Raw genomic sequence first — 57,256 nt, 5'->3', positions numbered from 1 at the left:
CTGCCATGCGCGATGCCCCGGCTTCACCCTTTGGCTCTCGTGAAGCCGACATGGCCGACACACGGCCGTTCCGCACGCTGAACCAACTTGCCCTGCCTGGCGACGATGGGGTGCCCACCTGGCACAACCTGCTGGCCGATCTGCGCGCGGTGCTGCAAGAGGCACGCCCGCAGGTGATCGTGATGCCCCACCCGGTCCTGGACCCGCACCCCGACCATGTGGCTGCCCAACAGGCGCTGCACGAGGCGTTGCAAGGGCTGGACTGGCAGCCTGAAACCCTGCTGGGCTACGCCAACCACCTGCACGACAACGACCGCTGGCCCATGGGCGACAGTGGCGCGGGCGTGGCCCTGCCACCCATGACCGGCGACCAGCCTGTAGGGCGGCCTTGCACACTGATGCTGGACGCACGCCTGCAGCGCGACAAGGCCATGGCGCTGGGTATGATGCATGATTTGCAGCCTCGGCCACCGTTCAAGCGGCGGCTGCGCCGTTTCATTCAGCGCTGGCTGGCTGGGCGGCGCCTGTCGCCGTATGGCGAAAATGAATTTTTCCGCAAGGCCGTGCGCCGTCACGAGCTGTTCTGGGTCTTGAAGGGCCGCCACCAGGGTGTTGATCGGGAAACCGTATGAAGCGCTACAAAGTCCTGCAACTGCAACCGGACTACAACATCAAGCAACACGACTTTGCCGACCTGGCCGAACAGATCTTCAAGGCACTGCCGGCTGACCGGTTCGAAACCACCATGGCGTTCCTCAAGGGCCGGCCGCAAGCGGGCCAGCCGGTGAGCCGCGCTGACCATTCTGTGTATTTCGATTTCGCCGACAGCGCCCTCAAAGGCATGCGCCTCAAGGCCCTGTGGCAGTTGTACCGGTTTTGCCGGCGCGAGCGCTTCGACGTGGTGATCTGCAACCGCTTCAAACCGGTAAACATGCTGTTGCAGCTCAACCGTTGGCTGAAGATTCCCCTGTGCATCGGTATTTCCCACGGCTTTGGCGAATACGACCGGTTTTATCGTCGGCGCCAGACACAACGGCTGATCGACCAGCACTGGCAGTTCGTGGGGGTATCGCCTGCCGTGAAGCAGTACCTGCTCGACTGCCGCTGCGGCTTCACCGACAGCAACACCCACGCCATCACCAACGCCATCGACACCGAGCAGGCCACGGCCTTGCAACTCACGCGCGTCGAGGCCCGTACGCAACTGGGCCTGGCCCAGGATGCGCGGCTGGTGGGGGCACTGGGCCGGCTGGTGCCTGTGAAGGGGCACACCTACCTGCTCCAGGCGTTCGCTGCCTTGAAGGACAAATACCCCAACGCGCAGTTGGCCATCATTGGTGCCGGTCGAGAACAGGCGCGTCTACAGGCGGAAATCGAACGCCTTGGGCTGGCAGGCCGTGCGCACCTGCTGGGTTTCAGGGACAACGCCTTGCGTTATGTGCGGGCGTTTGACATCTGGGCCATGCCGTCGCTGGCAGAAGGCCTGGGCCTGGCGTTGCTCGAGGGCATGAGCGGGCGCTTGCCGGTCATCGCCAGCGATGTACCTGCCATGCTGCCGCTGATTACCGGCGCAGGCGGCGAAGTGGTCAAACCGGCAGACGTGGCCAGCCTTGCCGCCGCGCTGGACCGCTACCTGGCGCTGGATGACAACGCGCTGCAGGCCAAGGGCGAGCAGGCGTTCGACTACCTCAACCACAACCATGACATCACGGTGTTCCGCCAGCAGTACCTGGCGCTGATCGAGTCTGGCCTGGCCGCCCAGGAGGCAAAATGAGCGCCGAGCAAACCCTGGTGACGGTGATCATCGCATCGTACAACCACGGCCCCTACATCGAGCAAAGCATCCTCAGCGTGCTCAACCAGACCTACCCGCACATTGAATTACTGGTGATCGATGACGGCTCGTCGGATGACAGTGTCGAGCGCATACAGCGCCTCCAGGCCCAGCATGGTTTCGACTTCCGCGTGCAGCGCAACAAAGGCCTCACGCAAACCCTGAATGACGCCATTGCCCGTGCCAGGGGTGAGCTTATTGCCCCGTTCGGCTCGGACGACATCATGATGCCGGACCGTATCGCGATCCAGGTGCAGTACATGGCCGACAAGCCCGAAGTGGGTATCTGCGCTGGCAACATCGAGCTGATCGACGCCCAGGGCGAACTGTTCCCTGAGGCCCGCCAGCGCCGTGACGTACCGTTCCGGCGCCTGGATTTCGAGGATATGTTCCTCGAGCGCAAACCGTACCCGCCCGCACCCACGCTGCTGATCCGCCGTGAGGCGCTGCAGAAGGTTGGTGGGTTTGACCCGGATGTGCGCCTGGAAGACCTGATGATCGAGCTGAAGGTGACCCACGCCGGTTACTTCATCGATGGCTTGAGCGTGGTCATGGCGCGCTACCGCAAGCACGCCAGCAACACCTACAAGAATCACCGTTTCATGATCGACAACATCCTGCGCACCTACGCCAAGTTCAAGGACCACCCGGCCTATGAAGAGGTGAAGTTCAAGGCCTTGAACTCGATGTTCCTCAAGGTGGCCAACCGTGATCGCAAGCTGGCCCGTGAGCTGTTGGCGCAGATCCCCCTGCGGGCCTACACACGCAAGACCTGGCGTGGCCTGGGGCGGTTGTTGTTCTCGCCGCTGGAAAAGGCCTGATCGGCCATGGGGTGGATTTCGCGTTACCTGGCCAAGCGGGCCAAGCGGGCCATTCGCAAGCTGCCGGCGATTGAGCGTGGCCAGGCGCGGTTTGCTGCGCGCTACCCGCAGTACGCCTTTGGGGTGGGGAGCTACGGCGTGCCTGAGGTGCATGACTGGAATGAAGGTGCAACCCTGCGCATTGGCGCGTATTGCTCCATCGCCGAGGGCGTGCAGATTTTCCTCGGTGGCCATCACCGCGCGGACTGGGTAACCACCTATCCGTTCCCGGCCATGCTCAAGGAAGCAGCCGGGATCGAGAACTACGCTTTCAGCCGTGGTGATGTCTGCATCGGCAACGATGTGTGGCTGTGCTCCAACTGCACCCTCCTCTCGGGGGTGAGCATTGGCAGTGGCGCGGTGGTAGCCGCGGGTGCGCTGGTGACCCGGGATGTGCCACCTTACGCGGTGGTGGGCGGCAACCCGGCGCAAATAGTGCGTTGGCGCTTCCCGGAAGAAGTGCGCGCCCAGCTGCTGGCCAGCGCCTGGTGGGACTGGCCGCCGGCCGAAATTGCCCAGGTGGTGGGCAAGCTGTGCAGCGAGGATATCCAGGAGTTTCTGGACTACGCCCGGCAGCGCGGGTCAGGCGCGGTTCGCTGAGCCTGGCTCCAGCTGTGCACCGGTTGCCTGCTGTCGGCGGGCAAGGCGCTTGCCCAGGGCTATGCCGGGTTTCTCCAGCAGCAGGAAGGTCGCGCTGCTCAGGGCTACCAGCGCAATGCAGGCCACCACCACCAGTGCCATGAATGCCCCGGTGTCGTCATAGCTGAACCCGTACCGAGGGTACAGGTAGTAAGCCAGCCACCACAGCACCAGCCCATGCAGCAGGTACAGGCTGTAGCTGATTTCCCCCAGCCAGCGTGCGCTGCGCAGGCGCAGGGCGCCGAGCAGGTCGTTGCCGGACACCACGATGCAGAACACGATGCTGAGCAGCAGCAGCGGGAACACTGCAAAGGTCTTGTTCAACCCCAGCATGACCACGGCCAGCAAGCCCACGGCCACCCAGGTGCCCTGGCGGCGCTGCGCCCACTGCACCAACGCCGGCCTGCGTACCCAGTACACGGCGGCAATACCGCCTGCGAAGCTGAGCAGGTACTTTTTCTTCAGGGCATGCTCCCAGCCGACCAGCTGCGCCAGCCCGTACAGGGCAACCAGGCAGATCAAGGTTCTGAGCAGCGTGCCTCGGTAGACGAAGGCCATGCCCAGCAGCGGCAACGCCAGGTAGAAGTAGATTTCGTAGTTCAGGGTCCAGGTCACGTTCGAGATCAGGTTGCCGGTGCCCGCCAGCTGGTTGATGTCAGGGCGATGAAACGCCAGCCACCCGGCCAACTGGCCGATCAGGGCCAGCGGCGTGTCCAGCAACGCCCAGCCCTGCAGGTAGAACACGCTCAGCAGTACCACCGCCAGCAGGCCCAGGTACAGCGGGTACAGGCGCATCACCCGGGAGATGGCAAAGGCCCGCCAGTCAAATTGCCGGCCTTGCTGCAGCAGCCGGTTCCAGAACAGGAAACCGGTAATCATGAAGAACAGCGCCACCCCCACCTGGCCGACCTGGGCGAAGAACCGCTCGGGTGGCATGCCGATCTGGCCGGTGTATTGGTAATGCCAGGCAATCGCGGCGTGGTGAATGAACACGCCCAGGGCCAGGTAGCCGCGCAGGCCATCAAGGGTGGCCCAGCGGCCGGCGGCTGGTGCCAGGTGGCGAGCGACCAGGTTGCTGCGCAACAGCAGGCGGGCACTCAGCAGCGCCAGGGCAAAGACCAGGGCGCCCAGCAGGGGGGCCAGCAGCGCCATGTCAGCGCTGCACCCCGTGGGACAACTGCACTTTTTGGCGCACGGCGCGGCTCATGCTGCGGTTGGCCGACAGGTCATAGCCTTCCAGCAGGGCCTGAACGTTCTCTTCGAACAACCAATGGCGGTCTTCGTCGTAGCGCTGCATGTGCCGCAGGTTGCGCTGGCGCAGTTCGGCGGACAGGGGCGAGGGCAGTAGGCGCATGTCGGCCAGGTCGATCAGGCCGAACTCACCGTTGTCCAGCAGCAGTACGTTGCCTAGGTGCAGGGAGCGGAAGTACACCCCTTGCTGGTGCAGGCGGCCGATGAACTGGCCCAGGCGCCCGACCAGGGCCTGGCGCTCAGCCAGCGCCGGGCAGGCCTGCAGGGCCTGGCGCACGGTGCGGCCTGCCAGTGGCAGGTAACGCACGCCCTGTGAGCCGTCGGCGTAGTTCAGCAGCTCGACTACCTGTGGGGTGGCAATGCCTTCCAGGGCCAGTTGCTGGCTGTTTCTGACGAAGCGCCGGGCATAGGGGTAGAAGCTGCCGGCCGTGTACCAGGGGCGGGCACGGAACAGCTTGAGGAAGCTGCCATCCTGCAGCAGCAGCACCTTTGGCCCAAGGCCATCTTCTTCGATGACCTTGGCGCCCTGGCGCAGCGCCTGCACCTGTGCAGGGGTCAAGGTGTGGCGAGTTGCTGCAACCAGGCGGCCGCCTCGGCGGGCGACGTTCAGCCCGGCGATCAGGGCCAGCGGGATCCACAGCAGGAACCAGTGCTCCTTTGGCCTCGAGAGGATGCCACCGCCTTCGGTCAGGCCTGCGCCGATGCCGAATACCAGCAGCGCCGTGGCCATCTGCAGGGCCGGGTGCCTGCGGTATTTCCAGCCGCTATACAGGGCGTAGCCAAGCATGCCAAGCCAGGGCAACATGCCCAGGATGCCAACGTAATACAGGACGCCCATGGCGAAGCTGTGGGGTTCACTGAAGGGGTAACCCACCCCCACATCGATGCTCAGCGGCGCGTCATAGCCATGGCCGATCAGCGGATGCTGCAGGAACAGCTCCCAGGTGGTGTGCCAGATCTCGAAGCGGTAAGAGTCGCCCCGCGCCGTAATCAGTTGCGGGTCAACCAGCAGCACCAGCACGATGAACACCGGCGCCGCCAGGAACAACGGAATGGAGCGGCGGTCCAGGCACAGCAGGGCGATCCAGTTGACGGCCAGGGTCATGGCCACCAGCGGTGTGCGGGAGCCGGTCGCGACCACGGCGGCGAACATCACCGCGAACGCCGCCGTGCACAGCGCCACGGTGAGTGCACGCTTGCTGTTGACCGCCATCCACAGCCAGTAGACACCGAAGAAACCGAACAGGTGAGAGCTGAGCAACGGGTTGTCCAGAGCCCCCGCGCCGATCAGCCGGCTACCTGGCTGGTAGGTCAGCACGAAGGTGGACAGGTCGCGCAGGGTGGCCACCAAGGCCAGCAGGGCAGCCCCCAGAAACAGCGCCTTGAGGGCTTCGGGGCGGTAGCGCAGCATCAGGCCAGTACCCAGGAACAGCATCAGGGTGTGCAATGGGCGCTTGATCAGGTTGTCGGCCTCGGTGGGCGAAGGCGACCAGGCCAGGCTCAGCACGGCATAGCCGGCAAACAGCAGGAACAGCCACAGCAGCGGCTCGCGCAGCAATGGCTTGAGTGCACTTGGCCGCACGCACAACGCCAACAGCGTCGGGATGCTGAACAGGCCGTAGTACAGCTTGTGATGCAGGCTGCGATCGGGCAGGAAGAACAGCGCACCCAGCAGCGAGAGCATGCCGGCGGGCAGCAGCCACAGGCACACGAAATCGTAGAAGCGGTTGCCGACGTTCTGGAGGCTGCTTGGGGACATGAGCGAAACGGGCCTGGGTGTGAAGAACGGGCAATGTTAACCCAGCTTTGCACGCATTGCTGCTGGTACGCGCCTGGTCGTCGTTAACCGACGTGCAAGGCAACCTGTGCTAAAGTCAGCACCCCATTTTCAGCATGTTCCGTGATATGACAGACGCCAAAGGCTCCAGCAGTTCATCGAGCATGAAGATCTACCTCCGTCTACTTGGCTATGTCCGCCCCTACATCGGCGTGTTTCTGCTTAGTATCCTGGGCTTTCTGATCTTCGCTTCGACTCAGCCCATGCTGGGCTATATCCTCAAGTATTTCGTCGACGGCCTGTCCAACCCGGACGCCTCGCTGTTCCCCAACGTCCCTTACCTGCGCGACCTCAACCTGTTGCACACGGTACCTGGGCTGATCATTCTGATCGCCGCCTGGCAGGGGCTGGGTTCGTTTCTGGGCAACTACTTCCTGGCCAAGGTCTCCCTGGGCCTGGTACACGACCTGCGGGTGCAGCTGTTCAATAACCTGCTGACCCTGCCCAACCGCTACTTCGACCAGAACAACTCCGGGCACCTCATTTCCCGCATCACGTTCAACGTGACCATGGTCACCGGCGCTGCCACCGACGCCATCAAGGTGGTGATCCGCGAAGGCATGACGGTGATCTTCCTGTTTGCCTCGCTGCTGCTGATGAACTGGCGCCTGACCCTGGTGATGCTGGCCATCCTGCCGCTGATCGCCTTCATGGTGGGCCGCGCCAGCAAGAAATTCCGCAAGCAGAGCAAGAAGATCCAGGTGGCCATGGGTGACGTCACCCACGTGGCATCGGAAACCATCCAGGGTTACCGGGTAGTGCGCAGCTTCGGCGGCGAAACCTACGAGCAACGGCGCTTCCTCAAGGCCAGCCAGAGCAACACCGACAAGCAGCTGCGCATGACCCGCACCAGCGCCATCTATACGCCGCTGCTGCAGTTGGTGATCTATGTGGCCATGGCGGTGCTGATGTTTCTGGTGCTGTACCTTCGCGGCGACGCCTCGGCGGGTGACATGGTTGCCTACATCACCTTGGCCGGTCTGCTGCCCAAGCCGATTCGCCAGCTGTCGGAAGTCAGTTCGACCATCCAGAAGGGCGTCGCCGGTGCTGAAAGCATCTTCGAGCAACTGGACGAGCCGCGTGAGCTGGACAAAGGCACTGTGGAGCGCGATTCGGTCAAGGGTCGCCTGGAAGTGCGCAACCTCAGCTTCACGTACCCAGGTACCGAGCGCCAGGTGCTGCGCGACATCAACTTCACCGTCGAGCCCGGGCAGATGGTGGCGCTGGTGGGCCGGTCCGGCAGTGGTAAATCCACCCTGGCCGGCCTGATTCCGCGCTTCTACCACCACGACACCGGCGAGATTCTGCTCGATGGCGTGGAAATCGAAGACTTCAAGCTGCTGAACCTGCGCCGCCACATCGCCCAGGTCAACCAGCACGTCACGCTGTTCAGCGACACCATCGCCAACAACATTGCCTATGGTGACCTGGCCGGTGCCCCGCGTGCCGATATCGAGGCGGCCGCCGAGGCGGCGTTCGCCAAAGACTTCGTCGACCAATTGCCCAAGGGCTTCGATACCCAGATCGGTGAAAACGGCGTGCTGTTGTCTGGCGGCCAGCGCCAGCGCCTCGCAATCGCTCGTGCGTTGCTGAAGAACGCACCCTTGCTGATCCTGGATGAAGCGACCTCGGCGCTGGACACAGAGTCGGAACGGCACATCCAGGCCGCCCTGGACCGCGTGATGGAAGGCCGCACCACCCTGGTGATCGCGCACCGTCTGTCGACCATCGAGAAGGCCGACCAGATTCTGGTCATGGACCAGGGTTGCCTGGTGGAGCGTGGCACCCACGCCGAGCTGCTGGCAGCCAATGGCTATTATGCCCGCCTGCATGCCATGGGCCTGGATGAACCGGCCAAGGCCGATATCACCTGAAACCTGCCACACCGGGGCCCTGGCGGCCCCGGTTGTATCCGGATATTCCCAGGGTGATCTGGCCGTAAAGCCACCGTTCACCCTGTGCTAATATCCCGTCCCTGTTCACTATTTTCATATGGGTTGCCCATGAAGTTGTCCATGCCGCGTTTCGATCAAGCCCCGGTACTGGTGGTCGGCGATGTCATGCTCGACCGCTACTGGCATGGCGGTACCTCGCGTATCTCGCCTGAAGCGCCAGTGCCGGTGGTCAAGGTCGATCAGATCGAGGATCGCCCGGGTGGCGCGGCCAACGTTGCGTTGAACATTGCGGCGCTGGGTGCGCCTGCGTCGCTGATCGGTGTCACCGGGCAGGACGAGGCCGCCGACAGCCTGGCCAACAGCCTGCACGCGGCGGGTGTGCGCTCGGTGTTCCAGCGCATCGCCCATCAGCCGACCATCGTCAAGCTGCGGGTCATGAGCCGCCACCAGCAGTTGCTGCGTATCGATTTCGAGGAACCCTTCGCCACCGACCCCCTGTCACTGGGTGCGGAAGTGGACAAGCTGCTCGAAGGCGTCAAGGTGCTGGTACTGTCGGATTACGGCAAAGGCGCCTTGAAGAACCACCAGAGCCTGATCCAGGCAGCGCGTGCCAAGGGTATCCCGGTGCTGGCCGACCCCAAGGGCAAGGATTTTTCCGTGTACCGCGGTGCCAGCCTCATTACCCCCAACCTCAGCGAATTCGAAACCATCGTCGGCCGCTGCGCCGACGAGGCCGAGCTGGTAGCCAAGGGCCTGCAGCTACTGCATGACCTGGACATGGGCGCCTTGCTGGTGACCCGTGGCGAGCACGGCATGACCCTGCTGCGCATCGGCCAGCCGCCGCTGCACCTGCCAGCGCGGGCGCGAGAAGTGTTCGACGTCACCGGTGCCGGTGATACGGTGATCTCTACCCTGGCTGCCGCCATTGCGGCCGGCGAGGAGCTGCCTCATGCAGTGGCCCTGGCCAACCTGGCGGCAGGCATCGTGGTCGGCAAGCTGGGTACCGCCGCCATCAGTGCACCAGAGCTGCGCCGGGCCATTCAGCGCGAAGAGGGTTCCGAGCGCGGGGTGCTGGGGCTTGAGCAACTGCTGGTAGCCATCGATGATGCCCGGGCCCACAACGAGCGCATCGTCTTTACCAATGGCTGCTTCGACATTCTGCATGCCGGGCACGTGACCTATCTCGAACAGGCCCGTGCCCAAGGGGACAGGCTGATCGTTGCCGTCAATGACGATGCGTCGGTCAGCCGCCTGAAAGGGCCAGGCCGGCCGATCAACAGTGTCGACCGGCGCATGGCGGTACTGGCGGGCCTGGGGGCGGTGGACTGGGTGATCAGTTTCTCGGAAGGCACGCCGGAAAACCTGCTGAGCCAGGTGAAGCCCGATGTGCTGGTAAAGGGTGGCGACTATGGCATCGACCAGGTGGTGGGTGCCGATATCGTCAACGGCTACGGCGGCACCGTGAAAGTGCTGGGGCTGGTCGAGAACAGCTCGACCACTGCCATCGTCGAGAAAATCCGCAAGCACTGACGCTGCGTCGGGGCCATCATGGCCCCGGTCATGGGCTCTGGTTGCGCAGAGACGTCCTGGCCCGCCGCAGCAGGGCCCGCGCCTTGGCACCAAAGCGCTGCAGGTGGCTGGCCCGCGCGGGCTTGGTTTCTACCAGGCCTTGCTGCTTCACCCAGTCCCGCCAGCGCACCCGCTCATCCTTCACCACCCAGCCTTCCTGCTGGGCAAAGCTCTCGGCCAGGTACAGGCCGCGAGTGCTCGCCGGCACCAGCTCGTCCTTCTTCAGGGTGTACAGCTCGGCCAGGGGTTGGCCGTCCTTCAAAGGCATCAGGTACAGGTCTGGCCGCTTGCGGTTCAGCCGTGCCACCAGTTGGTCGCCTTCCAGCCGCTCATCGACGTGGAACAGGCTGAGCTTCTTGGCGTCCCGCGGCACGTCCAGGCGCATGTCGTAGATCAGTTGCAGCGATGCCGTGGGCAGGTGCACATAGGCCCTGGGCCGCTCCAGCAACACCTGCTGGCCGCAGTGCACCGGGCGCGCCGCGCCGGACTGCGGGGCCAGCTGGAAGTGCGGGGTTTCGCGGTAATGCAGGGCGGCTGCGTAGGGCACGGGCAGCCAGGTTTCGTTGAAGCGCCCACCCAGCCACCCTTCGGTGGTTTCCAGCAGGCATTCTTCGGCCACTTCCTGCACCGCCGTGTGCAAGGGCAGGTTCAGCTCCTGCGCCGGTACATAACCTGAGATCAGTTTCAGTACCACGTCGCCGCGGTCTTGTCGGCGCTGGCGCACCAGCACCCAGTAATCGCGGTTTTGCCAGTGCAGGGTGAGCCGAACCGAGACGCCCAGGTTGGCCAGCTCGGCGACGAAACGCTGCGGGTCATCCACCTGGATGGGCTTGCGCCGTTGTTGGGTCTGGGCAAAGTTGAGGGGCACGCCGATGCTCTGGTACACCAGGCCCTCGGCGGTGGCTTCTACATGCAGTGGCAGCGTCTTGAAGTTGCTCGGGTTCTTGCGGATCAGCGTTCGCGCCACGGGGCTTCTCCTTGCGTCGGCTCAGTTGCCCGGCCATGGCCACGGGCAACTCACTGCTGGCCCAGGATGCGGGCGACGGTGGCCACGTTGTGGGCCAGGTGCAACGGGTTGATGGTGCCCACGATAGCACTGCTGACGCCCGGGTGGGCAAACAGCAATTCGAAGCTTGCCCGCACCGGGTCCACACCGGGTGCCAGGCATACGTGGCCGCTGGCCAGGGCCTTTTTTACCAGGATGGCCTTGCCGTGTTGCGCAGCGTAGTCCAGCACGGGGCGCTCTGCCTGCTCGTTCAGGTTGTAGGTGACCATGGCGCAGTCGCCGTGCTCCAGGGCCTTCAAGCCGCCAGCAACCGTCTTGCCGGAGAGGCCGAAGCCCAGAATCTTGCCCTCGCGCTTGAGCTCGGCCAGGGTCTGGTACACCGCTTGCTGCTCCAGGATGGCCAGGTCGTTGCCGTCGGAGTGCACCAGCACCAGGTCGATGCGGTCGGTTTCCAGCCGCTGCAGGCTACGTTCCACCGACCGGCGGGTGTGGGCGGCACTGAAGTCGAAGTGCGACAGGCCGCCCTCGAACTCTTCACCCACCTTGCTCACAATCACCCATTCATCGCGTTGCCCACGCAGCAACGGGCCGAGGCGTTCCTCGCTGCGGCCATAGGCGGGGGCGGTATCGATCAGGTTGATGCCCAACTGGCGGGCCTGGGCCAGCAGCAGGCGGGCATCTTCATCGCCGGGGATGGTGAAACCGGCAGGGTATTTCACGCCCTGGTCGCGGCCGAGCTTCACGGTGCCAAGGCCCAGGGGCGACACCTGCAGCCCGGTGCTGCCCAAGGGGCGATGGAAATTGTGCAGGGTGGGCAGGCTCATGGCAGCAGTTGCTCCCAGGCTGGCGTGCCCAGAGGCGGGCGTGGCAGGCCGGACAGGTCAGGGTGGGCCTGGGGTTGAATGCCGTCGCGCTGCAGCTGGTTGATGACCCGGTCACTGAAGTCCGGCGCCAGGGCCAGCTTGGTCGGCCAGCCCACCAGCAGGCGCTGCTGTTCGGCCAGGAAGGCGTTGTCGGGGCGCACCAGGCCCGATTGCGCGGGTTCTGCGCGGTCGACGCGCAAGGTGGCCCAGCGTACCTGGCCCTGGTCGACCCAAGGCAGCAGGTTGGCCACTTCCTGCTGTGCGGCGGCGATCTGCGCAGCGCTGTCGCGGGCCACGCCATCGGCTTCGGCCAGGTCGCCACCCAGGTACCACACCCACTGGCCGTCGGCAGCCGGGTGGGTGGTGACGGTCATGCGCGGCTTGGGCCCGCCACCCAGGCAGTGCGCATACAGGGGTTTGAGGTTGGCGCCCTTGGCCATCACCATGTGCAGGGGGCGCGTTTGCATGGCTGGCTGCTGCAGGCCCAGGGCGTGCAGCAGGTCTTCGGTGCCGGCCCCTGCGCTGAGGACGATGCGCTGGGCGATGATGCTGCGCCCATCCACCTGCAGGCCAACCAGTTCGTCGCTTTCACGTAGTGGGGTGATGCGTTCGCCTGCCAGCAGGCTGTCACCGGCCAGTTCTGCCAGGTTGGCCAGCAGGCTGGGCACGTCGATGACCAGTTCTGCCAGCCGATAGACCTTGCCCTTGAAGGCCCGGTCCTGCAGGGCCGGGGGCAATTGATTGCCCTTGACCTGGTCGACGCGGCCGCGCACCGCCTTGCTGGCGAAGAAGCTGGTGAGGTTGCCGGCCAGCGTACCGGGGGACCACAGGTAGTGGGCCTCGGACAGCAGCCGGGTGTTGGCCAGGTTGAGCTCACCGTTGCCGGCCAGCGCCTCGCGCCAGCGCCTGGGCATGTCGGCGATGGCTTCGGAAGCGCCGGTCAAGGCGCCATGCAGGGCGTACTTGGTGCCGCCATGGATGATGCCCTGGGACTTGATGGTCTGCTCGCCGCCAAGGCTGGCGCGCTCCACCAGCACTGTCGAGTAGCCCAGCCGACGCAGTCGGGCATTGAGCCACAGGCCTGCGACCCCGGCGCCGACGATCAGCACGTCAGTGGTAATAGCAGATGGCATGGTGGTACCTCGAAGACTGGGACAGCGGGCAAGTATACAGGGTCGGGCCTGGGTGGGCAGTTAGCCGGGAGTGTTCGCCTTGGCAGTTGCGGCGCCTGGGCGATCGAGCGCCAGGCTCAACCCAGGCCCGGCATCAATGCCCCGCCGTCTTGGAAAACACCTGAATCACCACCACGCCCCCAACAATCATGGCCATGCCCAGCATGGCGGGCACGTCCAGCTTCTGCCCGTAGATCACCAGTGCCGCCACGCTGATCAGCACGATGCCCAAACCCGACCACACAGCATAGGCAATCCCCACCGGAATGCTGCGCACCACCAGCGTCAGCATCCAGAACGCGATCCCGTAGCCCACCACCATCAACAGCAGCGGCAACGGCGTGCTCAGCCCTTTGACCGCTTTCATCGAAGCAGTGGCGATGACTTCGGCGCAGATGGCGATGGCGAGGTAGGTGTAGGCATTCATGATGGTTTCTCCTGATGATGCGCGCATTCTAGAGGGTGCCAGTATGCGGTAAAGTCATTACCTATCTGGTATGGAGATAGGTTGATGGCCGAGCTATGGAACCTGGAGCAGCTGCGCACCTTCCTGCGCGTGGCGGAGCTGCGCTCATTCTCAGCAGTAGCGCGGGAGCAGGGCAGGGCGCAGTCCGCAATCAGCAATGCCATCGCCTTGCTGGAAGCCGACCTTGGCGTCACGCTGTTCGAGCGCAGCAGCGGTCGGCAGCCGAAACTCACTGAAAACGGCAGTGCCCTGTTGGCCGATGCCCGCGAGTTGTTACGCCAGTGCGAACGCCTGGACGGCCGTGCCCTGGCACTGATGCGCGGCCAGGAAGCCCTGTTGCGGGTGGCGCAAGACGAAGCCATGCCCTACCAGCCCGTCATCGACAGCCTGGATGAACTGGCCAGCCGTTACCCGTTTCTGGAAGTGCAACTGGCCAGCGGCGCCCAGGGTGACGTAGCGCGCAAACTGGTCGAGCGGCGCGCCGACCTCGGCCTGTTCTTCCACCACGAAAGCATGCCGGCATCGCTGGAGCGGCGAGCCCTGGGGAGTGTGGAAATGGTAACCGTGTGCGCCGTTGACCACCCACTGGCGCAGGCCGGGCCGGTGACCCGTCAGCAACTGGCACGCCACCGCCAGTTGCTGGTTACCCCCCAGCAGAGCGGCTACCCGGGTGGCGAGGCGATCAGCCCGCAGGTGTGGCGGGCCGACAGCTTTTACGCCATGGCCGAATTGCTGATGCGCGGCCTGGGTTGGGCCTGGCTGCCGCGGCATGTGGTGCAATACCCGACGTATCAGGCGCACATGGTCGAGCTGGCCAGTGAATGGCGCCCACCGGCATTGGTGGTGGAACTGGCCTGGCGCCGGGACGAGCCCCTTGGGCCCGCCGCACAGTGGCTGGCCGAGCGCTTTGCGGTACACCTGCGTGCTATCGGGTAAACTCCGCCGCCATGAACAGAACTCTCTATAGCTTGTTGTTTCACCTCGGTCTGCCACTGGTTGCGCTGCGCCTGTACCTGCGTGCGCGCAAGGCGCCTGCCTACGGCCAGCGCGTGGGTGAGCGCTTTGCATTCAAACTGCCAGCCATGCGCAAGGGCGGTATATGGGTACACGCGGTGTCGGTGGGTGAAAGCATCGCCGCCGCGCCGATGGTGCGCGCATTGCTCAAGGCCTACCCGCAGTTGCCGATTACGCTCACCTGCATGACCCCAACCGGGTCGGAGCGTATTCGCGCACTGTTCGCCGACGAACCCCGGGTGCAGCATTGTTACTTGCCCTATGACCTGCCATGGGCGGCCGGGCGTTTTCTGGACCATGTGCAGCCGAAACTGGGCGTGATCATGGAGACCGAGTTATGGCCCAACCATATCCATCAGTGCGCCAAGCGCTCGATCCCGGTCGCGCTGGCCAATGCGCGGTTGTCCGAGCGTTCCGCCCGTGGCTATGGCCGCTTTGCCAGGCTGACCCGGCCCATGCTGGCCGAGATGAGCCTGATTGCGGTGCAGACCGAAGCGGAGGCCGAGCGTTTCCGCACCTTGGGTGCGCGCCCGCAGTGCGTCCAGGTGACGGGGTCGATCAAGTTCGACCTGCAAGTCGACCCGCAACTGCTGCCCCGCGCCAAGGCGCTGCGCGAGCAGTGGGGGGCCGCCCAGCGGCCGGTGTGGATCGCGGCCAGCACCCATGAAGGCGAAGACGCACTGATTCTCCAGGCTCATCAGCAGTTGCTGAAGAGCCATGCCGATGCGTTGCTGATTCTGGTGCCGCGCCACCCCGAGCGCTTCGCTGCCGTGCATGCCCTGTGTAGCGAGCAGTTCGCAACGGTACGCCGCTCCGCTGGGGACGCTGTGCAGGGCCAGAGCCAGGTGCTGTTGGGCGATACCATGGGCGAATTGCTGTTCCTCTATGCCCTGGCCGACATCGCCTTCGTGGGTGGCAGCCTGGTGGCGACAGGGGGGCACAACCCGCTGGAGCCCGCCGCGCTGGCGCTACCGGTGCTGATGGGGCCGCACGTGTTCAACTTCCTCGAAATCAGCGCAATGCTGCGCGAGGCCGGGGCGCTGCAGCAGGTGGACGATGCCGACGGGCTGGCCCAAGCGGTGCAGCGCCTGGTCGAGTTGCCGCAGGACGCCCGGCGCATGGGCGAGGCGGGCCGGGCAGTGATGCGGGCCAACCAAGGGGCGTTGCAGCGGTTGATCGATGGGTTGAGTGGGTTGTTGGGGTAAGGCCGCCGCCACGCGGCCCCCGTTTCAGCGCCTGCGCTCGAAGTTCTTGGCCGCCGCCGCCGCCAGGTCCGGCGGCAGGAAATCCTTGTCCGGGTTGTAGTCCGGTTTCAGGTACCGTTTCAGATCCTGCAGGTCTTGCGGGCTGAGCGTGCCGGCTGCCTGCTTGAGGCTCAGGTTATCGAGGATGTACGCATAGCGGCTGTTGTTGTAATCCCTCACCGAGGTATACAACTGGCGCTGCGCATCAAGCACGTCAACGATATTGCGCGTGCCCACCTGGTAGCCAATTTCAGTGGCTTCCAGCGCACTCTGGTTGGAAATGATCGACTGCTTGCGCGCCTGCACCTGCTCCACGTCGGTGTTCACCGCCCGGTGCAGGTTGCGGGTGTTTTCCACCACCTGGCGGCGCAGGCTCTCACGCTGTTGTTCGCTCTGGCTGAGGCGCTGGTAAGCCTCGCGCACCTGGGAGCTGGTCAGGCCACCGCTGTAGATCGGGATGTTCAGTTGCAGGCCCACCGTGGTCTGTTCCACGTCACCGCCATAGCGCACGCCCAGCGGCGACGGGTTGCTGAACCCCAGGTTGTCGTTGTCGCCCTTCTGGTACTTGGCCACTGCATCCACCGTAGGGGCGTGGCCGGCCTTGCGCTGGCGCAGGGTTTCTTCAGCGGCAGACACCGCGTAGTTGGTGGCCAGCAGGTTCAGGTTCTGCCGGCCTGCGGTTTCTACCCAGGCCTTGGCGTCGTTAGGGGTCGGCACCTGCACTGGCAGGCTGTGCACCACACCCTGAATCGACGTGTATTCACGGTTGGTGAGGGTGACCAGGGCCTGGAAGGCATCCTGCACCTGGCGGTCGGCAATGATGCGGTTGGCCCGTGCGGTGTCGTAGCTGGCCTGGGATTGCAGCACGTCGGTCTTGTCCGAAAGGCCCACGTCGAAGCGTTCGTTGGACTGGTCCAGCTGGCGCTTGAGTGCGGCCTCTTCGGCTTTGGTCGCAGCCAGGTTGTCCTGGGCGCGCAAGACTGCAAAGTAGCTTTGCGCGGTCTGCAGGATCAGGTTCTGTTCGGTGGCCGACAATTCCAGTGCGGCCTGCTCGTTGACTGCTTCGGCAGCCTGCAACTGGAACCAGCGATCGGCGCGGAAGATCGGCTGGGCCAGTGTCGCGCTCCAGGCGTTGCCGCTGCGGGTAGAGGTGATCGAGGGTTCGTCGAGCTTGGTGCGCGTGTTCATCATCTCGGCACCCGCTGACAGGTTTGGCAGCAGCCCGGCACGGGCCTGGGGTACCACTTCGCGCCGCGCGCCATAGTCGGCGCGGGCTGCCGCCAGGTCGGCGTTGTTGTCCACGGCTTCCTGGTAGACGCTGACCAGGTCGGTCTTCACCGTTGGGGGCACGTCTGCTGCCCAGGCCATCGCGTTGGATGCACAAGACACGGCGAGGGCCAGTGAAAGTTTGCGCAGCATAGGTGCAATCCTTGTACGAAATGTAATTACTGAACTGTTGAGTATCGTGCGATGACGCAGTGTAGTGCGGTGTGCCCCGGGCAACAATCGCCTATTCACCGCCGATCGTCCGGGCCGATAGCCGCTTGGCTTTGCGGGCCACTCCAGTCTAGACTGCGCATGTTCTTGTCGGGGTGCCTTGAAGCAAAGGCTGAGATCGCATAGGTGCGGATCCCGTTGAACCTGATCAGGTTAGCGCCTGCGTAGGGAACAAGATTGCTCGCCTTCCCGGGGAGCCTCTTGTGCCAGGTCCGGGAATGTCTCAGCTGCTTGCGGCTGTTGGCACCTCGTCTTTGGCACCGCACCCGTCTAGGAGTGCATCCGCGTCCTTCAGGTTCACCCCGACATTCCACCGCTTGGAAGCCGTCTGGAGAGCCTGTGATGACCAAACAAGAAAAAGCGATCAACCTCAGTGAATCGGCCCAGGTCGATCAGCAGTCCGTGCAACCCTTCCCGCGCTCGCGCAAGGTGTATGTCGAGGGTTCGCGCCCGGACATCCGTGTGCCCATGCGCGAGATCAGCCTGGACGACACCCCCACCGATTTTGGTGGCGAAACCAACGCCCCGGTGCTGGTCTACGACACCTCCGGCCCCTACACCGACCCCAGCGTGCTCATCGACGTGCGCAAGGGTCTGGCCGATGTGCGTTCGGCCTGGATCGAGGCACGCGGTGATACAGAGCGCCTGGCCGGGCTCAGCTCCCACTTCGGGCAGGAGCGCCTGAACGATGCCGAACTCGCCAAGCTGCGCTTCGCCCACGTGCGCAACCCGCGCCGCGCCAAGCCCGGTGCCAACGTCTCGCAGATGCACTATGCCCGCCAGGGCATCATCACCGCCGAAATGGAATACGTGGCCATCCGCGAGAACATGAAGCTGCAGGAAGCCCGGGCCGCGGGCCTGCTGGCCGAGCAGCACGCCGGGCACAGCTTTGGCGCCAGTATCCCGCAGCAGATTACCCCGGAGTTCGTGCGCGAAGAGGTTGCCCGTGGCCGTGCGATCATCCCGGCCAACATCAACCACCCAGAGCTGGAGCCGATGATCATCGGCCGCAACTTCCTGGTGAAGATCAACGGCAATATCGGCAACAGCGCACTCGGTTCCTCCATCGAGGAAGAGGTGGCCAAGCTGACGTGGGGCATCCGCTGGGGGTCGGACACGGTCATGGACCTGTCCACCGGCAAGCACATCCATGAAACACGCGAGTGGATCATCCGTAATTCGCCAGTGCCGATTGGCACCGTGCCTATCTACCAGGCCCTGGAAAAGGTGAACGGCGTGGCCGAAGACCTCACCTGGGAGCTGTTCCGCGATACCCTGATCGAGCAGGCCGAGCAGGGCGTGGACTACTTCACCATCCACGCCGGGGTATTGCTGCGCTATGTACCGCTGACCGCCAAGCGCGTTACCGGCATCGTCAGCCGCGGGGGTTCGATCATGGCCAAGTGGTGCCTGGCGCACCATCAGGAGAACTTCCTCTACACCCACTTCGAAGAAATCTGCGAAATCATGAAGGCCTACGACGTCAGCTTCTCGCTGGGCGATGGCCTGCGCCCGGGGTCGATTGCCGATGCCAACGACGCGGCCCAGTTCGGCGAGCTGGAAACCCTGGGCGAGCTGACCAAGATTGCCTGGAAGCACGACGTGCAATGCATGATCGAAGGCCCCGGCCATGTGCCCATGCAGTTGATCAAGGAGAACATGGACAAGCAGCTTGAATGCTGTGACGAAGCGCCGTTCTACACCCTTGGCCCGCTGACCACCGATATCGCACCGGGCTACGACCACATCACCTCGGGCATCGGTGCGGCGATGATCGGCTGGTTCGGCTGCGCCATGCTCTGCTACGTCACACCCAAGGAGCACTTGGGCCTGCCGAACAAGGACGACGTGAAGACCGGCATCATCACCTACAAGATCGCCGCCCACGCTGCGGACCTGGCCAAGGGCCACCCCGGCGCGCAGATCCGTGACAACGCGCTTTCCAAGGCACGCTTCGAGTTCCGCTGGCAGGACCAATTCAACCTGGGCCTGGACCCGGACACCGCCCGCGCGTTCCACGACGAAACCCTGCCGAAGGAGTCGGCCAAGGTCGCGCACTTCTGCTCCATGTGCGGGCCGAAATTCTGCTCCATGAAGATCACCCAGGAAGTACGCGAGTACGCCGCCAAGATCGAAACCGTTGACGTTACGGTGGAGCAGGGCATGCGTGAGCAGGCCGAGCGGTTCCGCCAGGAAGGCAGTCAGCTGTACCACAAGGTGTAACCGGCTTTACACCTGCACCGAAGCGGCTAGCCCCTTCGCGGGTAAACCCGCTCCCACAGGAATGTGAACTGCTCTGTGGGAGTGGATTTACCCGCGAAGAGGCCAGCCGCTTCAGCACCCATCTCAACCTTCTCGGCGATCACAACAATGACCACCCCCAGCCCGTTCTCCCCCGACCACCCGGTCCCCGCTGCCAGGCGCATCTTTGGCGCTCGCGACTTGTTCTCCCTGTGGTTCTCCCTCGGCATCGGCCTGATGGTGCTGCAAGTCGGCGCCATGTTGGCACCGGGCCTGGGCCTTGCCGGCGCGGTGCTTGCCATCGCCCTGGGCACAGGTGTCGGGGTGCTGCTATTGGGCGCCGCCGGGGTGATTGGCAGCGACACCGGGCTGTCCGCCATGGGTACCCTGAAGCTCAGCCTGGGCAGCCATGGCGCACGGTTACCGGCGCTGCTCAACCTGCTGCAACTGGTGGGTTGGGGCGCCTTTGAAATCATCGTCATGCGCGACGCCGCGAGCCTTTTGGGCGCACGCGCGTTCGGCGAAGACAGTGCCTGGAACAGCCCCATGCTGTGGACGCTGTGCTTCGGCGCCCTGGCCACCGCGCTGGCAGTCAGCGGGCCGTTGGCCTTCGTACGCAAGATCTTGCGCGCCTGGGGTATCTGGCTGCTGCTGGGCGCCTGCCTGTGGCTGACCTGGAACCTGTTCGCCAAGGCGGACCTGGCCGCCCTGTGGAACCGCAGCGGCGATGGCTCGATGTCGCTGGCGGTGGGCTTTGACATCGTCATCGCCATGCCCCTGTCATGGCTGCCGCTGATCGCCGACTATTCGCGCTTCGCCCGTGATGGCCGGCAGGTGTTCGGCGGCACGGTGCTGGGCTACTTCATCGGCAATACCTGGCTGATGAGCCTTGGCGTGGCCTACACCCTCGCCTTCGCTGCCAGCGGCGAGGTCAATGCATTGCTGCTGGCCTTGGCGGGGGCGGGCATGGGCATCCCGCTGCTGCTCATCTTGCTGGACGAATCGGAAAAGGCCTTCGCCGATATCCATTCGGCAGCGGTGTCCAGCGGCGTGCTGGTGCCGGTCAAGGTCGAGCACCTGGCCCTGGTGATCGGTGTGCTGTGCACCCTGATTGCCTTGTTGGCCCCGCTGGCCCAGTACGAGAACTTCCTGCTGCTGATCGGTTCGGTGTTCGCGCCGCTGTTCGGCGTGGTACTGGTGGACCATTACGGGGTGCGCCGTCGCCGCCTGCCGACCCAGGCCACGGGGCTGCACTGGCCGGCGTTGCTGGCTTGGGGGATGGGCGCGGTGGCCTACCACGTGATCGCAGCGCAGGCGCCGGACCTGGGGGCTACCCTGCCGGCGGTGCTGCTGGCAGGGCTGACCTACGGTGTACTGAGCCTCAGCCGCGGCCGGGGAACAGTTCAGGCTTGATCACGCCGTTGAGGCGCGGGTAGGGGATTTTCAGCTCTACATGGCCCATGGAGTACGGCGCGATGGCGTACACCTCGTACTTCACCACCACCGCGCCGTAGGTCAGGGCAATGTGCGGCGAACGTTTGAACGGCCAGGTCTTGAGGAACTCGGCGTCCTTGTCCATGCCGACGCTGATCAGCCAGGCACGGTGGGACTCCTCGACGGTCTTCCAGAACGTGTCTTCCTGGCCGGGTACCAGCATGTCCTGCAAGGTCAGCACCTTGTCCAGCTTGCGTGAGTAGTTGATGAACGCGCGGCCCGGCATGCCATGGGCACCGCCGGTGTCCAGGTAGCTGGACAGTTCGACGATCACCAAGCCGTCATGCTGCTCGCGTACCTTGGCCTGCAGGTAGCTGCTGTTGCGCTTGTCGGCGCTGGCCAGGTACTGCTGCTCGTAGGCTTGCAGGGTGGCCGGTACGGTGCCGCGTGCGTTGTCTTCGGTCAGCTGCAGCAGGCGTTTTTCAACGATTGCATCAAGCTTGGGCAGCGCCGGGAAGTGCACGGTATCAATGTTCACCAGCGGGCAGTCACGTTCGCTGCAGCCGGGTTTCACGTGCTCCCAGGCCTCGCGCTTGACCTCGAGGGGGGCTCGGTAGTTGGGCGCGAACAGGCTCTGGCAAGCACCCAGGGCCATGGCCAGCACAGCCACGGAAGTCAGTTTGACAAGTGTCATGATGATCCTTGCAAGAACAGGGAAAAGTCGGCCTTTGACTGTCGGCACGGCCTTCAGTTCGCCACTAAGCTAACAGAGACACCGCCTGCTGTCCCGTGTGCCCCAACGGTTGCTGCTGGGGGGTGAAACGTGCCAGCGTGCAGAGTAGGATGGCGCGAAGCGGTATCGAGGTAATGAGGATTTCCATGTCAGACACGTTGAATTCAGTGCCCCGGGCGGTCGAGATCGTCAAGCGGGCCAACTGCTTCCAGGGCTTCTACAAGCTCGACAAGCTGCAACTGCGCCATGAGCTGTTTGCCGGCGGCATGGGGCGCGAGATCAGCCGTGAGCTGTTCGTGCGCCACGACGCGGTGTGCGTGCTGCCCTACGACCCGCAACGCGATGAAGTGGTGCTGATCGAGCAGTTTCGCGTCGGCGCCCTGGGCAAGGCCGACAACCCCTGGCTGATCGAGATGGTTGCAGGGTTGATCGACAAGGACGAGCAGCCCGAAGAGGTTGCCCACCGCGAAGCCGAAGAAGAGGCCGGCCTCACCTTCAGCGCGCTGTGGCCGATGACCCGCTACTTCCCCTCACCGGGCGGCAGTGATGAATACGTCCACCTGTTCCTGGGCCGGTGCAGTGCCGAGGGCGCGGGTGGCCTGCATGGCCTGGAGGCCGAAGGCGAGGACATCCGCGTGCGCGTCTGGTCGTTCGAGGATGCCCTGCAGGCGGTGCGTGACGGCCGTATCTGCAACGCCGCTACCATCATTGGGCTGCAATGGCTGGCGCTGAACCGTGACGAAGTCCGGGGTATGTGGAAGTGAACCTGTTGCGCGAGCGCTACCGGGTCGACCTGGCCGGGCTGCAGGCCGCCTGCGAAGCCAATTACGCCCGGCTGATGCGGCTGCTGCCCGACATGCGCAGCACCCAGAGTTCGCGCCGCATCGGCATGACCCAGGGCGACCAGATGCTCGGTGTGCTGGTGCTCGAAGTGGTGCTGGCCTGCCCCTATACCACCACCTTGCGCGTGCGCCAGGAGCACAGCCTGCCCTGGCTGCCGGTACCGGTCATGGAGGTGCAGGTGTACCACGATGCGCGCATGGCCGAAGTGGTCAGCGCCGAGCATGCCCGCCGGCTGCGCAGCATCTATCCCTACCCCAATGACGCCATGCACCAGCCGGACGAAAAGGCCCAGCTCAACCTGTTTCTGGGTGAGTGGCTGAGCCACTGCCTGGCCTGTGGCCACGAACTGGCAAGCGCCCGCTGAAAGGAGACGGCCGTTGCCGCACCTGAACCCTGCCGGCACCGTGAATGTGGTGCAACTGACCGATGCTCACCTGTTTGCCGACCCTGGCGGCAGCATGCTGGGCCTGAATACCCGTGACAGCCTGCGCCATGTGGTGGCCCAGGCATTGCGCGAGCAGCCGGACACCCACCTGCTGTTGTGCACCGGTGACCTGTCCCAGGATGCCAGCGTTGCGTCTTACGCGGCGTTTCGCCAACTGACCGAAGGCTTTGCCGCACCTGCCCGCTGGTTGCCAGGCAACCATGACGAAGCCCAAGTGATGGCCCAGGTTGCGCCCGAGCTGGTACAACCCGTTACCGACCGGGGCGTCTGGCGCATCATCATGCTCGACACGGCCGTGCCGGGCGCCGCTCACGGCTGGCTCGACGATGCCCAGTTGGCGCTGCTGGATGCCGCGCTGGCCAGTGCGGGCGGGCGGCACTGCCTGGTGTGCATGCACCATCAACCCGTGGACATCGGCTGCGCCTGGATCGCCCCCATCGCCCTGCGCAACGCCCCGGCGCTGTTTGCAGTGGTGGCGCGTTACCCACAGGTGCGCGCCTTGCTGTGGGGTCACGTGCACCAAGAATGGGATGAATGGCGCGAGGGCCGACGGCTACTGGCTACACCTTCTACCTGCATCCAGTTCGCGGCGCGCAGCGAGGACTTCCAGGTAAGCCACGAGCAGCCAGGCTACCGCTGGCTGCGCCTGCATGCCGACGGGGTGATCGAGACGGGGGTTGAGCGGGCGCGGGACTTCGTCGTGGCGCTGGACTTCGACAGCCCAGGGTACTGACGGGTACACCAGCGCTGAGCGGTAAAAGTGTTGCCAAACCCGCCACGCAGCGTCAAAACCCGTCGAACGCGCTACACTGCGCGTCCCTGCGCCGGCGTCACCAGGCGCGAAGTCACAGATTCCGGGGGCAGCATGTCGGGTTCCATCCTCTATATCCATGGCTTCAACAGCTCGCCGCTGTCCACCAAGGCGCGCCAGCTGGAGGCTGTCATGCAGCAGATCGGCCTGGCCGAGCAGTTGCGCCTGCCTGCCTTGCACCATCACCCACGCAATGCCATCACCCAACTGGAAGCTGCCATCGCCGAGCTGGGCGCGCCGTTGCTGGTCGGCAGTTCGCTGGGCGGCTACTATGCCACCCACCTGGCCGAGCGCCATGGCCTTAAGGCGTTGCTGATCAACCCGGCCGTGAACCCGCACACGCTGTTTGACGGCTACCTGGGCACCCAGCACAACCACCATACCGGCGAGGCCTGGGAACTCACCCACGACCACGTCCAGGCCCTGGCGGCGCTGGAGGTACCACCGCCGGCTGACGCCAGCCGTTACCAGGTCTGGCTGCAAACCGGCGACGAAACCCTGGACTACCGGCATGCCGAGCGCTACTACCGCGCCTGTGCCCTGCGCATTCAGGCAGGTGGCGACCACAGCTTCCAGGGCTTTGCCGAGCGGCTGCCGGCGTTGTTGGCGTTTGCCGGCATTGAGCGTGCGCAGTATGCGGCCCTCGATTTTTCTGTATTTTGATTTTTTCGCATTCACCAGACTGACGACGAGACCCCATGGCCAATCCCAGCGCTAGCGCCTATAACGCAGACGCCATCGAAGTCCTCTCGGGCCTTGACCCGGTCCGCAAGCGGCCGGGCATGTATACCGATACCAGCCGCCCCAACCACCTGGCCCAGGAAGTCATCGACAACAGCGTCGACGAAGCCCTGGCCGGCCACGCCCGTTCGGTGCAGGTGACCCTGCATGCCGACCACTCGCTGGAGGTCAGCGACGATGGCCGTGGCATGCCGGTGGACATCCACCCCGAGGAAGGGGTTTCCGGCGTTGAGCTGATCCTGACCAAGCTGCACGCCGGCGGCAAGTTCAGCAACAAGAACTACCAGTTCTCCGGCGGCCTGCACGGCGTGGGCATCTCGGTGGTGAACGCCTTGTCCACCCAGGTTCGTGTGCGCGTGAAACGTGATGGCAACGAATACCAGATGACTTTCGCCGATGGCTTCAAGGCCAGCGAGCTGGAGGTGGTCGGTTCGGTGGGCAAGCGCAACACCGGCACCAGCGTGTATTTCAGCCCGGACCCCAAGTACTTCGATTCGCCCAAGTTCTCTGTCAGCCGCCTCAAGCATGTGCTCAAGGCCAAGGCCGTGCTGTGCCCGGGCCTGCTGGTCACGTTCGAAGACAAGACCAGCGGCGAGAAGGTGGAGTGGCACTACGAAGATGGCCTGCGCTCCTACCTGGTGGACGCGGTCAGCGAGTTCCAGCGCCTGCCCGACGAGCCGTTCTGCGGCAGCCTGGCCGGTAACAAGGAAGCGGTGGACTGGGCCCTGCTGTGGCTGCCGGAAGGCGGAGACAGCATTCAGGAAAGCTACGTCAACCTGATCCCCACTGCCCAGGGCGGTACCCATGTCAATGGCCTGCGCCAGGGCCTGCTCGACGCCATGCGCGAGTTCTGCGAGTTCCGTAACCTGCTGCCCCGTGGCGTGAAGCTGGCGCCGGAGGACGTGTGGGAGCGCATCACCTTCGTGCTGTCGATGAAGATGCAGGACCCGCAGTTCTCCGGGCAGACCAAGGAGCGGCTGTCGTCCCGCGAGGCGGCGGCGTTCGTTTCCGGCGTGGTCAAGGATGCCTTCAGCCTGTGGCTCAACGCCCACCCCGAGCTGGGCATGCAGTTGGCCGAGCTGGCCATCAGCAATGCTGGGCGGCGCCTGAAGGCGAGCAAGAAGGTCGAGCGCAAGCGCATCACCCAGGGGCCGGCACTGCCTGGCAAGCTGGCGGACTGCGCAGGCCAGGACCCGATGCGCGCCGAACTGTTCCTGGTCGAGGGTGACTCGGCCGGCGGCTCGGCCAAGCAGGCGCGGGACAAGGAGTTCCAGGCCATCCTGCCCCTGCGCGGCAAGATCCTCAACACCTGGGAAGTGGATGGCGGTGAGGTGCTGGCCAGCCAGGAAGTGCACAACATTGCCGTGGCCATTGGCGTAGACCCGGGGGCCACCGACCTGGCACAGCTGCGTTATGGCAAGGTATGCATCCTGGCCGACGCCGACTCCGACGGCCTGCACATCGCCACCCTGTTGTGTGCCTTGTTCGTCCAGCACTTCCGCGCCCTGGTCGAAGCCGGGCACGTCTATGTGGCCATGCCACCGCTGTACCGCATCGACCTGGGCAAGGAAATCTACTACGCCCTGGATGAAGCCGAGCGCGACGGCATCCTCGACCGCCTGGTGGCCGAGAAGAAACGCGGCAAGCCCCAGGTTACGCGCTTCAAGGGCCTGGGCGAAATGAACCCGCCCCAGCTGCGCGAAACCACCATGGACCCGAACACCCGGCGCCTGGTGCAACTGACCCTGGACGACGTACAGACCACGTGCGAGCTGATGGACAAACTGCTGGCCAAGAAGCGTGCGGGTGACCGCAAGGCCTGGCTGGAAACCAAAGGCAACCTGGCCGAGGTCATGGTTTGATCCGTCTGCTTCTGGCGGCCTTGCTGGCGCTGGCGGCCCTGCCGAGCGTGGCAGGCGAATGGCCCGAGTTGCAGTTGGTCGCCGAGCACCCCATCGACGGCATGCGTGCCGGCAACCTGTCTGGCCTGGCCCAGTGCCGGGGCAGCCTGTGGGGGGTGTCGGACCGTGATGACGACCGCATCTACCGCCTCGACCAGCAAGCCCGCGTGTGGCGTGCCGAACCTCTGCTGTTCGATCCGCCAGCGGTACCGGAAAGCGGCTTGCCATGGGGGCTCAAGACCCGCACCTGGCTTGCGGGCCTGGTGCGCGGTGGCGAGCTGGATTTCGAGGGCCTCACCTGTGACAAGGCGGGCAACCTCTACCTGGTCAGTGAGGCCCATGCAGCGGTGCTGCAGCTGCCCGAGGCGGGTGAGCCGGGCTGGCTGAAGATTGACTCGGCCATGGTGCGCCAGGCCCGTGCCAGCGGCATGTTGCTGAACTTCAATGCGTTGTTCGAAGGCCTGGCGATCAACCCGGCAGGGGACCGCCTGTGGCTGGCGGCAGAGCGTGAGCGCCGTGGCCTGGTGGCCATCGAACGGCAGCAGTCGGTGTGGTCCTGTGGCCGTGGCTGTGTGCTGCTGAGCGAAGCCGGTACCGAAATGCAGCCCGCGCAGATGCCCAACGCCCGGCCGCGTTCGCGGGACTTTGCCGACCTGGCCTGGTTCGAGGGCAAGCTGTTCACCCTGGAGCGCAATGCCTACCGTATTTGCCGGCGCGACGTAGACACCGGCCAGGTGGAGCGTTGCTGGTCGTTCGCTGCCGATGCACTGGTTGAGCACCGCCGTTACGACCAGCCGTTCGGCGTGGCCGAAGCGCTGGTGATCGATGCCAAAGGCGCCTGGGTCGGCCTGGACAACAACGAGGCTGCCCGGGCCGACGGTGAGGCACGCCCCATCGTCTGGCGCTTCGCCGCGCCGCAAGGCGGCTGGAGCGCCAAGCCATGAGCCAGGCCCCCGGCAGGCGTGCGGGCAGGGTACTGATGATCCTGGCCTGGGCGGCCGCGTTGTTTTTGGCCACCCGCTACTTTGGTGACTGGGAAGACCGCCAGCGCAACCCCAACGCCCAGGTCCAGTCGTCCCACGGGCAAGGCTTTATCGAGGTGCGCCTGCTGGGCAATGGCCAGGGCCACTTCGTGGCCGATGGCGCCATCAATGGCCAGGTGGTGCACTTCATGCTCGACACCGGCGCCACGGACGTGGCCGTGCCCGAAACCCTGGCTGGCAAGCTGGGGCTCACCCGCGGCAGCCCCGTGGTGCTGAGCACCGCCAATGGCCGGGCTGCCGGTTACAGCACACGCCTTGCAGACCTGCAACTGGGTGATATCCACCTGCAGAACGTGCGCGCGGTGGTGATACCCGGCCTGGACGACGACACTGTGCTGCTGGGCATGAGCGCCCTGAAACAACTTGAATTTACCCAGCGCGGCGGCACCATGCTGTTGCGCCAGAACCTGAAATGACGAGGCTCGCATGAGCGACTTACAAGACAGCCTGGATGGCGTAGAACGCCGCTCACTGGCTGACTTCACCGAACAGGCCTACCTCAACTACTCCATGTACGTGATCATGGACCGCGCCCTGCCGCACATCGGTGACGGCCTCAAGCCCGTGCAGCGGCGCATCGTGTACGCCATGAGCGAGTTGGGGCTGGACGCCGACGCCAAGCACAAGAAGTCGGCGCGTACGGTGGGTGACGTACTCGGCAAGTTCCACCCCCACGGTGATTCGGCCTGCTACGAAGCCATGGTGCTGATGGCGCAGCCGTTCAGCTACCGCTACACCTTGGTCGACGGCCAGGGTAACTGGGGTGCGCCGGACGATCCCAAGTCGTTCGCGGCCATGCGCTACACCGAGGCGCGCCTGTCGCGCTACGCTGAAGTGCTGCTCAGCGAAGTGGGCCAGGGCACCGTGGACTGGGTACCCAACTTCGATGGCACCCTGCAGGAACCGGCCGTGCTGCCGGCGCGCCTGCCCAACATTCTGCTCAACGGCACCACCGGTATCGCCGTGGGCATGGCCACCGACGTGCCGCCGCACAACCTGCGCGAAGTGGCCAGTGCTTGCGTCCGTTTGCTGGACGAGCCCAAGGCCACCATCGAGCAACTGTGCGAGCATATCCAGGGGCCGGACTACCCGACCGAGGCGGAAATCATCACGCCGCGGGCCGAGATCCTGAAGATGTACGAAAGCGGGCGCGGCTCCATTCGCATGCGCGCCGTGTACCGCGTCGAAGATGGCGATATCGTGGTTACCGCGCTGCCGCACCAGGTCTCCGGTGCCAAGGTGCTGGAGCAGATTGCCGCGCAGATGCAGGCCAAGAAGCTGCCAATGGTGGCCGACCTGCGGGACGAGTCCGACCACGAGAACCCCTGCCGCATCGTCATCATCCCGCGTTCCAACCGGGTGGATGCGGCTGAGCTGATGCAGCACCTGTTCGCCACCACCGACCTGGAGAGCAGCTACCGGGTCAACGTCAACATCATCGGCCTAGACGGCAGGCCACAGCTGAAAAACCTGCGTGCCCTGCTGCTGGAGTGGCTGGAGTTCCGTACCAACACGGTGCGCCGCCGCCTGCAGCACCGCCTGGACAAGGTGGAAAAGCGCCTGCACCTGCTGGATGGCTTGCTCACCGCCTTCCTCAACCTGGATGAAGTGATCCACATCATCCGCACCGAAGACCAACCCAAGCAGGCCCTGATTGCCCGCTTCGACCTGACTGAAATCCAGGCCGACTACATTCTCGAGACCCGCCTGCGCCAGTTGGCCCGTCTGGAAGAAATGAAGATCCGCGGCGAGCAGGACGAATTGCTCAAGGAGCAGGCCAAGCTCCAGGCCCTGCTGGGTTCCGAGGCGAAGCTGCGCAAGCTGGTGCGCAGTGAGCTGATCAAGGATGCCGAAACCTATGGGGACGACCGCCGTTCGCCGATCGTCGAGCGTGCCGAAGCCAAGGCCCTGTCGGAAAACGAGCTGATGCCGACCGAGCCCGTTACCGTGGTGCTGTCCGAAAAAGGCTGGGTGCGCTGTGCCAAGGGGCACGACATCGATGCCACGGGCCTGTCGTACAAAGCCGGCGATGGCTTCAAGGCTGCCGCTGCCGGGCGTTCCAACCAGTTTGCCGTGCTGATCGACTCCACAGGACGCAGTTATTCGCTGGCGGCCCACAGCCTGCCGTCTGCCCGGGGGCAGGGCGAGCCGCTGACCGGGCGCCTGACCCCGCCACCGGGTGCCACCTTCGACTGCGTATTGATGCCCGAAGACGATGCGCTGTACGTGGTGGCATCCGACGCGGGCTATGGCTTCGTGGTCAAGGGTGAAGACCTGCAGGCCAAGAACAAGGCCGGCAAGGGCCTGTTGAACCTGCCTAACGGTGCCAAGGTGATGACCCCGCGCCCGGTGGCCAGCCGTGAGCAGGACTGGCTGGCGGCGGTGACCACCGAAGGGCGGTTGCTGGTGTTCAAGGTCAGCGACCTGCCGCAGTTGGGCAAGGGCAAGGGCAACAAGATCATCGGTGTGCCGGGTGATCGGGTGGCCAGCCGTGAAGAGTTCGTGACCGATATTGCCGTGATCGCCGAGGGCGCCACGCTGGTGCTGCGAGCCGGCAAACGCACGCTGTCCCTCAAGGCAGATGACTTGGAGCACTACAAGGGCGAGCGGGGCCGACGCGGCAGCAAGTTGCCACGTGGCTTCCAGCGGGTCGACGGGTTGCAGGTCGAGCTCCCGGCCTGACGCCCGCAAGGCCCGCATTGGCGATTTCACCGCCTGTGCGGGCAGAAATGCTGGAGTCGGGCCGCCATTTCGCGGATGATATGCCCCTTGCGGCGCCGGCCTGGCCGTGCGCCCGTTTGAATAATTGTGTATCACTGCGGTATGCCTGAAGGCATCCGCCTGGATGGGATGATGAAATTTCTGCGCATTCCTTTTGCGCTGTTGATGACTGGCTTGCTGGGCCTGGGTGGGTGCACCATGCATCAGCCTGTGGCCCTGTACCAGCTCGACAGCGGTGAGCCTGGCCAGCCGTCGCAGAGTGCTGGCATGGCTGTGGTGCTGGGCCCTGTCTCGGTGGCCGACTACCTGCAACGCGAAACCTTTCTGCAACGCCAGGCTGACGGCAGCCTGAGCGCCGCCACCGATGGCCGTTGGGCCGGTAGCCTTTCTTCGGACATCGACCAACTGCTTGTCCGCCAGCTGGCCTGGCGCCTGGACAGCCAGCGTGTGGTGCTGGCGCCGGCCACAGCGGGTTTCAGCCCGGATGTGCAGGTGCTGCTGTCGATCACGCGGCTGGACTCAGGCAAGAACCAACCGGCCATTCTGGATGCCCAGTGGCGCGTACTCGACCGCCGTGGCCAAGTACGTGACAACCGCATCGTTCACCTTGAGCAACAGCACGAGGGCAGCGAAGCATCCCAGGTGCAGGCCCAGGGCCAGCTGTTGCAAAAGCTGGCTGAGCAGCTGAGCACGGCCGTAAAGCCTCTGGCCAACCAGCCGGCGATTGCCGAGGTTGCGCCGAAAAAACCTGCTGCACCTGCGCAGGTGAAGAAGCAGCCTGAGAAATCGAAGATCCCCATGGCGTCCCCGATTCGTACCGATATGGAAGTCTATCGGTTCTGATCTTGGCGTTAAGTAAGAAAAAGCCCGCTGATGCGGGCTTTTTTGCGTGCGGCTGCTGGGGTGGGTGTCAGACCCGGCCCTCGTGCATGCGCGCCAGTTGCCGCTCGAGCATGGAGGGGTAGGGCTCCATCAGGCGCTCTACGCAGCATGCGCCTTCTGGGCTGGCGATGGGGCGGATGCGGGCACGTTGGCGGATCAGCGCGTCGTCGCTGATCTTGCGTTCCACCAGCAGCAGGTTGCGGCTGTGCTGCGACAGCGCCAGTGCGTCCTGTACCTTTTCTGCCATCAGCACGTCCACCAGCTCCAGCCCGTGCAGGTCGTTACCCAGAGTCAGGCCGAGCTGCAATTGCAGGGTAATGCCGCTGTCGGCCACCTCGATTTGCAGCGCATGGCCCAGGGCGCGCAGCAGCTCGCCGCAGCAGATGGCATTGGTCAGGTAGTCCTCACCGCACTCGCGGCTGTGGAACAGCACCAGCGTGCTGCCGTCATTGAGGGTGTGGGTTTCACCGTCATACAGCGAGGCGGCTTGCTCCAGGCAGTCCTGGTAGCGTTCGGTCAGCTCGGCCAGGCGGGTACGTGGCAGGCGCCGCAGCTGCTCCTGCGAGCCCAGCTGCACGGCCAGTATGGCGCTGAACTGCGGTTCATCCGACTCGATGGGCAGCGGTTTGGGCGCTTCGTCATCCAGCAGGCCGGCAAAGGCTTCGTCATCGTCTTCGTCCACTGCAGCCGGCCTTGCCCGTGGTGCAGGCTTGGCGGCAGGTGCGCTGTGCAGGTCATGCTCCAGCTCGTCCTCGTCTTCCAGCTCCGGTTCCGGCTCTGGAGGCGGTGGCGGGGCCAGGCGTGCGTGCAGCTGGCGGGCGATATCGCCGATCTCGTCCTGGCGGTCGGTGGCCGGGGTGTAGTGCTGTGGGTCACGCAGCCACACCCGCAGTTGCAACAGTGGCAGGGTGATGTAGCGGCCCTGGCGCAGGCTGAGGGTAAGTGCCAGTACCAGCAGGATGGCGGCCAGGATGCCCATGCTCTGCAGGCTGATCAGCATGGGTTGCTGGAACTGGCTCATGTCCAGGCTGATGCGCAGTTGCCCGGCGGTGACGTCCTGGAAGGTGATCTTGGTCTGGTAGACCCCCTCGGTTTCCCCGATCAGGCTGTTGCGCGGGCGCTGCCCGGCTTCGGCGAGGATGCGGTTGTCGACGCTATAGATAGCCGCATGGGCCACCAGCGGGTTCTTCACCAGGTTGCCCAGCAGCACATTGAGGCTGAGGATGTCGTTGGCCACCAGCAGTTCGGTCGCCGAAGTGGCTGTCTGCGTGGTCAGGCTCTGCCCCAGTGCGTCGGCCTGCTCGTGCATGGCCTGCTTGAACTGCAAACCCATCACGCAGGCATAGATCACCAGCGCCAGGGCCACCAGGAAGATGTTGGTGCAGGCGATGCGCAGTGCCAGTGGCACGCGACGTTGACTCAGGGCGCGATAGATCATCAGGAAGAAGTTGTCTGCTTTGACGGGCGTGGGCCGGTTCACTGAGCTCGGCTCTTAATGGCATGAAGTGGGGGGCAGTATAGCGACCCGGGTTTTGTCGGCAAAGTATCGTTGGCGCCCGATGGTCACGGAAAGTCGGTAGAATGCGCATTTTTCATCGAAGTCGGAGCCAGGTTGTGCGCGAAATCGTCCTGATCAACATCACCGGTGAAGATCGCCCCGGTCTCACTGCTGCCATCACCGGCGTCCTGCTGCAGGGCGGGGTGAGCATTCTCGACATCGGCCTGGCGGTGATGCACGGCACCTTGTCGTTCGGCATCCTGGTGGACATCCCCGACAACGAAGTGGCCACCAAGCTGTTGCAGAGCGTGCAGGCCAAGGCCCATGAGCTTAACCTGCAGGCCCGCTACACGCCGATTTCCGAGGCGGATTACCAGCAGTGGGCCGACGGCCACGGTGACGCGCGCCACGTGGTGACCCTGTTGAGCCGCAAGATCACCCCGGACCAACTGCAGCAGGTCAGTGCGGTGATCAGCCAGCACAACTTGACCATCGAGCGCATCGAGCGGTTGTCTGCCCGTGTGGCGCTGGACGCCGATACCAGCAAGGGCAAGGCGGCCATCGAGATTTCGGTGCGCGGTGAGCCTGATGATGCCCAGGCGTTGCGGGCCGAGTTCTTTGCCTTGTCCGAAGCGCTCAGCATCGACATTGCCTTCCAGAAAGACGACCTGTTCCGCCGCAATCGCCGCCTGGCGGTGTTCGACATGGACTCGACGTTGATCGAGGCCGAGGTGATCGACGAACTGGCCAAGGCGGCGGGCGTGGGCGAGCAGGTGGCGGCGATCACCGAGCGGGCGATGCGCGGCGAGCTGGATTTTCGCGCCAGTTTCAAGGAGCGCATGGCGCTGCTCAAGGGCCTGGACGTGGGTGTGCTGGACCAGATCGGTGCGTCGCTGCGCCTCACCGAAGGGGCGGAGACCCTGTTTGCCGAGCTCAAGCGGCTGGGTTACAAAACGGCCATTCTGTCGGGCGGCTTCACCTATTTTGCCCGCCAGGTGCAGGCGCGGCTGGGCATCGACTATGTGTTTGCCAACGAGCTGGAAGTGGTCGACGGCAAGGTGACCGGTGTGGCCGTGGAACCGATCGTCGACGCTCAGCGCAAGGCCGAGCTGCTGCAGAAGCTGGCGAGCGAAGAGGGCTTGCAGCTTGAGCAGACCATCGCCGTGGGCGATGGCGCCAACGATTTGCCGATGTTGTCACTGGCAGGCCTGGGCGTGGCGTTCCGCGCCAAGCCGCTGGTGCGCCAGTCGGCCAAACAGGCCATTTCGACCCTGGGGCTGGATGGGGTGTTGTACCTGCTGGGCCTGCGCGACCGCGACGCGCAGTCTGCGTAAGCGCAGCGTTAGCCGCCTGCTGCGGGGGTGAACGCACTCCACAGGCAGGCGGCGTTATCCCCAACAGGGCATCAGGCTGGCAGGCCGAGCTGCTGCCCCATGCGCACGGCCGAGGCTGCGCCCAGCGATTGCGCCCACTTCACCTGCTGTGGCCCGAACAGGACGATGGCAGTCGAACCCAGCTTGAAGCGGCCCAATTCGGCACCTTTCTCCAGGTGGATGGGCGCCCGGCTGGCTTCGTCGTAGCGGAAGGTTTTCAGCTCACGTTTGGGTGGCGTCACCAGCCCTGCCCATACGGTCTCGATAGAGGCCACGATCATCGCCCCCACCAGCACCACCGCCATCGGGCCGCGCTCGGTGTCGAACAGGCACACCACGCGCTCGTTGCGCGCGAACAGCTCTGGCACGTTCTCTGCCGTGGTCTGGTTTACCGAGAACAGCCGGCCGGGCACGTACACCATCTCGCGCAGGGTACCTGCCAGCGGCATGTGCACGCGGTGGTAGTCCTTGGGGGACAGGTAGATGGTGGCAAACTCGCCGCCCATGAATGGCGCAGCCATGGCCGGGTCGCCGCCCAGCAGTTCCTGGGCGCTGTAGCCGTGGCCCTTGGCCTGGAAGATGCGGCCGTGTTCGATGGGGCCGAGCTGGCTGACTGCACCGTCTGCAGGGCACAGGATGCTGCCGGGCGTGTCGTCCAGCGGCCGTGCACCTGGCTTCAGGGCGCGGGTGAAGAAGGCGTTGAAGTGCTCATAGGCGCTCAGGTCTTCGACCAGCGCTTCGCTCATGTCGACCTGGTAGCGTTTGGCGAACCAGGCGGTAAAGGCATTCTTGAACCAGCGCACACGGCACTCGGCGACGCAGCCGGCCAGCCGTGACAGCAGGTGGTGCGGCAGCAGGTACTGGCTGATGATGAACAGACGGGATTTCATGCAGGTTCCTTAGACTTCTACAGGCGTGTCCGGGTGGTTGCCCCATTCGCTCCACGAGCCGGCATAGGCTTTGACACGTGGGTAGCCGAGGGCCTTGGCCACCAGGTAGGTGAAACCGGAGCGGCGGTGGGTCTGGCAGTGGGTGATCACTTCCTTGTCCGGGGTGATGCCCAGTTGCTGCAACACCTGGGCGATGTCAGGGCGGATGCGCAGGTGGTCGTTGAGGTCCATGCCGGCGGTCCACTCGAAGTTGATCGCACCGGGTATGTGCCCGCCCTTGGCCGCCAGCACTTTCTCGCCACTGAATTCCTGCGGACCGCGGGCATCCCAGATGACCAGGTCGTCGGCGCCCAGGCGGCTTTGCAGGTACTCGCGGGTGGCAGTGGGCGTAGTGTCGATGTGCAGTGCCACTGGCGTAGTGCCCTTGGCCGGGGCCTCGGTGGACAGTTTGTCCGCAGGCCATGCCTGGATGCCGCCATTGAGGTAGTGGTAGCGCGTGTGGCCGATCACGTCGAGCAACCAGATGAAGCGCCCGGCCCAGCCGCCGCCGTCATCGTCGTACACCACGTACACCGCATCATCACGGTGGCCCAGCTCACCGAACAGTTTTTCCAGGTCGCCCAGCGCTGGCAGCAGGCCAGGGGCCGGTGGCTGACCGAGCTGGGTGCGTTTGCCGTCGACAAAGTGCGCGCCCGGGACATGCCCACTGACATAGCGGTTCGCGCTGCTCAGGTCGACCAGGATCAGCTGGGGCGAAGCCAGGCGTGGCAGCAGGTCTGCGGGCTCGATCACCAGCGGCAGGCCGGAAAAGTCGCTCATCCACGGTCTCCAGTGTGCAAAGAGGGGCGATTGTAGCGCAAGGCTCAGGCCTTGCGGTTGGCAAACACGGTCAGGGCCCGTTCGATGCATTGTGCGGTCTTGCCGAAGGCCTGCACGCTGATATCGGCCATGGGCCTGCAGCCCTGGTCGGCGACCATCAGCATGAGTACCTGGTCATTCACCGCCAGGGAGCGCAGCAGCACGTGCTCGCCGCGGAACAGGGCACGCAGTGGGGCGGGCAGCAGGGCGTTGAACTGGGTGTGGTTCTCGGGGGTAATGCGCAACTGCCCCGCCTGGGCCATCATTTTTTGTAACAGCTTGTTCGGCGCAACGGGCAGCACCAGGCTCGCGGCCTCTTTGGGCAGGCCGGCCACCTGCTGCACGCGCAGGCAGTCGTTGGCCCGGTCGAGCCCGAGCAGCAGTACGCGCTGCAGGCCGCACGCCAGCAAGGCCTCACGGGCCTGGGTGGCGAGGTGGACGGTGTTGGTGAACGGGGTCGGCTGGGCCAGCAGGTCCTGGCAGAGCGTGCGCCAACGTGCCAGGTCGTCACTGGTAGGGGGCGGCGGTGCCAGCATGTCTGGGTGCGGTCGGCGCTGGTGCCAGGGCCAGATCAGCGCCTCGGCGGGGTGGAACAGCGCCAGCCTGGCATGGCGGCGGGCACTGGCAGCGGCCTGCTGGTGCATTTGCTGCTGCACGTCTTCCAGCGACGTCTGCAGGTAAAGCGCGGTCAGCAGTTGCCAGCGCAGCAGGTGCGGGTTGTCCCAGCCCACCTGGGCGGCCAGGGCCAGGTTGTTGGCCAGCAGTACGGTGTTGGCCGGCTGGTTGAACCAGCGGCGCAGGCCGGGCTCGGCGTCCAGCCTGTGTTGCTGGCTGAGCAGGTCTTCGTCGCGGGCGATGTTCAGCACCTGTGCCAGTTGCTCGCGCTCCTCGAGCAGCAGGCGATAGCCCAGCGTGACCCACTGTGGCAGGCGCCAGTGCTCGGCCATGGCTCGGCACAGCTCCAGGATACGTACGCCAAACAGTTCATGCTCGACCTCTGCGGCTACCTCGCCTTTGTGGATGACCCGCAGCTCCCAGGTGTCCAGCAGCTTGGGGTGGGCCAGCGCCAGTGGCCACAGCGGCGACAGAAACAGCAGGCTGCCCCAGTGGATTTCCTGCCAGAGCCGCGCCAGGCGGCTGGCGAACAGCCCACTGGCCTGCTGCGAGGCATGCTGGCTGATCAGCTGGAACTGGCAGAGCACCGGTGGGATGTTCTCGGCTGGCACTGATGGCAGGCGCTTGAGCAACTGCGCACTGCGCTCCAGCCCCAGGCGGTTCAGGGCCACCTCCAGGCTTTCGGCAGGCTCGGCCTGGCTGGCGTTGGTGGGGTGGTTGGCTTCACGCATCACCGACAGCACCAGGGCGGGGCTGTCCTGCATCAGTTCGGCGATATCGCGCAGTGAGCGGCGATTGTCGTTGATGGCCGCCATTACCCGGTCGTAGCTGTGCTTGGGCACAGGTATGCGAATGCTTTCCAGCAGCTTTACCCAGGCCTCTAACGTACGTGGAGCCTGGCCGGGTACCTTGGTTTCGATTGGCATTTTGACATCAGTCCGAACTGGCTTTTCGCTTTGAGTGGCTATAGTCTGGCGCAGTTCTGCCGATAAGTAGAAGAAGAGTTTTGACGCTTCCGCCACATCCCCTGACCACGACAGCAAGTGCTTTGAATCTATGGCTAAAATTATCGGCATCATCGTCGTATTCGCGAGCGTGCTCGGCGGCTACGTGCTCTCCCACGGCAAGATCGCGGCACTGATCCAGCCGTTCGAAGTACTGATCATCGGCGGTGCGGCCTTTGGTGCATTCTTGCAGGCCAACCCCGGCTACATGACCATGCACGTCATCAAGAAGTCGATGAAGATGTTCGGCTCGCGCTTCACCCATGCCTACTACCTTGAAGTGCTGGGGCTGGTGTACGAGATTCTGAACAAGAGCCGCCGTGAGGGCATGATGGCCATCGAGGCCGACATCGAGGATGCCTCTGCCAGCCCGATCTTCGCCAAGTACCCGACCGTGCTGGCCGATGAACGCATGACCGCGTTCGTCTGCGATTACCTGCGCATCATGTCCACCGGCAACATGGCCCCACATGAGCTCGAGGGCTTGTTCGACATGGAGCTGCTGAGCATGAAGGAAGAGCTGGAGCACCCGTCGCATGCGGTGACCGGCGTGGCCGACGGCATGCCCGGCTTTGGTATCGTGGCTGCGGTGCTGGGTATCGTGGTGACCATGGCCTCGCTGGGCGACGGCGACCAGGCGGCCATCGGCATGCACGTAGGCGCGGCGCTGGTGGGTACGTTCTTCGGGATTCTGGCGGCCTACGGCTTCTTCGGCCCATTGGCCAAGTGCCTGGAGCACGATGCCAAGGAGGAGCTGAACCTCTACGAATCGATCAAGGCTTCGCTGGTGGCGTCGGCCTCGGGGATGCCGCCATCGCTGGCCGTGGAGTTCGGGCGCAAGGTGCTGTACCCCAAGCATCGCCCGAGCTTCTCCGAGCTGGAACAAGCGGTACGCGGTCGCTGATCCATGGAAAACAACCAGCCCATCATCGTCAAGCGCGTCAAGCGCTTTGGCGGCGGCCATCACGGCGGCGCCTGGAAAATCGCCTTTGCCGACTTCGCGACGGCCATGATGGCGTTCTTCCTGGTGCTGTGGCTGCTTTCCACGGCCACGCCGGAGCAGAAGATTGCCATCGCCGGCTACTTCAAGGACCCGATCGGTTTTTCGGAAAGTGGCACGCCCTACGTCATCGACCTGGGCGGCTCGCCTGAACTGGCCCCGGAAAAAACCATCAACCCGACGGAGAAGTCCGAGCCTACCCCCGACAACACCATCGAGGTGAACAAGGACCAGGTTGAAACCATGGCCGAGCAGGTTGAGCGGGAGCGCCTGGAACTGCTGCTGCAAGAGCTTCAGAACAAGGTGGAAGAGAACCCGCAACTGCAGAAGTTCAAGGACCAGATCCTGTTCGAGATCACCCAGGACGGCCTGCGTATCCAGATCATGGATGCCGAGAACCGGCCAATGTTCGACATCGGCAGCGCACGCCTGCAGCCGTATTTCGAAGACATCCTGCTGGCGATGGCAGACACCATCAAGACCGTACCGAACAAGATCAGTGTCAGCGGCCACACCGACGCCAAACCCTATGCGGGCACTGGCGAGTTCGGCAACTGGGAGCTGTCGGCCAACCGCGCCAATGCGGCGCGGCGGGCGCTGGTGGCCGGCGGATACCCGGACGATCAGGTGGCGCGGGTGGTGGGCTATGCGTCGTCATCGCTGTTCGACCGCAAGAACCCGTTCAACCCGGTGAACCGCCGCATCGACATCATCGTGCTGACCAAGAAGGCCCAGCGTGATATCGAGGGCGAGCAAGGTTCGAAACAAGCGCCCGCCGCCCCCGCGTCGGCGCCCGGCGCTGCGGCACCCGCTGCGCCCAAGGCCGACAACGACAACGACCAGGCGCCCATGCAGCCCCGCGAGTTGCGCCAGAAGCTGAATATCTTTGAAGATGGCGCGCTGAAGATGGATGAAGCCAAGGAGCAATAGGCCTTTGGCGGTATCAGCGCTGACGGCTGTTTGGCGTAACGGGTGCAGCGCCTACGGGATCGAGCGCCGCCCGTGCGGCGCTCGATCTCACGGCCAGCGCAACTACCACGGCGAGCGCATCTACCTTAAGTCAGGCTGGCGATGATCGAGCGGTAGCTATTCATGCGTTGCGGCTTTATACGCCCGTCATCCAGGGCCTTGAGCAGTGCGCAGCCCGGTTCGCGGTCATGCTTGCAGTCGCGGAAGCGGCAAGTGCCGAACAGGTCGCGGAACTCGATGAAACCTTCTTCCACGTCGGTACGGCTGACGTGACCCAGGCCGAACTCACGGATGCCCGGCGAGTCGATCAGGTCGCCGCCATTGGGGAAGTGGTACAGGCGGGCGGTGGTGGTGGTGTGGGTGCCCTGGCCTGACCACTCCGACAGGTCGCCCACGCGCGTGCCGGCATCGGGCAGCAGGCTGTTGACCAGGGAAGACTTGCCCACGCCCGACTGGCCAACGAACACACTGATGTGGCCGTCGAGCGTCTGCTGCAGGCGCTGCATACCGTCGCCCTGGTGCGCGGATACCTCCAGCAGCGGGTAGCCCAGTTCGCGGTACACCTCAAGCAACTGGTGCAGGCCGGGGCCATTCTGTTCGTCGATCAGGTCCGCCTTGTTCAGCAGCAACAACGGGCGCAGGCCCGCGTGTTCTGCGGCCACCAGGTAGCGGTCGATAAGGTTGGGGTGTGGCTCGGGGGCGGGTGCGAAGACGATGACGATAAGGTCGACGTTGGCCGCCACCGGCTTCAGCTGGCCGTGGTTGTTGGGCCGGCAGAGCTCGGTGCTGCGAGGCATCTGCGCCACGATCACGCCGATACCCTGGTTGCCCGCCCGCCAGACTACCCGGTCGCCGGTCACCAGTGCTGGCAGGTTGGCCCGCAGGTGGCAGCGGAACACCTGGCCGGCGGTGTCGCCGTCCTGGGCTTCCACTTCGACCTGGACGCCAAAGTGCGCAATTACCAGGCCCAGTTGTTCCGGCCCCAGGTCACCACCTTCCAGTTCGTGCAGCACGTGCTGCTCACGCTTGGCTGCACGGGCAGCGCGTTCGTTCTGGATTTTTTCGATACGCCAGTTCTGACGGCGGTTGAGCTGGCGTTTGGCCATGAACGCTCCGTAGGAGAGCCCCACGCGGGGCGTTGAAATCGGCAGGCAGTCTAGCACGTCGGCCCCACGGCCTGTGCGCTTGGCTTTTTGACCGGTACCGGGGCGTCTGGGCTAAAATGAGCGCCTATTCGAGGAGCGCCCCATGCAAAACCCACAGAACCTGATCTGGATCGACCTGGAAATGACCGGCCTGGATCCGGACAGCGATGTCATCATCGAGATGGCCACCATCGTCACCGACAGTGACCTGAATACCCTGGCCGAAGGCCCGGTGATCGCCATCCACCACAGCGATGAGGTGCTGGCGCGCATGGACGACTGGAACACCCGTACCCATGGCGCTTCGGGCCTGACCCAGCGGGTGCGCGAAAGCACGGTCAGCATGGCCGAGGCCGAGGCGCAGACCATCGCCTTCCTCGAACAGTGGGTGCCCAAGGGCAAGTCGCCGATCTGCGGCAACAGCATCTGCCAGGACCGCCGCTTCCTCTACCGTCACATGCGCAACCTGGAAAACTACTTCCACTACCGCAACCTGGACGTGTCCACGCTGAAGGAGCTCGCCGCACGCTGGGCACCAGAGGTGCGCGACAGCTTCGTCAAGGGCGGCACCCACCTGGCACTGGACGACATTCGCGAGTCCATCGCCGAGCTGCGCCACTATCGCGAGCACTTCATCAAGTTCTGAGCATCAGCCAGCAGACCGAAGGCGGCGTTTGCCGCCTAACGCTTGCCACTTGCCGCTTGTCGCTTCAAGGAATGTGCTTCATGTTGTTGATGCTTTACCTGATCGCCATCACCGCTGAAGCGATGACGGGCGCGCTGTCTGCCGGGCGTCGTGGCATGGACTGGTTCGGTGTGGTGCTGATTGCCTGCGTGACGGCACTGGGCGGCGGCTCGGTACGCGATGTGCTGCTTGGCCATTACCCGCTGACCTGGGTCAAGCACCCTGAATACCTGGTGCTTACCAGTTGCGCGGCACTGTTCACCATCTTCATCGCGCCGATGATGCGCCGCCTGCGCTCGTTGTTTCTGGTGCTCGATGCCCTGGGGTTGGTGGCGTTCACGCTGATCGGCTGCATGACTGCCCTGGAAATGGGGCAGGGCATGTTGGTGGCGTCGATCAGCGGGGTCATCACCGGGGTGTTCGGCGGGATTTTGCGGGATATCTTCTGCAACGATATCCCCCTGGTCTTCCGCCGCGAGCTGTATGCCAGTGTGTCGTTCGCAGCCGCGTGGTTCTACCTGGGGTGCGTGTATTTCAACGTGCCAGCCGAGCAGGCGATGCTGCTGACCTTGTTCGGCGGGTTCCTGGTGCGGTTGCTGGCCATCCGTTTTCACTGGGAAATGCCCAAGTTCCACTACAACGACCAGCAATAGGCCATTTTCAGGCCTGATGCCGCAGGCTTGGGCACGGGGCTATTGAATGTGGTGCTGGGCCAATGCCCACGCCACATGCTCACGCACCAGCTCCGAGCCATCGTCACGGCGTGCCTTCAGCGCCTCGATCACCGGGATCGTAGACGGCGCATTGCCCAGCCCCACTGCCAGGTTGCGCAGCCAGCGCTCGTAGCCCGCCCTGCGCAAGGGGCCGCCCTCGGTCTTGCGCAGGAAGGTTTTCTCGTCCCACAGAAACATCTCGGCCAGTTCGGCATTCTCCAGCCCATGGCGTGGCTGGAAGTCCTGCTCGCGGGTGGCTTTGGCAAAGCGGTTCCAGGGGCACACGATCTGGCAGTCGTCGCAGCCGAATACCCGGTTGCCCATCATGGGGCGCAGCTCCACCGGTATCGGGCCCTTCAGCTCGATGGTGAGGTAGGAGATGCAACGGCGCGCGTCCAGCACGTACGGCCCGACGAAAGCCTGGGTCGGGCAGATGTCCAGGCAGGCCTGGCAGCGCCCGCAGTGCTCGCTGGTGGTGGCCGGGTCCACCGGCAGCGGCAGGTCGACGAACAGCTCGGCAAGAAAAAAGTAACTACCGGCCTTGCGGTTGAGCAGCAGGGTGTTCTTGCCAATCCAGCCCAGCCCGGCCTGTTCGGCCAGGGCTTTTTCCAGCACCGGGGCGCTGTCGACAAAGGCCCGGTAACCGAACGGGCCGATGGCTGCCTGGATGCGGTCGGCCAGAAACTGCACGCGCTTGCGCACCAGCTTGTGGTAATCGCGGCCCAGGGCATAGCGGGAGACGTAGGCTTTTTCGGGCTGGGCCAGGCGCTGCGCCATCTGCGTGTCGCCAGGCAGGTAATCCATGCGCAGCGACACCACCCGTACCGTGCCGGGGATCAACTGCTCGGGGTGGGCGCGCTTGCTGCCATGGGCACCCAGGTATTCCATCTCGCCCTGGTAGCCAGCATCAAGCCAGCGCTGCAGGTGGTGTTCGTGTTCACCAAGGTCGACCCCGGCGATGCCTACGTGGGCAAAGCCGAGTTCCTGGCCCCACATCTTGATCGATTGGGCCAACTGTTCGAGGTCGGGTGTGGAGGCGGGCATGGATGGGCAAGCAATACGGGCTCAGGTGCGTATAATTCTGCCAGACATTGGAGCTTTTGACCCCATGCCACAGACCAAACACCCAAACCCTGCGCCGCAGCTGCTCAGCAGCCTCACCGTCGCGCACCTGCCGCCGCGGCCTGCGCAGGCCCATAAAGGCGACTTCGGCCATGTGCTGGTGGTAGGCGGCGACCTGGGCACCGGGGGCGCTGTGCTGCTTGCCGGCGAGGCGGCGCTGCGCTGCGGGGCAGGGCTGGTCAGCCTTGCAACGCGCCCGGAGCACGTTGCCGCAGGCCTCGCCCGCCTGCCTGAAACCATGTGCCTTGGGGTGCAGTCGGCCAACCAACTGATGGGCGTGCTGGAGCGCGCCTCGGTGCTGGTGGTGGGCCCTGGCCTGGGGCAGGCGGGGTGGGGGCGCAGCCTGTTGTCGGCGGTGGCCAATGCCGACCGCCCGCAGGTATGGGATGCCGACGCCCTGAACCTGCTGGCCAGTGCGCCCCTGGCGCTGCCCAGCGGCAGCGTGCTCACGCCGCACCCGGGGGAGGCTGCGCGGCTGCTGGGCATTTCTACCGAAGCGGTGCAGGCCGACCGGCCGGGGGCTGCGCGCAAGCTGGCGCGGCGCTACAACAGCGTATGCGTGCTCAAGGGCGCCGGCACCTTGGTGGCCGACCCGGATGGGCAACTGATGCTCTGCGACCGTGGCCACCCGGCCATGGCCGGCGCTGGCCTGGGCGATGTACTCAGTGGCGTGCTGGCCGCGCTGCTGGCGCAGGGCCTGAGCGCCTGGGAAGCCGCAGGGCTAGGGGTGTGGCTGCACGCCCGTGCCGGTGAACGCCTGGGCAGTGAAGGCCGGGGGCTGGCGGCCAGTGACCTGATACCTGTCATTCGTTATTTGTTGGAGGAGCACAGCGCGTGCCTGGCTTAAACCTGTTTCTGGCCGACGAAGCGGCCACTGTCGCCTTCGGCGCACACCTAGCCACTGTCACCGATGGTCGCGGTGTGATTTTTCTTGAAGGGGACCTGGGCGCGGGCAAGACCACGCTGTCACGTGGCCTGATCCGTGGCCTGGGCCATACTGGTGCAGTGAAAAGCCCGACGTTCACCGTTGTCGAACCCTACGAGATCGGTGATGTCCGAGCTTTTCACTTCGACCTTTATCGGCTGGTCGATCCAGAGGAGCTTGAGTTCATGGGTATTCGTGACTATTTCGAGGGGGACCCACTGTGCCTGTTCGAGTGGCCACAAAAGGGTGCGGGCGTTTTGCCAAAGCCTGACCTGACCATTACCATAAGCCCCCAAGCTGGCGGACGCTCGCTTGACCTGTCGCCGCAGGGGGCTCGTGGCGAGGCCTGGTGCGTGGCACTGGCCGAACACTATAAACAGTAAGTGGGGTAGGTATGCGCATACGCGCACTGGTCGCCATCGTTGGGCTGCTGCTGACAACGGTGACCGTTGACGCTCTGGCCGTCACTCAAGTCAAGAGCGTGCGCCTGTGGCGCGCGCCGGACAACACACGGCTGGTTTTCGACCTGTCTGGCCCCGTGCAGCACAGCGTCTTTACCCTGAGCGCACCGGACCGGCTGGTTATCGATATCAATGGTGCGACGTTGGCCGCCCCGTTGAAGGTTGCCACCTCCAACACGCCAATCAGCAGCGTGCGCTCTGCCCAGCGTACCCCTACCGATTTGCGGGTGGTGGTCGACCTTAAAAAGTCGGTCACCCCCAAGAGCTTCACCCTTGCGCCCAACGCGCAGTATGGCAACCGCCTGGTGGTCGACCTGTATGACCAGGAAGCCGACGCCATCGCCGCCACTGCGCCGCCGCCGGCTCCACCACCGGTGCAGGCGCCGGCAACCACCCCGGCTGTGCCGGTGACGCCCACGCAGCCTGCCATCAAGTTACCGCCGGTACCCAGTGGCAAGCGCGATATCGTGGTCGCCATCGACGCCGGTCACGGCGGCGAAGACCCTGGCGCGTCCGGGTCCAGTGGGCAGCATGAAAAAGATATCGTGCTGCAGATCGCCCGCGAGCTGCAACGCCAGATCAGTGCCGAAAAGGGCTTCCGGGCCGAGCTGACGCGTACGGGTGATTATTTCATCCCGTTGCGCAAACGCACCGAAATCGCGCGCAAGAAAGGCGCCGACCTGTTCATTTCGATCCATGCCGATGCCGCGCCTTCCCGTGCTGCCTTCGGTGCATCGGTGTTCGCCTTGTCTGACCGTGGCGCCACGTCCGAAACCGCACGTTGGCTGGCCGACACGGAAAACCGCTCCGACCTGATCGGTGGTGCAGGCAACGTCAGCCTGGATGACAAGGACCGCATGCTGGCAGGTGTACTGCTGGACCTGTCGATGACCGCCACGCTCAGCTCCAGCCTCAACGTGGGGCAGAAGGTGCTGGGCAACATGGGGCGCATCACATCGCTGCACAAGCAGCGGGTCGAGCAAGCGGGCTTCATGGTATTGAAGTCGCCCGATATTCCTTCGATTCTGGTGGAAACCGGGTTCATCTCCAACAATGCGGAGGCCGCCAAGCTGTCGACCCGCAGCCATCAGCAGGCACTTGCCCGCTCGATCCATACCGGCGTGCGACAGTACTTCCAGCAAAACCCGCCGCCAGGCACCTATATCGCCTGGCTGCGTGACAGCGGCAAGATCGCCCAGGGCCCACGTGAGCACACGGTGCGCCCCGGCGAGACCCTGGCCATGCTGGCTGTGCGCTACCAGGTCAGTGTGAGCAGCCTGCGCAACACCAACAGCCTGAAGACCGATGAACTGAAGGTGGGCCAGCGCCTGGATATCCCTGCTACCACGTTGGCCTCGCAATGAGCGGCGGTTCCCGCATCCAGCTGCTCAGCCCGCGGCTGGCCAACCAGATTGCGGCGGGTGAGGTAGTCGAGCGGCCTGCCTCGGTCGCCAAGGAACTGCTGGAAAACAGCCTGGACTCCGGGGCCCGTCGTATCGACGTGGAGGTGGAGCAGGGCGGCGTGAAGTTGTTGAAGGTGCGCGATGACGGCGGCGGGATTTCTGCCGACGACCTGCCGCTGGCGCTGGCGCGGCACGCCACCAGCAAGATCCGCGAGCTGGAAGACCTCGAAGGGGTACTGAGCCTGGGCTTTCGGGGCGAGGCGCTGGCCTCGATCAGCTCCGTTGCCCGCCTGACCCTCACCTCGCGTACCGCCAGTGCCAGCGAAGCCTGGCAGGTGGAAACCGAAGGCCGTGAGATGACCCCGCGGGTGCAGCCGGCGGCTCACCCAGTGGGCACGTCGGTAGAAGTGCGCGACCTGTTTTTCAACACGCCGGCCCGGCGCAAGTTTCTCAAGGCCGAAAAAACCGAGTTCGATCACCTGCAGGAAGTGGTGCGCCGCCTGGCGCTGGCGCGTTTTGATGTTGCCTTCCACCTGCGCCACAACGGCAAGAGCATTCTCAGCCTGCACGAGGCTCATGACGAAACGGCCCGTGCGCGGCGGGTGGGCGCCATCTGCGGCCCGGGCTTCATGGAGCAGGCGCTGCCCATCGAGGTAGAGCGCAACGGCCTGCGCTTGTGGGGCTGGGTTGGGCTGCCGACGTTCTCGCGCAGCCAGGCCGACCTGCAGTATTTCTTCGTCAATGGCCGTGCGGTCCGCGACAAGCTGGTGGCCCACGCCGTGCGGCAGGCTTACCGTGATGTGCTGTTCAATGGCCGGCACCCCACGTTCGTGCTGTTCCTTGAGCTTGAGCCCAACGGCGTCGACGTCAACGTGCACCCCACCAAGCACGAAGTGCGCTTCCGTGAAGGGCGTTCGGTGCACGACTTTCTCTACGGCACCTTGCACCGCGCCCTGGCCGATGTGCGGCCAGAGGACCAGTTGGCTGCCCCGGCTGCCGTGCCCGAGGCTGTGCGCCCCACCGGCCAGCAGGCTGGCGAATTCGGCCCGCAAGGCGAAATGCGCCTGGCGGCTGCGGTGCTGGAACCACCCCGTGCCCAGCCGTCGTTCAGCAACGGGGGCAGCGGCGCCGGCTACCAGTACACGTACACGCCGCGCCCGTCGCAGCCGTTGCCCGCGGCTGAGGCACAGGCGGTGTACCGCGAGTTCTACAAGCCGCTGGCCGAAGGCGCCACCGCGCCTGCCGCGCTGCCGGAGAGCCAGGGCGATATTCCGCCGTTGGGCTATGCCCTGGCGCAACTCAAGGGTATCTACATCCTGGCCGAAAACGCGGTCGGCCTGGTGTTGGTGGACATGCACGCGGCCCATGAACGCATCATGTACGAACGGCTGAAGGTGGCCATGGCCAGCGAAGGCCTCAGTGGCCAGCCGCTGCTGGTGCCCGAAACCCTGGCCTTGAGCCAGCGCGAAGCCGACTGCGCCGAGGAACATGGCCAGTGGTTCCAGCGACTGGGCTTCGAGCTGCAGCGCCTTGGCCCGGAAACCCTGGCGATTCGCCAGATCCCGGCATTGCTCAAGCAGGCGGAGGCCAACCGCCTGGTACAGGATGTTCTGGCCGACCTGATGGAATACGGCACCAGTGATCGCATTCAGGCGCACCTCAACGAACTGCTCGGCACCATGGCTTGCCACGGTGCAGTGCGTGCCAACCGGCGCCTGGCGATCCCGGAGATGAACGCCCTGCTGCGTGACATGGAAAACACCGAGCGCAGCGGCCAGTGCAACCACGGGCGCCCTACCTGGACGCAGATGGGCCTGGATGACCTGGACAAACTCTTTTTGCGCGGCCGATGACATGAGTGGCAAGCCCCCTGCAATCTTCCTGATGGGCCCGACGGCGTCCGGCAAGACCGACCTGGCCATCGAGCTGAGCAAGGTCATGCCCTGTGAACTGGTGAGCGTTGATTCGGCGTTGGTATACCGGGGCATGGACATTGGCTCGGCCAAGCCGTCCAAGGCCATGCTGGCGGCTCACCCGCACCACCTGATCGATATTCGCGACCCTGCCGAAAGCTACTCGGCGGCGCAGTTTCGCGCCGACGCCCTCCAGGTCATGGGCGAGATCACCGCGCGGGGCAACATCCCGCTGCTGGTGGGCGGCACCATGCTCTACTACAAGGCCTTGATCGACGGCCTGGCGGACATGCCGGCAGCGGACGCCCAGGTGCGCGCCGAGCTGGAAACCCTGGCGCAGGCGCAGGGCCTGGCGGCGCTGCACCGGCAACTGGCTGAGGTCGACCCGGAATCAGCTGCCCGCATTCATCCCAACGACCCTCAGCGGTTGATCAGGGCGCTTGAGGTGTACCGCGTCAGCGGCCAGAGCATGACGGCCCATCGCCAGCGTCAATTGGCTGAAAGTAGCGGCGCAGACGCAGGCGCGGGCGGCCATTTGCCCTATACTGTCGCGAGTTTGGCGATAGCGCCTACAGATCGTCACATTCTGCATCACCGAATTGCGTTACGATTTTCACAGATGTTGGAACAGGGCTTTGTCGACGAGGTCCGAATGCTGCGAGCCAGAAGTGACTTGCACGCCGGGTTGCCGTCTATACGGGCTGTGGGGTATCGGCAAGTCTGGGACTACCTGGACGGCATACTGGATGAGAATGAGATGCGCGAGCGCGGTATCATTGCCACCCGGCAGCTGGCCAAGCGGCAGTTCACCTGGTTGCGTGGCTGGCCGGGCGTGCAGTGGCTCGACAGCCTTGCCTGCGACAATCTGTCCCGCACCTTGAAATACCTTGGGGCCATCTCCATATTGAGCTGAGTCCCTGCTGATTGCCGTCTATCCTTGCGATGGGCGGCCCAATTTATCGTTTTTCCAGATTTTCCAATTATTTATCCTTACAGGAGTGCGGCATATGTCAAAAGGGCATTCGCTACAAGACCCTTACTTGAACACCTTGAGAAAAGAAAAGGTTCCGGTTTCGATCTACCTGGTCAACGGTATCAAGCTGCAGGGCTCGATCGAATCCTTCGACCAGTTCGTGGTACTGCTGAAAAACACCGTCAGCCAGATGGTCTACAAGCACGCCATTTCCACTGTCGTACCTGCCCGTCCGGTTCGTCTGCCAAGCCCGTCCGATTCCGAGAGCGGCGACAGCGAGCCAGGCAACGCCTGATAGGAGCCTGCATTGTTCTTTGAGCGCCACGGTGGTGGTGAACGGGCCTTGCTCGTTCACTTGGAAGGTCAGAACCCTGAGGCGCGTGAAGACCCGCAGGAGTTTCAGGAGCTGGCGCTGTCGGCAGGTGCCGACATCGTCTCGCTGGTCACGGTGACAAGGCATCAGCCTTCCGCCAAATACCTGATTGGCAGTGGCAAGGTCGAGGAATTGCACGACCTGGTCCATGCCGAACAGGTAGACCTGGTGATTTTCAATCACACCCTCACGCCCAGCCAGGAGCGCAACCTCGAGCGCGTGTTCGAGTGCCGTGTGCTCGACCGTACCGGGCTGATCCTCGATATTTTCGCCCAGCGGGCGCGTACCCATGAAGGCAAGCTGCAGGTCGAACTGGCCCAGCTGGAGCACATGAGTACCCGTCTGGTACGCGGCTGGACGCACCTTGAGCGGCAAAAAGGCGGTATCGGCCTGCGCGGGCCGGGTGAAACCCAGCTGGAAACCGACCGCCGCCTGCTGCGGGTGCGCATACGCCAGATCAAGTCACGGCTGGAAAAGGTGCGCAGCCAGCGTGAGCAGGCGCGTCGCGGCCGCAAGCGGGCAGACATCCCCTCGGTTTCGCTGGTGGGCTATACCAACGCCGGCAAGTCCACACTGTTCAACGCCTTGACTCAGTCCGAGGTGTACGCCGCCGACCAACTGTTCGCCACGCTCGACCCAACCCTGCGCCGCCTGCAACTGGACGACCTGGGGCCAATCGTATTGGCCGACACGGTGGGCTTTATCCGCCACTTGCCGCACAAGCTGGTCGAGGCTTTTAGGGCTACGCTCGAAGAGTCGAGCAACTCCGACCTGCTGCTGCACGTCATCGATGCCCATGAGCCCGAGCGCATGGAGCAGATCGAGCAGGTGCTGGCGGTGTTGGGAGAGATTGGCGCCGAAGGCTTGCCGATCCTCGAGGTGTATAACAAACTCGACCTGCTTGAAGATGTCGAGCCGCAGATCCAGCGCAATGCCGACGGCAAACCCGAGCGGGTCTGGGTGTCGGCACGCGATGGGCGTGGCCTGGAGCTGGTTGGCCAGGCGGTTGCCGAGCTGCTCGGCGATGATCTGTTTGTTGGCACCCTGTGCCTGGAGCAGCGTTTTGCCCGCTTGCGCGCGCAATTCTTTGACCTGGGCGCGGTGCAGAGTGAAGCGCATGATGAAGAAGGGCGCAGCCTGCTGAGTGTGCGGCTGCCCTGGGTCGAGCTCAACCGCCTGGTCAGCCGGGAAGGCATGGAGCCGCAAGTGTTTGTCGAGCAACACACTTTGCAATAAATGCTCGTCGACGTCGCCGGGCAGCAATGACAGGCATTCTGTAGCATTGGACGGCGCGCCGTGGGCGCGTCTTTGCTTTATCAGATGGAGAGCGCTATGGCTTGGAACGAGCCGGGTGGCAACTCGAACAATCAGGATCCCTGGGGCGGTCGCCGCGGTAATGGTGGCGGCGGCGGTGGCGGTGACAAAAAAGGGCCACCGGATCTGGACGAGGCCTTCCGCAAACTGCAGGACAGCCTGAATGGCATGTTCGGCGGTAATAAAAAACGTGGCGGCGGCGGTGACCGCAATGTCGGCAAGGGTGGTGGCCTGGGCCTGCTGGGCATCGGCCTGGCCGTGCTGGCTGCCATCTGGCTGTATAGCGCTGTCTACGTGGTCGACGAGCAGGAGCAAGCCGTGGTGCTGCGCTTCGGCAAGTACTATGAAACGGTCGGTCCCGGCCTGAACATCTACTTCCCGCCCATCGATCGCAAGTACATGGAAAACGTCACGCGTGAGCGTGCCTACACCAAGCAGGGCCAGATGCTGACCGAAGACGAGAACATCGTCGAAGTGCCGCTGACCGTGCAGTACAAGATCACCAACCTGCAGGACTTCGTGCTCAACGTCGACCAGCCTGAGGTGAGCCTGCAGCACGCGACCGACAGTGCCCTGCGCCATGTGGTGGGCTCCACTTCTATGGACCAGGTGCTGACCGAAGGCCGTGAGCAGATGGCCGTGGATATCCGCGAACGCCTGCAGCGCTTCCTCGACAACTACCGTACCGGCATCACCGTGACCCAGGTCAACGTACAGAGCGCGGCAGCCCCGCGTGAAGTGCAGGAAGCCTTCGATGACGTGATCCGTGCCCGCGAAGACGAGCAGCGTGCCCGCAACCAGGCCGAGTCCTACGCCAATGGTGTGGTACCCGAGGCTCGGGGTCAGGCCCAGCGCATCATCGAGGACGCCAACGGCTACCGCGACGAAGTCATCGCCCGTGCCAAAGGTGAGGCCGACCGCTTCGTCAAGCTGGTCACCGAGTACCGCAAGGCGCCTGACGTGACCCGCCAGCGTTTGTACCTGGAGACCATGCAAGAGGTTTACAGCAACTCGAGCAAAGTCATGGTGGCCACCAAGGACGGGCAGAACAACCTGCTCTACCTGCCACTGGACAAGATGGTCGAAGGCAGCCGCAACCCGGCCGCGCCAAGCAGCGGCGTATCGTCGGCGAATGATGCAGCCGCTGCCCGTGCGGCGCAGGACACGCAACAGCAACAGCAACCGCTGCGCACTAGGGAGAGCCGCTGATGAGCAACCGATCGCTGATCGCCCTGATCGTCGCTGTGGTACTGGGTATTGTGGCCTGGAACAGCTTCTACATCGTGGCCCAGACCGAACGGGCAGTGCTGCTGCGCTTCGGTAAGGTGGTCCAGGCGGATGTGCAGCCTGGCCTGCACGTGAAGATTCCGTACGTGAACCAGGTGCGCAAGTTCGACGCACGCCTCATGACCCTCGACGCCCCCACCCAGCGGTTCCTGACCCTGGAGAAAAAAGCGGTGATGGTCGATGCGTACGCCAAATGGCGCGTCAAGGATGCCGAGCGTTTCTATACCGCCACTTCCGGCATGAAGCAGATCGCCGACGAGCGTCTGTCCCGTCGCCTGGAAAGCGGCCTGCGTGACCAGTTCGGTAAACGCACACTGCACGAGGTGGTGTCCGGTGAGCGTGACGCGTTGATGGCAGACATCACCGCTTCGCTTAACCGCATGGCCAACAAGGAGCTGGGTATCGAGGTTGTCGACGTTCGCGTCAAGGCCATCGACCTGCCGAAGGAAGTCAACCGCAGCGTGTTCGACCGCATGAGCACCGAGCGTGAGCGTGAAGCCCGCGAGCACCGCGCCAAGGGTAACGAGTTGGCAGAAGGCATCCGTGCCGACGCTGATCGCCAGCGCCGCGTACTGCTGGCCGAGGCCTACCGTGAAGCCGAGGAAACCCGCGGTGACGGTGATGCCCAGGCCGCTGCCATCTACGCCAAGGCCTACACCCAGGACGCCGATTTCTACGCGTTCTACCGTAGCCTGCAAGCGTACCGTGACAGCTTCTCGAGCAAGAGCGATGTACTGGTCCTGGACCCGAAGAACGAGTTCTTCCGCTTCATGGACAAGAGCCGGCCCTGAGGCTCGTTCGGGTTGGTGCCCCGCCTGGCAGCTAAAACGCCTGGCGGGGTGCATCCTGAATGAAAACGGGTGTATCATGAGTCAGCCGGGAAATTTCCCGGCTTTTTTGCGTCTGCAAGGTTGATTGGCACGCGCCGGTTGACGGTTTGCTCAGCTCGCAAGGCAATTCGAGGGTATCGGGTACGGTGGCTGCGCTGGGATCAGTGCTGCCCGTTGCTGTGCGCGATACCGGCTTTACTGACGGCTGGCCTGCGGGCGGCCGCCCGGACCAGAGGGGAAATGGCGTAATGGCAACGGTAGACCGCTGGCTGCTGCCAGATGGCATCGAGGAAGTACTGCCACCTGAGGCTGCGCGCATCGAAATCGCGCGGCGCCAGGTGTTGGACCTGTTCCAGAGTTGGGGCTACGAACTGGTCGTCACGCCGCATATCGAGTACCTGGAGTCGCTGCTCACCGGCGCCGGCCAGGACCTGGACCAGCGCACCTTCAAGGTGGTGGACCCGCAGTCCGGCCGCCTGATGGGCTTTCGCGCCGACTTCACCCCGCAAGTGGCACGCATCGATGCCCATACCTTGCGCCGTGAAGGCCCAAGCCGCCTGTGCTACGCCGGCAGCGTGCTGCATGCCCAGCCGCGGGCCTTGTCCACCTCGCGCAGCCCGATCCAGTTGGGCGCAGAGCTGTACGGCGATGCCAGCCCCACCAGTGACGTCGAAGTCATCAGCCTGATGCTGGCCACGCTGCAACTGGCCGATGTGCCCGACGTGCACATGGACCTGGGCCACGTGGGCATCTACCGCGGCCTGGCCCGTGCTGCCGGGTTGTCCGGCGCTGTGGAACAGCAACTGTTCGACGCCATGCAGCGCAAGGCCGTGGATGAAGTGCAGGCCTTGACCGCCGACTTGCCCAAGGACCTGGGCAACATGTTGCGCGCGTTGGTCGAGTTGTGCGGCGGCCGCGAGGTGCTGGCCGAGGCCCGCGTACGCCTGGGCCGTGCGCCGGCCAGCGTACTGGCCGCGCTGGACGACCTGCTGGCGATCGCGGATCGCCTGGCATCGCGCTACCCGGCCCTGCCGCTGTACTTCGACCTGGGCGAGCTGCGCGGTTACAACTACCACACGGGTGTGGTGTTTGCGGTGTTCGTGCCGGGCGAAGGTCAATCGATCGCCCAGGGTGGGCGCTATGATGACATTGGCGCTGATTTCGGTCGGGCGCGCCCGGCCACTGGTTTCTCCACGGATTTGAAGACCCTGGTCACACTGGGGCGAGCGGAGGTCGTATTGCCCACGGGCGGCATCTGGATGCCGGACAGTGGCGATGCGGCCCTCTGGCAGCAAGTCTGCCAGTTGCGCAACGAGGGCCAGCGAGTGGTCCAGGCGCTGCCTGGCCAGCCGTTGAGTGCTGCCTTCGAAGCGGATTGTGATCGGCAATTGATTCAGCAAGACGGGCGCTGGCAGGTTCTGCCGCTGGCCCAGTGAGTTTCTGCGTCGGCAAAGGCCGGCAACCAAGTTTGCGTGAATGAGGACCAATGTAATGGGTAAGAATGTCGTCGTCCTGGGCACCCAATGGGGTGATGAGGGCAAAGGCAAGATCGTCGATCTGCTGACCGAACATGCTGCCGCCGTAGTGCGCTACCAGGGTGGCCACAACGCGGGCCACACCCTGGTGATCAACGGTGAGAAGACCGTTCTGCACCTGATTCCGTCCGGTATCCTGCGTGAAGGCGTGCAGTGCCTGATCGGCAACGGCGTGGTCGTTGCCCCGGATGCACTGATGCGTGAAATCACCAAGCTGGAAGAGAAGGGCGTACCGGTGCGCGAGCGCCTGCGCATTTCCCCGGCTGCACCGCTGATCCTGTCTTACCACGTGGCGCTGGACCAGGCCCGTGAAAAAGCCCGTGGCGAAGCCAAGATTGGCACCACCGGCCGTGGTATCGGCCCCGCTTACGAAGACAAGGTGGCACGCCGTGGCCTGCGCGTGGGCGACCTGTTCCACCGTGAGCGTTTTGCCGCCAAGCTGGGTGAGCTGCTGGATTACCACAACTTCCAGCTGGTGAATTACTACAAAGAGCCTGCCATCGACTTCCAGCAGACCCTGGACGAGTGCATGGCCTATGCCGAACAGCTCAAGCCGATGATGCTCGACGTCACCGCCGAGCTGCATAAGCTGCGCCGTGCCGGCAAGGACATCATGTTCGAAGGCGCCCAGGGCTCGCTGCTGGACATCGACCACGGTACCTACCCGTACGTCACCAGCTCCAACACCACCGCTGGCGGTATTTCCACCGGCTCCGGCGTTGGCCCGATGTACCTGGACTACATCCTCGGTATCACCAAGGCCTACACCACGCGTGTGGGCTCTGGCCCGTTCCCGACCGAACTGTTCGATGAAACTGGCGCTACCCTGGCCAAGCGTGGCCATGAGTTTGGTTCCACTACTGGCCGTGCCCGCCGTTGTGGCTGGTTCGACGCCGTCATCCTGCGCCGCGCCATCGACGTCAACAGCATCTCGGGCATCTGCCTGACCAAGCTGGACGTGCTCGACGGCCTGGACACCATCAGCATCTGCGTAGGTTACAAGGATGCCAACGGCGAAGTGATCGAAGCACCGACCGACGCCGACAGCTACATCGGCCTGCAGCCGGTGTACGAGCAACTGCCGGGCTGGAGCGAGTCGACCCTGGGTGCCAAGACCCTGGAAGAACTGCCCGCCAATGCGCGTGCCTACATCACCCGCATCGCGGAGCTGATTGGCGCGCCGATCGACATCATCTCCACCGGCCCGGACCGCAACGAAACCATCGTGTTGCGCCATCCGTTCGCCTGATCGGCCTGCCAGGTCGACCTGACGCCGCGTCCCCGTAAGGGGGCGCGGCGTTTTTCATTGTGCAATGCCTGTTGCGGCCTCTGCGCGACTGTACCCGCGCCCGTAGATTGCTCAACCTTGGCGCTTATCCCCGCTGCCCCGGCACAACCCTTGCTGTAAGAAATATCTGTCGATGCCATCAAAATAGTGGCGCCAGAAAACACGAGGGTTACACCGTGTCTGCCATCCTCTCACTGTTACGAAGCCGCCTTTTGCGGCCTGTCTTTGTGGCCCTGGGTATCGCCCTTTTGGTGCAGGTACTGGTGGCTGTTGCCCTCACGCGAAGCACAGTCACTGCCCTTGAGGCCGACCTGAGCGAGCGGCTGGGCCAGGACAGCCAGCAACTCACTGGCGACCTGGAGCAGGCCGGGCAAGATGTCCGCGCCGGCCTTGATGGGTTGTCCAGCAGTACCCGCCAGCGCTTGAGTGCAGGCCTTTCGGAGCGCCTGCAGGCCGAACAGCAGCAACTGCGCGGCACCCTCGAGAAAAGCCTGAAGGAATCGGCCAACGATATGGCCGAACTGCTGGCTTCGGTGGCACCTCGGGCCATCTGGGACAACGATGTACCGGTGCTTTCCGATTTCGCCAGGCGTGCCCAGCGCAACCCCAACGTGCTGTTCGTCATCTACGACGACGCCCAGGGCCAGCACCTGACCCGCTACCTGAACCGGCAAAACCCCATCAACCAGGCCCTGATGGAAAAGGGGCAGGGTGAGCGTGCGCTGGACAAGGTCATCGAGGCGGCCCGCCGCGACCCGGCTGTGTATGTCGTGGAGGCACCCATCAACCCCAATGGTGCGGAGATCGGCAAGGTACTGATGGGCGTGTCGACAGCGGGCATCGACCAGCAGCTGGCGGCCCTCGACCAACGTTTCGCTGCCCTGATTGCCAGTGGCGAGCAACTGGTGGGCGACAGCCTGGTGGGCGCTGCCGCCGACAGCGGCAAGACCTTGCGCGAGCGCCTGGAGAAGGCGCAAGGCAGCGCCGCCGCGATGCAGGCCAATACCGCCCAGACGGTTCGTGATGCGGCAGGCGAGCTGCGCTGGCGCATTGGCCTGGGTCTTGTATTGGTAGGGCTGGGGGTATTGCTGGTGGTGGCCGTGGTGCTGGGCCGGCGGGTGGTGAGCAAGTTGCGCCTGCTGATCGCGGCGCTCGACGACCTGGCAGCCGGGGAGGGCGACCTGACCAAGCGGGTGCGTATGGACAGCCGTGACGAGATCGGCGACATGGCCTCGGCCGTGAACCGTTTTGTCGACAAGTTGCAGCCCATCGTTCGCGAGGCCGGTGAGGTGGCTCAGCGCACCGGGGTGGAGATCGGCGCCATGGCCCAGCGTAACGCCGGCGCCGATGCGGCTGCCGCGCTGCAGCGTGATGAAGTGGCTGCCAGCCTGCGCGACCTGTCGAGCATGGCCGACGAGGCCCAGGCCGAAAGCCATGCGATGCAGGCCGCGCTGCAGCAGGTGGTGGATATCCGCCAGGCGACCGATGAAAACACCCGCACTTCTACCCAGTTGGCCGGCCTGATCGAGAACCTGGCTGGCCAGGTGGATGCGGGCTCCCAGGTAATCGAAAGGCTGGCCAAGCAGAGTGAGCAGATCGAGGTGGTGCTGACGGTGATCCATGGCATTGCCGAGCAGACAAACCTGTTGGCCCTGAACGCCGCCATCGAAGCCGCGCGTGCCGGTGAAACGGGCCGGGGCTTTGCCGTGGTCGCTGACGAGGTACGCGCCCTGGCGAGCAAGACCCAGAGCTCTACCGGAGACATCCAGGCACATATCGCCGCCTTGCAGAAGGGTGCCAAGGAAGCCGTCGCCACCATCAGCCAGGCGGGGGTGAAAGCCAATGAAGGGTTGCTGGTGTTGCGTGACAACGAGCGCCGTCAGCAGTCGGTACAGGCGGCGGTGGAGCAGGTGCACGCGGCCATCGGTTTGGCCACCCGTGCGGCTGAGCAACAGGCGAGTGGGGCCCAGGCGGTGCGGGGGCGGGTGGAAACCATCCACGTCCAGGCGGAGCGCTCGGCCGAGGTGGTGATGCAGACCACCGCCAGCAGCAAGGTACTGGATGACCTGGCGGCGCAGTTGCGGGCAAGCTTGGGCCAGTTCCGTGCCTGAGCTATCCCAGGCACCCACGCCACCTCTGT

Annotated in this window: 50 protein-coding genes, 1 pseudogene and 1 riboswitch (1 of these 52 cut by a window edge); of the genes and pseudogenes, 37 read left to right on the top strand and 14 right to left on the bottom strand. The window is 64.4% G+C overall.

Going from position 1 to position 57,256, the window contains the following annotated elements:
• The 4 genes in view from PPA02S_RS15135 to PPA02S_RS15120 are tightly spaced (at most 6 nt apart) and all read left to right on the top strand, a layout consistent with a single transcriptional unit that may run on beyond the window.
• Positions 1-632 carry the final stretch of a PIG-L deacetylase family protein gene (locus tag PPA02S_RS15135; RefSeq protein WP_042141827.1) on the top strand. It extends 799 nt beyond the left edge of the window, so the window shows 632 of its 1,431 coding nt (coding positions 800-1,431); its start codon lies beyond the left edge, outside the window; its stop codon occupies positions 630-632.
• Complete coding sequence (locus tag PPA02S_RS15130; RefSeq protein ID WP_028631877.1) at positions 629-1,774, top strand: glycosyltransferase; 1,146 nt, start codon at positions 629-631, stop codon at positions 1,772-1,774. Before PPA02S_RS15135 ends, PPA02S_RS15130 begins: the two co-directional genes overlap by 4 nt.
• Positions 1,771-2,655 (top strand): glycosyltransferase, encoded by an 885-nt coding sequence (locus tag PPA02S_RS15125; RefSeq protein ID WP_028631876.1) that lies wholly within the window; start codon positions 1,771-1,773, stop codon positions 2,653-2,655. Before PPA02S_RS15130 ends, PPA02S_RS15125 begins: the two co-directional genes overlap by 4 nt.
• A gap of 6 nt (positions 2,656-2,661) precedes the next feature.
• The gene (locus tag PPA02S_RS15120; RefSeq protein WP_028631875.1) at positions 2,662-3,294 is read left to right on the top strand and encodes a CatB-related O-acetyltransferase; all 633 of its coding nucleotides are present in this window, start codon (positions 2,662-2,664) and stop codon (positions 3,292-3,294) included.
• Here the strand turns inward: PPA02S_RS15120 and PPA02S_RS15115 are convergent.
• Together PPA02S_RS15115 and PPA02S_RS15110 are read right to left on the bottom strand one after the other, a co-directional pair.
• Entirely contained in the window at positions 3,277-4,485 is a 1,209-nt protein-coding gene (locus tag PPA02S_RS15115) for an acyltransferase family protein (protein ID WP_028631874.1), read from the bottom strand. The two genes, PPA02S_RS15120 and PPA02S_RS15115, sit on opposite strands and share 18 nt — an antisense overlap.
• A gap of 1 nt (position 4,486) precedes the next feature.
• Entirely contained in the window at positions 4,487-6,343 is a 1,857-nt protein-coding gene (locus tag PPA02S_RS15110) for a bifunctional O-antigen ligase/aminoglycoside phosphotransferase family protein (protein ID WP_028631873.1), read from the bottom strand.
• A gap of 146 nt (positions 6,344-6,489) precedes the next feature.
• Between PPA02S_RS15110 and msbA the strand changes: the two genes are divergently transcribed.
• On the top strand, positions 6,490-8,295 hold the full coding sequence (gene msbA / locus PPA02S_RS15105; RefSeq protein WP_028631872.1) for a lipid A export permease/ATP-binding protein MsbA: 1,806 nt from the start codon (positions 6,490-6,492) through the stop codon (positions 8,293-8,295).
• Positions 8,296-8,424: 129 nt separating this feature from the next.
• Entirely contained in the window at positions 8,425-9,846 is a 1,422-nt protein-coding gene (hldE, locus tag PPA02S_RS15100) for a bifunctional D-glycero-beta-D-manno-heptose-7-phosphate kinase/D-glycero-beta-D-manno-heptose 1-phosphate adenylyltransferase HldE (protein ID WP_028631871.1), read from the top strand.
• A gap of 28 nt (positions 9,847-9,874) precedes the next feature.
• Here hldE and PPA02S_RS15095 read toward each other — a convergent pair whose 3' ends face one another.
• From PPA02S_RS15095 to PPA02S_RS15080, 4 genes are all read right to left on the bottom strand, one after another.
• Positions 9,875-10,852: a hypothetical protein gene (locus PPA02S_RS15095; protein ID WP_028631870.1), complete on the bottom strand. Its 978-nt coding sequence runs from the start codon at positions 10,850-10,852 to the stop codon at positions 9,875-9,877.
• 50 nt (positions 10,853-10,902) lie between these two features.
• The gene (locus PPA02S_RS15090) at positions 10,903-11,715 is read right to left on the bottom strand and encodes an aldo/keto reductase (protein ID WP_028631869.1); all 813 of its coding nucleotides are present in this window, start codon (positions 11,713-11,715) and stop codon (positions 10,903-10,905) included.
• A complete protein-coding gene (locus PPA02S_RS15085) occupies positions 11,712-12,887 on the bottom strand; it encodes an NAD(P)/FAD-dependent oxidoreductase (RefSeq protein ID WP_028631868.1) in 1,176 nt (391 codons plus the stop codon). The genes PPA02S_RS15090 and PPA02S_RS15085 overlap by 4 nt, the downstream gene beginning before the upstream one ends.
• 133 nt (positions 12,888-13,020) lie before the next feature.
• The gene (locus tag PPA02S_RS15080) at positions 13,021-13,353 is read right to left on the bottom strand and encodes a DMT family transporter (protein WP_028631867.1); all 333 of its coding nucleotides are present in this window, start codon (positions 13,351-13,353) and stop codon (positions 13,021-13,023) included.
• A gap of 84 nt (positions 13,354-13,437) precedes the next feature.
• Here PPA02S_RS15080 and PPA02S_RS15075 point away from each other — a divergent pair, with 84 nt between their 5' ends.
• A complete protein-coding gene (locus tag PPA02S_RS15075) occupies positions 13,438-14,328 on the top strand; it encodes a LysR family transcriptional regulator (protein ID WP_028631866.1) in 891 nt (296 codons plus the stop codon).
• A gap of 11 nt (positions 14,329-14,339) precedes the next feature.
• On the top strand, positions 14,340-15,611 hold the full coding sequence (gene waaA / locus PPA02S_RS15070; protein WP_028631865.1) for a lipid IV(A) 3-deoxy-D-manno-octulosonic acid transferase: 1,272 nt from the start codon (positions 14,340-14,342) through the stop codon (positions 15,609-15,611).
• 24 nt (positions 15,612-15,635) lie between these two features.
• Here the strand turns inward: waaA and PPA02S_RS15065 are convergent, their stop codons facing one another.
• Entirely contained in the window at positions 15,636-17,069 is a 1,434-nt protein-coding gene (locus PPA02S_RS15065) for a TolC family outer membrane protein (RefSeq protein WP_028631864.1), read from the bottom strand.
• A 159-nt stretch (positions 17,070-17,228) separates the two neighbouring features.
• Positions 17,229-17,335, top strand: a riboswitch (TPP riboswitch).
• A 154-nt stretch (positions 17,336-17,489) separates the two neighbouring features.
• On the opposite strand from PPA02S_RS15065, the gene thiC reads away from it, so the two are divergent.
• Positions 17,490-19,370 carry a phosphomethylpyrimidine synthase ThiC gene (gene thiC, locus PPA02S_RS15060; RefSeq protein WP_028631863.1) on the top strand — a complete coding sequence of 627 codons (1,881 nt, stop codon included), beginning with the start codon at positions 17,490-17,492 and terminating at the stop codon, positions 19,368-19,370.
• 147 nt (positions 19,371-19,517) lie between these two features.
• Positions 19,518-20,801, top strand: a complete 1,284-nt coding sequence (gene cytX / locus PPA02S_RS15055) for a putative hydroxymethylpyrimidine transporter CytX (RefSeq protein ID WP_028631862.1) — start codon at positions 19,518-19,520, stop codon at positions 20,799-20,801.
• On the opposite strand, the gene PPA02S_RS15050 is transcribed toward cytX, so the two are convergent.
• The gene (locus tag PPA02S_RS15050) at positions 20,770-21,516 is read right to left on the bottom strand and encodes an RsiV family protein (RefSeq protein WP_028631861.1); all 747 of its coding nucleotides are present in this window, start codon (positions 21,514-21,516) and stop codon (positions 20,770-20,772) included. The two genes, cytX and PPA02S_RS15050, sit on opposite strands and share 32 nt — an antisense overlap.
• 185 nt (positions 21,517-21,701) lie before the next feature.
• Between PPA02S_RS15050 and PPA02S_RS15045 the strand changes: the two genes are divergently transcribed.
• From PPA02S_RS15045 to PPA02S_RS15005, 9 genes are all read left to right on the top strand, one after another.
• Positions 21,702-22,319 carry an NUDIX domain-containing protein gene (locus PPA02S_RS15045; protein WP_028631860.1) on the top strand — a complete coding sequence of 206 codons (618 nt, stop codon included), beginning with the start codon at positions 21,702-21,704 and terminating at the stop codon, positions 22,317-22,319.
• On the top strand, positions 22,310-22,762 hold the full coding sequence (locus PPA02S_RS15040) for a DUF1249 domain-containing protein (RefSeq protein WP_028631859.1): 453 nt from the start codon (positions 22,310-22,312) through the stop codon (positions 22,760-22,762). Before PPA02S_RS15045 ends, PPA02S_RS15040 begins: the two co-directional genes overlap by 10 nt.
• 40 nt (positions 22,763-22,802) lie before the next feature.
• Positions 22,803-23,576 carry a 3',5'-cyclic-AMP phosphodiesterase gene (cpdA, locus tag PPA02S_RS15035; protein WP_042141828.1) on the top strand — a complete coding sequence of 258 codons (774 nt, stop codon included), beginning with the start codon at positions 22,803-22,805 and terminating at the stop codon, positions 23,574-23,576.
• 132 nt (positions 23,577-23,708) lie between these two features.
• On the top strand, positions 23,709-24,317 hold the full coding sequence (locus PPA02S_RS15030) for a YqiA/YcfP family alpha/beta fold hydrolase (protein WP_028631857.1): 609 nt from the start codon (positions 23,709-23,711) through the stop codon (positions 24,315-24,317).
• A gap of 35 nt (positions 24,318-24,352) precedes the next feature.
• Complete coding sequence (gene parE, locus PPA02S_RS15025) at positions 24,353-26,257, top strand: DNA topoisomerase IV subunit B (protein WP_028631856.1); 1,905 nt, start codon at positions 24,353-24,355, stop codon at positions 26,255-26,257.
• Positions 26,254-27,240: an esterase-like activity of phytase family protein gene (locus tag PPA02S_RS15020; RefSeq protein ID WP_028631855.1), complete on the top strand. Its 987-nt coding sequence runs from the start codon at positions 26,254-26,256 to the stop codon at positions 27,238-27,240. Before parE ends, PPA02S_RS15020 begins: the two co-directional genes overlap by 4 nt.
• Positions 27,237-27,755, top strand: coding sequence for a retropepsin-like aspartic protease family protein (locus PPA02S_RS15015; RefSeq protein WP_028631854.1), 519 nt, complete (start codon positions 27,237-27,239; stop codon positions 27,753-27,755). Before PPA02S_RS15020 ends, PPA02S_RS15015 begins: the two co-directional genes overlap by 4 nt.
• A 10-nt stretch (positions 27,756-27,765) precedes the next feature.
• Positions 27,766-30,021: a DNA topoisomerase IV subunit A gene (parC, locus tag PPA02S_RS15010; protein WP_028631853.1), complete on the top strand. Its 2,256-nt coding sequence runs from the start codon at positions 27,766-27,768 to the stop codon at positions 30,019-30,021.
• Positions 30,022-30,192: 171 nt separating this feature from the next.
• Complete coding sequence (locus tag PPA02S_RS15005) at positions 30,193-30,903, top strand: PqiC family protein (protein WP_028631852.1); 711 nt, start codon at positions 30,193-30,195, stop codon at positions 30,901-30,903.
• Between the two features lie 67 nt (positions 30,904-30,970).
• Here the strand turns inward: PPA02S_RS15005 and PPA02S_RS15000 are convergent, their stop codons facing one another.
• A complete protein-coding gene (locus PPA02S_RS15000; protein ID WP_028631851.1) occupies positions 30,971-32,422 on the bottom strand; it encodes an AhpA/YtjB family protein in 1,452 nt (483 codons plus the stop codon).
• Positions 32,423-32,556: 134 nt separating this feature from the next.
• On the opposite strand from PPA02S_RS15000, the gene serB reads away from it, so the two are divergent.
• Complete coding sequence (gene serB, locus PPA02S_RS14995; RefSeq protein WP_028631850.1) at positions 32,557-33,774, top strand: phosphoserine phosphatase SerB; 1,218 nt, start codon at positions 32,557-32,559, stop codon at positions 33,772-33,774.
• Positions 33,775-33,845: 71 nt separating this feature from the next.
• Here serB and asd read toward each other — a convergent pair whose 3' ends face one another.
• From asd to PPA02S_RS14980, 3 genes are read right to left on the bottom strand one after another with little or no spacing between them, the layout of a single operon-like run.
• Complete coding sequence (gene asd, locus PPA02S_RS14990) at positions 33,846-34,703, bottom strand: archaetidylserine decarboxylase (protein WP_028631849.1); 858 nt, start codon at positions 34,701-34,703, stop codon at positions 33,846-33,848.
• Between the two features lie 9 nt (positions 34,704-34,712).
• Entirely contained in the window at positions 34,713-35,522 is an 810-nt protein-coding gene (locus PPA02S_RS14985; protein ID WP_028631848.1) for a rhodanese-like domain-containing protein, read from the bottom strand.
• A gap of 44 nt (positions 35,523-35,566) precedes the next feature.
• Entirely contained in the window at positions 35,567-37,102 is a 1,536-nt protein-coding gene (locus PPA02S_RS14980) for an HDOD domain-containing protein (RefSeq protein WP_028631847.1), read from the bottom strand.
• 130 nt (positions 37,103-37,232) lie between these two features.
• On the opposite strand from PPA02S_RS14980, the gene motA reads away from it, so the two are divergent.
• Together motA and motB are read left to right on the top strand one after the other, a co-directional pair.
• On the top strand, positions 37,233-38,084 hold the full coding sequence (motA, locus tag PPA02S_RS14975) for a flagellar motor stator protein MotA (RefSeq protein WP_028631846.1): 852 nt from the start codon (positions 37,233-37,235) through the stop codon (positions 38,082-38,084).
• A gap of 3 nt (positions 38,085-38,087) precedes the next feature.
• Positions 38,088-39,110 carry a flagellar motor protein MotB gene (motB, locus tag PPA02S_RS14970; RefSeq protein ID WP_028631845.1) on the top strand — a complete coding sequence of 341 codons (1,023 nt, stop codon included), beginning with the start codon at positions 38,088-38,090 and terminating at the stop codon, positions 39,108-39,110.
• 125 nt (positions 39,111-39,235) lie between these two features.
• Here the strand turns inward: motB and rsgA are convergent, their stop codons facing one another.
• Positions 39,236-40,255, bottom strand: a complete 1,020-nt coding sequence (gene rsgA, locus PPA02S_RS14965; RefSeq protein ID WP_028631844.1) for a small ribosomal subunit biogenesis GTPase RsgA — start codon at positions 40,253-40,255, stop codon at positions 39,236-39,238.
• Positions 40,256-40,397: 142 nt separating this feature from the next.
• Here rsgA and orn point away from each other — a divergent pair, with 142 nt between their 5' ends.
• A complete protein-coding gene (gene orn / locus PPA02S_RS14960) occupies positions 40,398-40,940 on the top strand; it encodes an oligoribonuclease (protein WP_028631843.1) in 543 nt (180 codons plus the stop codon).
• An 80-nt stretch (positions 40,941-41,020) separates the two neighbouring features.
• Positions 41,021-41,632: a trimeric intracellular cation channel family protein gene (locus tag PPA02S_RS14955; RefSeq protein ID WP_028631842.1), complete on the top strand. Its 612-nt coding sequence runs from the start codon at positions 41,021-41,023 to the stop codon at positions 41,630-41,632.
• Positions 41,633-41,671: 39 nt separating this feature from the next.
• On the opposite strand, the gene queG is transcribed toward PPA02S_RS14955, so the two are convergent.
• A complete protein-coding gene (gene queG / locus PPA02S_RS14950; RefSeq protein ID WP_028631841.1) occupies positions 41,672-42,736 on the bottom strand; it encodes a tRNA epoxyqueuosine(34) reductase QueG in 1,065 nt (354 codons plus the stop codon).
• A gap of 64 nt (positions 42,737-42,800) precedes the next feature.
• Between queG and PPA02S_RS14945 the strand changes: the two genes are divergently transcribed.
• From PPA02S_RS14945 to PPA02S_RS23665, 13 genes and pseudogenes are all read left to right on the top strand, one after another.
• On the top strand, positions 42,801-43,661 hold the full coding sequence (locus PPA02S_RS14945; protein WP_028631840.1) for an NAD(P)H-hydrate dehydratase: 861 nt from the start codon (positions 42,801-42,803) through the stop codon (positions 43,659-43,661).
• Between the two features lie 8 nt (positions 43,662-43,669).
• On the top strand, positions 43,670-44,122 hold the full coding sequence (gene tsaE / locus PPA02S_RS14940) for a tRNA (adenosine(37)-N6)-threonylcarbamoyltransferase complex ATPase subunit type 1 TsaE (RefSeq protein ID WP_371262487.1): 453 nt from the start codon (positions 43,670-43,672) through the stop codon (positions 44,120-44,122).
• A gap of 11 nt (positions 44,123-44,133) precedes the next feature.
• The gene (locus PPA02S_RS14935) at positions 44,134-45,564 is read left to right on the top strand and encodes an N-acetylmuramoyl-L-alanine amidase (RefSeq protein WP_028631838.1); all 1,431 of its coding nucleotides are present in this window, start codon (positions 44,134-44,136) and stop codon (positions 45,562-45,564) included.
• Positions 45,561-47,456: a DNA mismatch repair endonuclease MutL gene (gene mutL / locus PPA02S_RS14930; RefSeq protein WP_028631837.1), complete on the top strand. Its 1,896-nt coding sequence runs from the start codon at positions 45,561-45,563 to the stop codon at positions 47,454-47,456. Before PPA02S_RS14935 ends, mutL begins: the two co-directional genes overlap by 4 nt.
• A 1-nt stretch (position 47,457) precedes the next feature.
• Positions 47,458-48,429: a tRNA (adenosine(37)-N6)-dimethylallyltransferase MiaA gene (gene miaA, locus PPA02S_RS14925; protein WP_028631836.1), complete on the top strand. Its 972-nt coding sequence runs from the start codon at positions 47,458-47,460 to the stop codon at positions 48,427-48,429.
• 94 nt (positions 48,430-48,523) lie between these two features.
• The gene (hfq, locus tag PPA02S_RS14920) at positions 48,524-48,784 is read left to right on the top strand and encodes an RNA chaperone Hfq (protein ID WP_028631835.1); all 261 of its coding nucleotides are present in this window, start codon (positions 48,524-48,526) and stop codon (positions 48,782-48,784) included.
• 12 nt (positions 48,785-48,796) lie between these two features.
• The gene (hflX, locus tag PPA02S_RS14915; protein ID WP_028631834.1) at positions 48,797-50,098 is read left to right on the top strand and encodes a ribosome rescue GTPase HflX; all 1,302 of its coding nucleotides are present in this window, start codon (positions 48,797-48,799) and stop codon (positions 50,096-50,098) included.
• 96 nt (positions 50,099-50,194) lie between these two features.
• Positions 50,195-51,385 carry an FtsH protease activity modulator HflK gene (gene hflK / locus PPA02S_RS14910; protein WP_028631833.1) on the top strand — a complete coding sequence of 397 codons (1,191 nt, stop codon included), beginning with the start codon at positions 50,195-50,197 and terminating at the stop codon, positions 51,383-51,385.
• Positions 51,385-52,254, top strand: a complete 870-nt coding sequence (gene hflC, locus PPA02S_RS14905) for a protease modulator HflC (protein ID WP_028631832.1) — start codon at positions 51,385-51,387, stop codon at positions 52,252-52,254. Before hflK ends, hflC begins: the two co-directional genes overlap by 1 nt.
• Before the next feature lie 287 nt (positions 52,255-52,541).
• Positions 52,542-53,729 (top strand): ATP phosphoribosyltransferase regulatory subunit, encoded by a 1,188-nt coding sequence (locus tag PPA02S_RS14900; protein ID WP_028631831.1) that lies wholly within the window; start codon positions 52,542-52,544, stop codon positions 53,727-53,729.
• 55 nt (positions 53,730-53,784) lie between these two features.
• Positions 53,785-55,077, top strand: a complete 1,293-nt coding sequence (locus PPA02S_RS14895; protein WP_028631830.1) for an adenylosuccinate synthase — start codon at positions 53,785-53,787, stop codon at positions 55,075-55,077.
• 551 nt (positions 55,078-55,628) lie between these two features.
• Positions 55,629-56,321, top strand: a pseudogene (locus PPA02S_RS23670) (methyl-accepting chemotaxis protein); the annotation flags it as partial.
• Positions 56,316-57,227, top strand: coding sequence for a methyl-accepting chemotaxis protein (locus tag PPA02S_RS23665; RefSeq protein ID WP_371262486.1), 912 nt, complete (start codon positions 56,316-56,318; stop codon positions 57,225-57,227). The pseudogene PPA02S_RS23670 and the gene PPA02S_RS23665, both read left to right, overlap by 6 nt.
• Positions 57,228-57,256 lie beyond the last annotated feature (29 nt).

Source organism: Pseudomonas parafulva NBRC 16636 = DSM 17004, assembly GCF_000730645.1.
Lineage (GTDB): Bacteria > Pseudomonadota > Gammaproteobacteria > Pseudomonadales > Pseudomonadaceae > Aquipseudomonas > Aquipseudomonas parafulva.
Note: the sequence above shows the minus strand (reverse complement) of the source record. Positions and strands in the feature narration are given on the sequence as shown.

Coding starts and splice junctions, on each gene's coding strand:
- parC (WP_028631853.1), top strand. CDS start 27,766: ATGAGCGACTTACAAGACAGCCTGGATGGCGTAGAACGCCGCTCACTG.
- miaA (WP_028631836.1), top strand. CDS start 47,458: ATGAGTGGCAAGCCCCCTGCAATCTTCCTGATGGGCCCGACGGCGTCC.
- motA (WP_028631846.1), top strand. CDS start 37,233: ATGGCTAAAATTATCGGCATCATCGTCGTATTCGCGAGCGTGCTCGGC.
- PPA02S_RS15130 (WP_028631877.1), top strand. CDS start 629: ATGAAGCGCTACAAAGTCCTGCAACTGCAACCGGACTACAACATCAAG.
- PPA02S_RS15075 (WP_028631866.1), top strand. CDS start 13,438: ATGGCCGAGCTATGGAACCTGGAGCAGCTGCGCACCTTCCTGCGCGTG.
- PPA02S_RS15030 (WP_028631857.1), top strand. CDS start 23,709: ATGTCGGGTTCCATCCTCTATATCCATGGCTTCAACAGCTCGCCGCTG.
- PPA02S_RS15120 (WP_028631875.1), top strand. CDS start 2,662: ATGGGGTGGATTTCGCGTTACCTGGCCAAGCGGGCCAAGCGGGCCATT.
- PPA02S_RS15005 (WP_028631852.1), top strand. CDS start 30,193: ATGAAATTTCTGCGCATTCCTTTTGCGCTGTTGATGACTGGCTTGCTG.
- orn (WP_028631843.1), top strand. CDS start 40,398: ATGCAAAACCCACAGAACCTGATCTGGATCGACCTGGAAATGACCGGC.
- PPA02S_RS15090 (WP_028631869.1), bottom strand. CDS start 11,715: ATGAGCCTGCCCACCCTGCACAATTTCCATCGCCCCTTGGGCAGCACC.
- PPA02S_RS14945 (WP_028631840.1), top strand. CDS start 42,801: ATGCCACAGACCAAACACCCAAACCCTGCGCCGCAGCTGCTCAGCAGC.
- thiC (WP_028631863.1), top strand. CDS start 17,490: ATGACCAAACAAGAAAAAGCGATCAACCTCAGTGAATCGGCCCAGGTC.
- PPA02S_RS14955 (WP_028631842.1), top strand. CDS start 41,021: ATGTTGTTGATGCTTTACCTGATCGCCATCACCGCTGAAGCGATGACG.
- hldE (WP_028631871.1), top strand. CDS start 8,425: ATGAAGTTGTCCATGCCGCGTTTCGATCAAGCCCCGGTACTGGTGGTC.
- PPA02S_RS15085 (WP_028631868.1), bottom strand. CDS start 12,887: ATGCCATCTGCTATTACCACTGACGTGCTGATCGTCGGCGCCGGGGTC.
- PPA02S_RS15125 (WP_028631876.1), top strand. CDS start 1,771: ATGAGCGCCGAGCAAACCCTGGTGACGGTGATCATCGCATCGTACAAC.
- PPA02S_RS15065 (WP_028631864.1), bottom strand. CDS start 17,069: ATGCTGCGCAAACTTTCACTGGCCCTCGCCGTGTCTTGTGCATCCAAC.
- hfq (WP_028631835.1), top strand. CDS start 48,524: ATGTCAAAAGGGCATTCGCTACAAGACCCTTACTTGAACACCTTGAGA.
- PPA02S_RS14980 (WP_028631847.1), bottom strand. CDS start 37,102: ATGCCAATCGAAACCAAGGTACCCGGCCAGGCTCCACGTACGTTAGAG.
- msbA (WP_028631872.1), top strand. CDS start 6,490: ATGACAGACGCCAAAGGCTCCAGCAGTTCATCGAGCATGAAGATCTAC.
- cytX (WP_028631862.1), top strand. CDS start 19,518: ATGACCACCCCCAGCCCGTTCTCCCCCGACCACCCGGTCCCCGCTGCC.
- PPA02S_RS15015 (WP_028631854.1), top strand. CDS start 27,237: ATGAGCCAGGCCCCCGGCAGGCGTGCGGGCAGGGTACTGATGATCCTG.
- queG (WP_028631841.1), bottom strand. CDS start 42,736: ATGCCCGCCTCCACACCCGACCTCGAACAGTTGGCCCAATCGATCAAG.
- parE (WP_028631856.1), top strand. CDS start 24,353: ATGGCCAATCCCAGCGCTAGCGCCTATAACGCAGACGCCATCGAAGTC.
- PPA02S_RS14985 (WP_028631848.1), bottom strand. CDS start 35,522: ATGAGCGACTTTTCCGGCCTGCCGCTGGTGATCGAGCCCGCAGACCTG.
- hflK (WP_028631833.1), top strand. CDS start 50,195: ATGGCTTGGAACGAGCCGGGTGGCAACTCGAACAATCAGGATCCCTGG.
- hflC (WP_028631832.1), top strand. CDS start 51,385: ATGAGCAACCGATCGCTGATCGCCCTGATCGTCGCTGTGGTACTGGGT.
- PPA02S_RS15110 (WP_028631873.1), bottom strand. CDS start 6,343: ATGTCCCCAAGCAGCCTCCAGAACGTCGGCAACCGCTTCTACGATTTC.
- PPA02S_RS15045 (WP_028631860.1), top strand. CDS start 21,702: ATGTCAGACACGTTGAATTCAGTGCCCCGGGCGGTCGAGATCGTCAAG.
- rsgA (WP_028631844.1), bottom strand. CDS start 40,255: ATGGCCAAACGCCAGCTCAACCGCCGTCAGAACTGGCGTATCGAAAAA.
- motB (WP_028631845.1), top strand. CDS start 38,088: ATGGAAAACAACCAGCCCATCATCGTCAAGCGCGTCAAGCGCTTTGGC.
- PPA02S_RS14935 (WP_028631838.1), top strand. CDS start 44,134: ATGCGCATACGCGCACTGGTCGCCATCGTTGGGCTGCTGCTGACAACG.
- waaA (WP_028631865.1), top strand. CDS start 14,340: ATGAACAGAACTCTCTATAGCTTGTTGTTTCACCTCGGTCTGCCACTG.
- PPA02S_RS15115 (WP_028631874.1), bottom strand. CDS start 4,485: ATGGCGCTGCTGGCCCCCCTGCTGGGCGCCCTGGTCTTTGCCCTGGCG.
- asd (WP_028631849.1), bottom strand. CDS start 34,703: ATGAAATCCCGTCTGTTCATCATCAGCCAGTACCTGCTGCCGCACCAC.
- mutL (WP_028631837.1), top strand. CDS start 45,561: ATGAGCGGCGGTTCCCGCATCCAGCTGCTCAGCCCGCGGCTGGCCAAC.
- PPA02S_RS15050 (WP_028631861.1), bottom strand. CDS start 21,516: ATGACACTTGTCAAACTGACTTCCGTGGCTGTGCTGGCCATGGCCCTG.
- PPA02S_RS15080 (WP_028631867.1), bottom strand. CDS start 13,353: ATGAATGCCTACACCTACCTCGCCATCGCCATCTGCGCCGAAGTCATC.
- PPA02S_RS14900 (WP_028631831.1), top strand. CDS start 52,542: ATGGCAACGGTAGACCGCTGGCTGCTGCCAGATGGCATCGAGGAAGTA.
- PPA02S_RS23665 (WP_371262486.1), top strand. CDS start 56,316: ATGGACAGCCGTGACGAGATCGGCGACATGGCCTCGGCCGTGAACCGT.
- PPA02S_RS14895 (WP_028631830.1), top strand. CDS start 53,785: ATGGGTAAGAATGTCGTCGTCCTGGGCACCCAATGGGGTGATGAGGGC.